This is a genomic window from Marinobacter sp. DSM 26671 (assembly GCF_900112835.1).
Taxonomy (GTDB): domain Bacteria; phylum Pseudomonadota; class Gammaproteobacteria; order Pseudomonadales; family Oleiphilaceae; genus Marinobacter; species Marinobacter flavimaris.
This window is the reverse complement of sequence record NZ_FONF01000001.1, coordinates 87289-144286: the sequence shown is the minus strand read 5'-3', so window position 1 is coordinate 144286 and position 56998 is coordinate 87289. Positions and strand designations below refer to the sequence as shown.

General features: G+C 57.6%; 56 protein-coding genes and 2 tRNA genes (1 of these 58 cut by a window edge). 43 read left to right on the top strand and 15 right to left on the bottom strand.

What is annotated here, in order from left to right; all coding sequences use genetic code 11:
- The 6 genes from trxB to BM035_RS00590 form a co-directional block, all read right to left on the bottom strand.
- Positions 1–761, bottom strand: the 5' portion of a protein-coding gene (gene trxB, locus BM035_RS00615) for a thioredoxin-disulfide reductase (RefSeq protein WP_008169196.1). Its footprint begins 193 nt before the window's first position; 761 of the gene's 954 nt are visible here — the first part of the coding sequence; it begins with the start codon at positions 759–761; its stop codon lies off the left edge, out of view.
- 142 nt (positions 762–903) lie between these two features.
- Complete coding sequence (locus BM035_RS00610; protein WP_014577419.1) at positions 904–1815, bottom strand: AAA family ATPase; 912 nt, start codon at positions 1813–1815, stop codon at positions 904–906.
- A gap of 7 nt (positions 1816–1822) precedes the next feature.
- A complete protein-coding gene (locus BM035_RS00605; protein ID WP_092029792.1) occupies positions 1823–2746 on the bottom strand; it encodes a carbon-nitrogen hydrolase in 924 nt (307 codons plus the stop codon).
- On the bottom strand, positions 2746–3795 hold the full coding sequence (locus BM035_RS00600; protein ID WP_302848260.1) for an agmatine deiminase family protein: 1050 nt from the start codon (positions 3793–3795) through the stop codon (positions 2746–2748). The genes BM035_RS00605 and BM035_RS00600 overlap by 1 nt, the downstream gene beginning before the upstream one ends.
- Before the next feature lie 101 nt (positions 3796–3896).
- Entirely contained in the window at positions 3897–4199 is a 303-nt protein-coding gene (locus tag BM035_RS00595) for a hypothetical protein (protein WP_053112219.1), read from the bottom strand.
- A gap of 95 nt (positions 4200–4294) precedes the next feature.
- Positions 4295–4882, bottom strand: a complete 588-nt coding sequence (locus tag BM035_RS00590; protein ID WP_014577415.1) for a PilZ domain-containing protein — start codon at positions 4880–4882, stop codon at positions 4295–4297.
- A 123-nt stretch (positions 4883–5005) separates the two neighbouring features.
- Between BM035_RS00590 and BM035_RS00585 the strand changes: the two genes are divergently transcribed.
- Both BM035_RS00585 and BM035_RS00580 read left to right on the top strand, forming a co-directional pair.
- On the top strand, positions 5006–6247 hold the full coding sequence (locus BM035_RS00585; protein WP_092029789.1) for a lipoprotein-releasing ABC transporter permease subunit: 1242 nt from the start codon (positions 5006–5008) through the stop codon (positions 6245–6247).
- 13 nt (positions 6248–6260) lie between these two features.
- Entirely contained in the window at positions 6261–6950 is a 690-nt protein-coding gene (locus BM035_RS00580; RefSeq protein ID WP_008169187.1) for an ABC transporter ATP-binding protein, read from the top strand.
- Here BM035_RS00580 and BM035_RS00575 read toward each other — a convergent pair.
- A complete protein-coding gene (locus tag BM035_RS00575; RefSeq protein WP_008169186.1) occupies positions 6938–7483 on the bottom strand; it encodes a DUF2062 domain-containing protein in 546 nt (181 codons plus the stop codon). The genes BM035_RS00580 and BM035_RS00575 overlap by 13 nt on opposite strands.
- 81 nt (positions 7484–7564) lie before the next feature.
- Between BM035_RS00575 and BM035_RS00570 the strand changes: the two genes are divergently transcribed.
- The 9 genes from BM035_RS00570 to murB all read left to right on the top strand — a co-directional run bounded on the left by BM035_RS00570 (position 7565) and on the right by murB (position 16489).
- A complete protein-coding gene (locus BM035_RS00570) occupies positions 7565–9997 on the top strand; it encodes a DNA internalization-related competence protein ComEC/Rec2 (protein ID WP_254775326.1) in 2433 nt (810 codons plus the stop codon).
- A 72-nt stretch (positions 9998–10069) separates the two neighbouring features.
- Positions 10070–10696 (top strand): MotA/TolQ/ExbB proton channel family protein, encoded by a 627-nt coding sequence (locus BM035_RS00565; RefSeq protein ID WP_008169179.1) that lies wholly within the window; start codon positions 10070–10072, stop codon positions 10694–10696.
- Positions 10697–10701: 5 nt separating this feature from the next.
- Positions 10702–11127, top strand: a complete 426-nt coding sequence (locus tag BM035_RS00560; protein ID WP_014577411.1) for an ExbD/TolR family protein — start codon at positions 10702–10704, stop codon at positions 11125–11127.
- Entirely contained in the window at positions 11124–12902 is a 1779-nt protein-coding gene (msbA, locus tag BM035_RS00555; protein WP_092029787.1) for a lipid A export permease/ATP-binding protein MsbA, read from the top strand. The genes BM035_RS00560 and msbA overlap by 4 nt, the downstream gene beginning before the upstream one ends.
- Positions 12899–13945, top strand: coding sequence for a tetraacyldisaccharide 4'-kinase (gene lpxK, locus BM035_RS00550; protein WP_092029785.1), 1047 nt, complete (start codon positions 12899–12901; stop codon positions 13943–13945). Before msbA ends, lpxK begins: the two co-directional genes overlap by 4 nt.
- Before the next feature lie 19 nt (positions 13946–13964).
- Complete coding sequence (locus tag BM035_RS00545) at positions 13965–14153, top strand: Trm112 family protein (protein WP_008169170.1); 189 nt, start codon at positions 13965–13967, stop codon at positions 14151–14153.
- A gap of 26 nt (positions 14154–14179) precedes the next feature.
- Positions 14180–14974, top strand: coding sequence for a 3-deoxy-manno-octulosonate cytidylyltransferase (gene kdsB, locus BM035_RS00540; protein WP_092029784.1), 795 nt, complete (start codon positions 14180–14182; stop codon positions 14972–14974).
- A complete protein-coding gene (locus BM035_RS00535) occupies positions 14967–15446 on the top strand; it encodes a low molecular weight protein-tyrosine-phosphatase (protein ID WP_008169166.1) in 480 nt (159 codons plus the stop codon). Before kdsB ends, BM035_RS00535 begins: the two co-directional genes overlap by 8 nt.
- Positions 15443–16489 carry a UDP-N-acetylmuramate dehydrogenase gene (gene murB / locus BM035_RS00530; RefSeq protein WP_092029782.1) on the top strand — a complete coding sequence of 349 codons (1047 nt, stop codon included), beginning with the start codon at positions 15443–15445 and terminating at the stop codon, positions 16487–16489. The genes BM035_RS00535 and murB overlap by 4 nt, the downstream gene beginning before the upstream one ends.
- Before the next feature lie 55 nt (positions 16490–16544).
- On the opposite strand, the gene BM035_RS00525 is transcribed toward murB, so the two are convergent.
- The gene (locus tag BM035_RS00525; RefSeq protein ID WP_092029780.1) at positions 16545–18278 is read right to left on the bottom strand and encodes a proline--tRNA ligase; all 1734 of its coding nucleotides are present in this window, start codon (positions 18276–18278) and stop codon (positions 16545–16547) included.
- A 127-nt stretch (positions 18279–18405) separates the two neighbouring features.
- Between BM035_RS00525 and BM035_RS00520 the strand changes: the two genes are divergently transcribed.
- Entirely contained in the window at positions 18406–19020 is a 615-nt protein-coding gene (locus BM035_RS00520) for a TetR/AcrR family transcriptional regulator (protein ID WP_041646252.1), read from the top strand.
- A gap of 1 nt (position 19021) precedes the next feature.
- Here BM035_RS00520 and BM035_RS00515 read toward each other — a convergent pair whose 3' ends face one another.
- On the bottom strand, positions 19022–19519 hold the full coding sequence (locus tag BM035_RS00515) for an Lrp/AsnC family transcriptional regulator (RefSeq protein ID WP_008169158.1): 498 nt from the start codon (positions 19517–19519) through the stop codon (positions 19022–19024).
- Between the two features lie 145 nt (positions 19520–19664).
- Between BM035_RS00515 and leuA the strand changes: the two genes are divergently transcribed.
- A complete protein-coding gene (gene leuA, locus BM035_RS00510) occupies positions 19665–21359 on the top strand; it encodes a 2-isopropylmalate synthase (protein ID WP_092029779.1) in 1695 nt (564 codons plus the stop codon).
- Positions 21360–21451: 92 nt separating this feature from the next.
- Here leuA and BM035_RS00505 read toward each other — a convergent pair whose 3' ends face one another.
- From BM035_RS00505 to xseA, 3 genes are all read right to left on the bottom strand, one after another.
- Positions 21452–21661 carry a cold-shock protein gene (locus BM035_RS00505; protein ID WP_008169155.1) on the bottom strand — a complete coding sequence of 70 codons (210 nt, stop codon included), beginning with the start codon at positions 21659–21661 and terminating at the stop codon, positions 21452–21454.
- A gap of 316 nt (positions 21662–21977) precedes the next feature.
- Positions 21978–23852 (bottom strand): propionyl-CoA synthetase, encoded by a 1875-nt coding sequence (locus BM035_RS00500; RefSeq protein WP_092029777.1) that lies wholly within the window; start codon positions 23850–23852, stop codon positions 21978–21980.
- Between the two features lie 103 nt (positions 23853–23955).
- A complete protein-coding gene (gene xseA / locus BM035_RS00495; RefSeq protein WP_092029775.1) occupies positions 23956–25344 on the bottom strand; it encodes an exodeoxyribonuclease VII large subunit in 1389 nt (462 codons plus the stop codon).
- 192 nt (positions 25345–25536) lie between these two features.
- On the opposite strand from xseA, the gene guaB reads away from it, so the two are divergent.
- The 6 genes from guaB to BM035_RS00465 all read left to right on the top strand — a co-directional run bounded on the left by guaB (position 25537) and on the right by BM035_RS00465 (position 32001).
- A complete protein-coding gene (gene guaB, locus BM035_RS00490) occupies positions 25537–27000 on the top strand; it encodes an IMP dehydrogenase (RefSeq protein ID WP_062782608.1) in 1464 nt (487 codons plus the stop codon).
- A 62-nt stretch (positions 27001–27062) separates the two neighbouring features.
- Complete coding sequence (gene guaA / locus BM035_RS00485) at positions 27063–28640, top strand: glutamine-hydrolyzing GMP synthase (protein WP_092029774.1); 1578 nt, start codon at positions 27063–27065, stop codon at positions 28638–28640.
- 20 nt (positions 28641–28660) lie between these two features.
- A complete protein-coding gene (tadA, locus tag BM035_RS00480) occupies positions 28661–29164 on the top strand; it encodes a tRNA adenosine(34) deaminase TadA (RefSeq protein ID WP_088557063.1) in 504 nt (167 codons plus the stop codon).
- 9 nt (positions 29165–29173) lie between these two features.
- Complete coding sequence (galE, locus tag BM035_RS00475) at positions 29174–30169, top strand: UDP-glucose 4-epimerase GalE (protein ID WP_092029772.1); 996 nt, start codon at positions 29174–29176, stop codon at positions 30167–30169.
- 30 nt (positions 30170–30199) lie between these two features.
- A complete protein-coding gene (locus BM035_RS00470) occupies positions 30200–31543 on the top strand; it encodes a UDP-glucose dehydrogenase family protein (RefSeq protein ID WP_092029770.1) in 1344 nt (447 codons plus the stop codon).
- 23 nt (positions 31544–31566) lie between these two features.
- Positions 31567–32001 carry an HIT domain-containing protein gene (locus tag BM035_RS00465; RefSeq protein ID WP_175497313.1) on the top strand — a complete coding sequence of 145 codons (435 nt, stop codon included), beginning with the start codon at positions 31567–31569 and terminating at the stop codon, positions 31999–32001.
- A 13-nt stretch (positions 32002–32014) separates the two neighbouring features.
- On the opposite strand, the gene fabR is transcribed toward BM035_RS00465, so the two are convergent.
- Positions 32015–32632 (bottom strand): HTH-type transcriptional repressor FabR, encoded by a 618-nt coding sequence (gene fabR / locus BM035_RS00460; RefSeq protein ID WP_008169141.1) that lies wholly within the window; start codon positions 32630–32632, stop codon positions 32015–32017.
- A gap of 208 nt (positions 32633–32840) precedes the next feature.
- On the opposite strand from fabR, the gene aspS reads away from it, so the two are divergent.
- The 15 genes from aspS to nadA all read left to right on the top strand — a co-directional run bounded on the left by aspS (position 32841) and on the right by nadA (position 44779).
- Positions 32841–34649: an aspartate--tRNA ligase gene (aspS, locus tag BM035_RS00455; protein WP_092029767.1), complete on the top strand. Its 1809-nt coding sequence runs from the start codon at positions 32841–32843 to the stop codon at positions 34647–34649.
- A 25-nt stretch (positions 34650–34674) separates the two neighbouring features.
- Positions 34675–35418: a YebC/PmpR family DNA-binding transcriptional regulator gene (locus BM035_RS00450; RefSeq protein WP_062782619.1), complete on the top strand. Its 744-nt coding sequence runs from the start codon at positions 34675–34677 to the stop codon at positions 35416–35418.
- Positions 35419–35436: 18 nt separating this feature from the next.
- Positions 35437–35964 (top strand): crossover junction endodeoxyribonuclease RuvC, encoded by a 528-nt coding sequence (ruvC, locus tag BM035_RS00445; RefSeq protein ID WP_014577393.1) that lies wholly within the window; start codon positions 35437–35439, stop codon positions 35962–35964.
- 30 nt (positions 35965–35994) lie between these two features.
- A complete protein-coding gene (gene ruvA / locus BM035_RS00440; RefSeq protein WP_092029765.1) occupies positions 35995–36624 on the top strand; it encodes a Holliday junction branch migration protein RuvA in 630 nt (209 codons plus the stop codon).
- Between the two features lie 132 nt (positions 36625–36756).
- A complete protein-coding gene (ruvB, locus tag BM035_RS00435; RefSeq protein ID WP_008169131.1) occupies positions 36757–37788 on the top strand; it encodes a Holliday junction branch migration DNA helicase RuvB in 1032 nt (343 codons plus the stop codon).
- Positions 37781–38242, top strand: coding sequence for a YbgC/FadM family acyl-CoA thioesterase (locus BM035_RS00430; RefSeq protein WP_092029763.1), 462 nt, complete (start codon positions 37781–37783; stop codon positions 38240–38242). The genes ruvB and BM035_RS00430 overlap by 8 nt, the downstream gene beginning before the upstream one ends.
- Positions 38243–38245: 3 nt before the next feature.
- The gene (gene tolQ, locus BM035_RS00425; protein WP_092029761.1) at positions 38246–38935 is read left to right on the top strand and encodes a protein TolQ; all 690 of its coding nucleotides are present in this window, start codon (positions 38246–38248) and stop codon (positions 38933–38935) included.
- 46 nt (positions 38936–38981) lie between these two features.
- Positions 38982–39428 (top strand): protein TolR, encoded by a 447-nt coding sequence (gene tolR, locus BM035_RS00420; protein ID WP_014577388.1) that lies wholly within the window; start codon positions 38982–38984, stop codon positions 39426–39428.
- A gap of 79 nt (positions 39429–39507) precedes the next feature.
- Entirely contained in the window at positions 39508–40488 is a 981-nt protein-coding gene (tolA, locus tag BM035_RS00415) for a cell envelope integrity protein TolA (protein ID WP_092029760.1), read from the top strand.
- A gap of 16 nt (positions 40489–40504) precedes the next feature.
- The gene (tolB, locus tag BM035_RS00410) at positions 40505–41818 is read left to right on the top strand and encodes a Tol-Pal system beta propeller repeat protein TolB (protein WP_014577386.1); all 1314 of its coding nucleotides are present in this window, start codon (positions 40505–40507) and stop codon (positions 41816–41818) included.
- Positions 41819–41885: 67 nt separating this feature from the next.
- Positions 41886–42458: a peptidoglycan-associated lipoprotein Pal gene (gene pal, locus BM035_RS00405; RefSeq protein WP_008169120.1), complete on the top strand. Its 573-nt coding sequence runs from the start codon at positions 41886–41888 to the stop codon at positions 42456–42458.
- A gap of 16 nt (positions 42459–42474) precedes the next feature.
- Positions 42475–43221 (top strand): tol-pal system protein YbgF, encoded by a 747-nt coding sequence (ybgF, locus tag BM035_RS00400; RefSeq protein WP_008169119.1) that lies wholly within the window; start codon positions 42475–42477, stop codon positions 43219–43221.
- Positions 43222–43306: 85 nt separating this feature from the next.
- Positions 43307–43382, top strand: a tRNA-Lys gene (locus BM035_RS00395).
- A gap of 68 nt (positions 43383–43450) precedes the next feature.
- A tRNA-Lys gene (locus BM035_RS00390) sits at positions 43451–43526 on the top strand.
- A gap of 191 nt (positions 43527–43717) precedes the next feature.
- Positions 43718–44779, top strand: coding sequence for a quinolinate synthase NadA (nadA, locus tag BM035_RS00385; RefSeq protein WP_092029758.1), 1062 nt, complete (start codon positions 43718–43720; stop codon positions 44777–44779).
- On the opposite strand, the gene BM035_RS00380 is transcribed toward nadA, so the two are convergent.
- Entirely contained in the window at positions 44780–46213 is a 1434-nt protein-coding gene (locus tag BM035_RS00380; protein WP_092030097.1) for a M48 family metalloprotease, read from the bottom strand.
- 203 nt (positions 46214–46416) lie between these two features.
- Between BM035_RS00380 and BM035_RS00375 the strand changes: the two genes are divergently transcribed.
- Positions 46417–46644, top strand: coding sequence for a sulfurtransferase TusA family protein (locus BM035_RS00375; RefSeq protein ID WP_008169116.1), 228 nt, complete (start codon positions 46417–46419; stop codon positions 46642–46644).
- Positions 46645–46660: 16 nt separating this feature from the next.
- Positions 46661–47740 carry an AI-2E family transporter gene (locus BM035_RS00370; protein ID WP_008169115.1) on the top strand — a complete coding sequence of 360 codons (1080 nt, stop codon included), beginning with the start codon at positions 46661–46663 and terminating at the stop codon, positions 47738–47740.
- Positions 47741–47747: 7 nt separating this feature from the next.
- Here the strand turns inward: BM035_RS00370 and BM035_RS00365 are convergent, their stop codons facing one another.
- The gene (locus BM035_RS00365) at positions 47748–48215 is read right to left on the bottom strand and encodes a peroxiredoxin (protein WP_053112173.1); all 468 of its coding nucleotides are present in this window, start codon (positions 48213–48215) and stop codon (positions 47748–47750) included.
- Between the two features lie 74 nt (positions 48216–48289).
- On the opposite strand from BM035_RS00365, the gene dapA reads away from it, so the two are divergent.
- The 7 genes from dapA to BM035_RS00330 all read left to right on the top strand — a co-directional run.
- Positions 48290–49168: a 4-hydroxy-tetrahydrodipicolinate synthase gene (gene dapA / locus BM035_RS00360; RefSeq protein WP_092029757.1), complete on the top strand. Its 879-nt coding sequence runs from the start codon at positions 48290–48292 to the stop codon at positions 49166–49168.
- Between the two features lie 35 nt (positions 49169–49203).
- On the top strand, positions 49204–50301 hold the full coding sequence (gene bamC / locus BM035_RS00355; RefSeq protein ID WP_008169110.1) for an outer membrane protein assembly factor BamC: 1098 nt from the start codon (positions 49204–49206) through the stop codon (positions 50299–50301).
- Positions 50302–50345: 44 nt separating this feature from the next.
- Positions 50346–51059 (top strand): phosphoribosylaminoimidazolesuccinocarboxamide synthase, encoded by a 714-nt coding sequence (gene purC, locus BM035_RS00350; protein ID WP_092029755.1) that lies wholly within the window; start codon positions 50346–50348, stop codon positions 51057–51059.
- 32 nt (positions 51060–51091) lie between these two features.
- Positions 51092–51829, top strand: a complete 738-nt coding sequence (locus BM035_RS00345) for a TIGR04219 family outer membrane beta-barrel protein (RefSeq protein WP_014577378.1) — start codon at positions 51092–51094, stop codon at positions 51827–51829.
- A gap of 28 nt (positions 51830–51857) precedes the next feature.
- Entirely contained in the window at positions 51858–52865 is a 1008-nt protein-coding gene (locus BM035_RS00340) for an NAD-dependent epimerase (protein ID WP_053112168.1), read from the top strand.
- Between the two features lie 88 nt (positions 52866–52953).
- The gene (locus BM035_RS00335) at positions 52954–53463 is read left to right on the top strand and encodes a lipocalin family protein (RefSeq protein ID WP_008169099.1); all 510 of its coding nucleotides are present in this window, start codon (positions 52954–52956) and stop codon (positions 53461–53463) included.
- Between the two features lie 611 nt (positions 53464–54074).
- The coding region (locus tag BM035_RS00330; protein WP_139216014.1) for a DUF4347 domain-containing protein at positions 54075–56998 on the top strand (2924 nt) is incomplete at its 3' end.

Below are 56998 nucleotides of genomic sequence, written 5' to 3'. Positions count from 1 at the left end.
CCCTGGAACAGGTCGGTGTTCGGTTTGTGGCCGATGGCGATGAATACGCCGGCCAGGTCCATTTCCTGGGTGGAGTCGTCTTTGGTGCTTTTGATGCGCATACCGGTGACACCGGTGCCGTCGCCGAGGACTTCGTCGAGGGTGTGGTCCCAGACGATCTTGACGTTGCCGTTTTCGGCTTTTTCAAACAGTTTGTCCTGGAGGATCTTCTCGGCACGCAGGCTGTCGCGGCGGTGCACCAGGGTCACTTCGTCGGCAATGTTGGAGAGGTACAGAGCCTCTTCGACCGCGGTGTTACCGCCGCCAATAACGGCAACTTTCTGCTTCTTGTAGAAGAAGCCGTCGCAGGTGGCGCAGGCGGAGACGCCCTGGCCTTTGAATTTCTCTTCAGACTCGAGGCCGAGATACATGGCGGAGGCGCCGGTAGCAATGATCAGGGCGTCGCAGGTGTACTCGCCGCCATCGCCCTTGAGGCGGAATGGGCGGTTACGGAGGTCGGCTTCGTTGATGGTGTCGTAGACGATGCTGGTTTCGAAGCGTTCGGCGTGCTTGAGCATGCGCTGCATGAGCTCCGGGCCCTGAACGCCGTCGTTGTCGCCGGGCCAGTTGTCGACGTCGGTGGTGGTGGTGAGCTGGCCGCCGACTTCAATACCGGTAATCAGGGTCGGGTTCAGGTTGGCGCGGGCTGCGTAAACGGCAGCGGTGTAACCTGCGGGGCCGGAACCGAGGATGATCAGTCGGGAATGTTTGGTGTCGCTCATTGGGAATTCTCTCACTGAAAAAGCCGTACGTTGCCGGGCCCCGGTTTCAGGGCCAGACGCTTCGGGGAAAGGAGCAAAGGCTAACATGAAAGGCGCGGTCTGCCATTCGTTTTGGCCAATTCCGCTTATAAAACCTTGCTATTTACTCAAGCACAGAAACAGTTGCCAACAGCTGACGAACCCTTTCCGCGCTTTTGCCGGACTCGCCCTGTTCGAGACGGTGGGCCGCCACTGCAGGGAACACGGCCTGGATGTCGTCAGGCAGCACGTGATGACGCCCCTCCATCAGAGCCCACGCCTTGGCGGCCCGCACCAGTCCCAATCCCGCCCGGGGCGAAAGCCCGTAGAGAAGGCCGGGCATTCTCCGGCTCTGTTCCAGCAACCGTTGCACGTAATCCAGAAGAGCCGGGCTGGCGGTTATCCGGGTGACGCCTTCCTGCAGGGTTTTCAGGTCGGCCTGGGAGAGCAGGGTCGGCAGCTTTTCGGTCATGGCACGACGGTCTTCGCCCTCCAGCAGCTCCCGCTCGGCCCGTGGGTCCGGATAGCCGAGGCGAAGACGCATAAGGAACCGGTCCAGTTGGGACTCGGGCAGGGGATAGGTGCCGCCCTGCTCAATGGGATTCTGCGTGGCAATCACGAAGAACGGATGGGGCAGTGGCCGGGTCTCGCCCTCGATGGACACTTGCCGTTCTTCCATGGCTTCGAGCAGAGCGCTCTGCGTTCGCGGTGATGCCCGGTTGATTTCATCAGCCAACACCACCTGGGCAAAGATCGGGCCGGGGTGGAATACCAGGCTGCCGGCCTGTTTGTCGTACATGGAGTAACCCAGCACATCCGCCGGAAGCAGGTCGTTGGTGAACTGGATGCGCTGGTACGTCAGCCCCATCACCTTGGCCAGGGCATGAGAAAGAGTGGTTTTGCCCATGCCGGGGATATCTTCGATCAGCAGGTGCCCCCGGGCCAGAAGCCCGCAGAGGGCAAGGCGTACCTGTTGGTCTTTGCCCAGGAGTATCTGGTTCAGTTCGCTGACTACGGTATCGACCAGTTTTTTCATTCGGGGCTCAGTCCCTTACGCGTTTGAGGATGTCGCCGTAGGCGTCTATTCGGCGATCTCTCAAATACGGCCAGATACGGCGAACCGATTCACTGCGGTTGCGATCCAGGGTGACGGCAAGGATGCATTCGGAGCTGTCATCGCCCCGGGCCAGCAACTCACCCTGCGGGCCACAGATAAAACTGTTGCCCCAGAAACGGATGCCGTCGCTGTGCCCGGAGGGGTCGGGTTCGGTGCCTACCCGGTTCGGAGCCACGACTGGCAGGTTGTTGGCAACGGCATGGCCCCTTTGCACGGTGACCCAGGCGTCCAGTTGACGCGCCTGTTCATAGGGGTCATCCGTTACATCCCAGCCGATCGCAGTGGGGTAGATCAGGATCTCGGCGCCAGCCAGGGCCATCAGCCTTGCGGCCTCGGGGTACCACTGGTCCCAGCACACCAGCACGCCGAGCCTGCCGACAGACGTATCGATAGGCGTGAAACCGCTGCGGCCATCGTTGAACTGGGCATCACCGGGCGTGAAGTAGAATTTTTCATAGAACCCCGGGTCGTCCGGAATGTGCATTTTCCGGTACAGCCCTGCCAGGGAGCCGTCTTTCTCAAATACAACCGCCGTGTTGTGGTACACGCCGTTCATACGACGTTCGAAAATGGATCCAACCAGCACAATACCCAGTTCCCGGGCCAGGTCAGACAGGCGCTTGCTGGTAGGGCCGGGAATCGGCTCTGCCAGCTCGAAAACAGACGTTTCCTCGGTCTGGCAGAAATATAAGGTGGCGTGAAGTTCCTGGAGGATCACCAGGTTGGCGCCACTGGCTACGGCCTCACGAACCAGTTTCTCGGTAGTGGCGAGGCTGGCGGCCTTGTCGCTGCTACAGGCCTGCTGGATGGCGGCAACATTGATTTGGCTTTTGCGCAACTCACTGCTCATCAACTGACTACTCCGGCGGGAATTTGCATGGTCACACAGTGAAGGCTGCCATGCTGACGAATCAAGGGCCGGCAATTGATCGGCACTATTTCTCGTGTCGGAAAGATCTCTTTCATGACAGCGATGGCGTCCTGATCCTGATCAACGCCGTAAACGGGAAGCAAAACCGCCTCGTTGATGATCAGGAAGTTGGCATAGGTGGCCGGAAGACGCTCACCGTCCTCATCATGGATGGCATCGGGCCAGGGCAGAGGCGTCAGCTTGTAGGGGCCGCCGTCGGCCTGGCGGAACTCCTGAAGTTCCTCCTCCATGGCTGCCAACGCGCTGTAGTGTTCATCCGCCACATCTGGGCAAGTCACGTAGCAGATGTGATCCGGGGCGCAAAATCGGGCGAGGGTATCGATGTGGCTGTCGGTGTCATCCCCGGCAAGATAGCCGTGGTTGAGCCAGAGAATCCGCCGGATTCCCAGCAACTCGGAAAGCAGCTGTTCAATCGCCGTGCGATCCATGGCCGGGTTTCGGGTGGGCGTCAGCAGGCACTCGGATGTGGTCAGCAGGGTGCCCTGACCATCCGATTCAAATGAACCCCCTTCCAGCACAAACCCGACCTGCTGCATCCTGGTTGTGCCGAAGACGCCAGCATTGAAAAGGTGACTATTTAACGCATCGTCCTTTTCCCAGGGGAACTTTCCGCCCCAGGCGTTGAACCTGAAATCCAGCAGTGTCGGCCCTTCATCGGTGAGAATGGTGATGGGTCCATGGTCGCGGGCCCAGGTGTCATTCGCCGGTGCCGGAACCGATCTCACGCGTCCCGGAAAGCCATTGTCCTCGGCGTACCGATTGAGGTCCCGTTCTAGCTCCTGCAGGCGGACTACGTGTTCGCAACCGATGACAAGGTGTTCGTGTGGGAGTACGGCTTTCGCGATGTCGAGGAACACCGGTTCAACTTCGTCGATCAGGCCTGCCCAGTCGGTTCCCGGGTGGGGCCAGGTCAGCATGACGGCACTCTGGGGCGCCCACTCTGCGGGCAACACTCGTTTGGTTGTCACTACGTCACCTTGAATCATAAAAGACGCCATTCTAACCAACGATTGGTTGAACGTCAGGACATGGGAAGGGAATTTCCAGCCTGGAAAGGCCCCTCGGGCCTTCAGGGATTCGGCTTGAGAACGGTATGGATAACCCGGTCGCCTTCGAAATACACGATAAAGCCCTGATAGTGCCACTGAGTAATCGGTGGCTGGCCCACGGGACCTTCAATTTCCACGGGTGCACCCCAGGAAGCGCGCACTGATGACTGGCTCATGCCAGAGCCGGGGAAGCTGGCCTGGTCGCGATCGGCCTGGGTGCCAACTGGCACGCGGACTTCTTCAGCTACCGCGGACATCATCGGGAAAAGGGCCAGTGTGGCAGTCACTGCCAGTGCGCCGAACAGGGTAGTTTGCTTTCTCATTGATGGGTCTCCATGAAAACTGATGTCCTCGGGAGGACATGGATAAAGCGTAATATCCGAAAAAGATTAGCAAAAGTCACTCGTTTTTCCCCAGTCTACTCCTTTTGACGCTGTCGAATCTGCCACCGCATCACATGTCGTGCGATTTGCTGGCGATCGCTGTCCTCAATCCGGGCGAATTCGGTGTGGACCCTTGCTCCGCCTGACGAATCGGGGTGTACCTCAATAACTCGGGCAACTGCGCGGGGCTGGAAAAGTTCGGGTGGGAGGGTCATTCGAACAGCGAGCCGGTCTCCCGGCTGCCAGGCAGGGGTGCTGCTCGAGAACGACAGCCCACCCTCGCTCAGGGTTACTTCCTGCCAGTCCTCAGGTTGCAACGGATTTTGCTCAAAGGCCATAATGCGCGCAAGCGTGTCCAGCTTGCCGTTCAGGGATTTGATCAGTCCGGTAAGCAGCCGGTCTTTTTCGGCAAGGCTGGCAAGCTGGGATTTAACGTCCTGATCCAGCCGCCTGAATTCAGCTTTCAGGCTCTCAAGATGGTCGCCGTCGAAGGCATCTTCTTCCATTGCGGTGCCAGGCGCCAGCTTGCGGATCTCCAGGCCGATCCGGTCTTCAATGCGGAAAAAGTCCCGCCGTTCGGGTGAATAGTCCACCGGTTGGTTGGGGATGTCGGACGACTGCATCGCGGCTCCGGAAGGCTGAATTTTTATTTGGTACAGAACAGTTTAGCAGTTTCCCGTCGTGCTGGAAGGTACCCGGGAAAACCAGACCACGACAGACCGGAAGGTAGCAACAGGCACCTCTCAATGTTCAGACCCTTATCACTCTATATTGGCTTGCGTTACACGGCCGCCAAACGCCGCAATCACTTCATTTCCTTTATTTCCCTGACCTCCATGATCGGGCTGATGCTGGGAGTTGCGGTTCTGATCATCGTGCTCTCGGTCATGAACGGTTTCGATCGGGAGCTCAAGCAGAGAATTCTCGGGATGGTGCCCCACGCTAACATTCAAGGCGCCGGGCCGCTTGACGACTGGCAATCAATCGACGCGAAGGTGCAGCAGCACCCCCGCGTGCTGGCTGCTGCGCCTTTCATACAGGGGCAGGGTATGGTTACCGGCGGTGGAAATGTTCGCGGGGTCGTGCTTAACGGCATTCTCCCGGAAGAGGAGCGCACGGTTTCTATCATTGAAAACCACATGGTCGAAGGCAGTCTCAACGATCTGGTTTCTGGCGAATTCGGCATCATCATCGGTCGGTTGATGGCGGCCAGCCTGCGTCTTCAGATCGGTGACAAGGTAACCGTGGTCCTGCCGGAAGCCTCGGTTACGCCGGCCGGGGTCCTGCCCAGGCTCAAAAGGTTCACGGTCAAAGGCATCTTCAGTGTCGGGGCAGAACTGGATGGCAATTACACCCTGATTCACATGGATGATGCCGCCAAGCTCATGCGGACCGGGGGCAAAGCCGAGGGTATTCGCCTGCTGGTGGATGACCTTTTTGCGGCTCCCAAGGTGTCGCAGCAGGCTGCTGAGTCGCTGGGCGGCCGGTATTACGTATCCGACTGGACCCGAACCCACGGTAACCTGTTCCAGGCCATCCGCATGGAGAAAACCATGATCGGCCTGCTGCTGATGTTTATCGTGGCTGTCGCTGCATTCAATATCGTGTCCACGCTGGTGATGGTGGTTACCGACAAAACCGGTGACATCGCCATCCTCAGGACCATGGGGGCAACACCGGGACGCATCATGCGGATCTTTATTGTTCAGGGGGCGGTCATCGGTATCTTCGGAACCATTGTTGGCACGGCGTTGGGCGTTTTCGGAGCGCTCAACATCAGTGCCTTTATTTCCTGGCTGGAGGGAGCGCTTGGCCACCAGTTCCTGAGCGCGGACGTTTACTTCATCAGCTATCTGCCTTCCCAGCTGCAATGGCAGGACGTGTTTATCATCAGTGGCGCCGGCCTCGCCATGAGTCTGTTGGCAACGATTTATCCGGCCTGGCGGGCTTCCAGGGTGGATCCGGCGGAGGCGCTTCGTTATGAGTAAGGAACAATCCGCAATGGCACACTCTGCCCTGGTAATAGACTGCCGTCAGGTGACCCGGACCTATAACGAAGGTCTCGGCAAGCTCACCATTTTTTCGGATATCTCGCTCGAAGTCGCACAGGGGGAGACGGTTGCCATAGTGGGCAGCAGTGGTGCCGGAAAAACCACGTTGCTCAACTTGTTGGGCGGGCTCGACAAGCCGTCTTCCGGCCAGATTTCCATTTGTGGCGAAGACATTCACCGGCTTTCTGAGGGACGGCGTGCCCGGTTCCGGAATGCCCATCTCGGGTTTGTCTATCAGTTCCATCACCTGTTGCCGGAGTTCACCGCTCTGGAAAACGTGATGATGCCGTGTGCGTTGGGCGGTATGGCGGTATCAAGGTCGAGGGAAAAGGCAGCCAGCCTGCTGCAGCGGGTTGGGCTTGCCGAGCGGCTGGATCACAAACCCGGTGAGCTGTCCGGTGGCGAACGCCAGAGGGTGGCCATTGCCCGGGCACTGGTCAACGAACCGGACTGTGTTCTGATGGACGAACCGACGGGCAACCTGGATGAACATACTGGAGAAGGGGTGCAGGCGCTGATCGAGTCATTGAGGGATCAGCTGGGTATTGCCTTTGTCATGGTCACCCATGACATGAAAATGGCCAGAAGCCTGGGGCGTGTTATGCGGCTTGAGCAGGGTCGCCTGATTCAGGAAGCCTGATCAGCCTCACGACGGCGTCTGAGTCGTGCGGTGCGTCGCACCTGCCAGTCAGAGCGAATTTTCCGGCGCCACAGATACTGGATAATCAGGTAGGCCACGCAAGCGGAGACCGTTGCGACCACCAGGGACCCGAGATAGAGGGGAATGCCGATATCCAGCAGCCGCTCGCTGATCCAGGACCACGAGAGCTCAAAATCAAAACTGAGTACAGGCCGATCCAGAGCCCAGGCGCCAATCTTGTAGTTGAAATAGAACATCGGCGGCATGGTTACAGGGTTGCTGATCCATACCAGGACTACTGAAAGCGGCAGGTTGGCATTGAACCAGATGGCAAAAAAGGCCGCCGCGAGCATCTGGAAGGGCATGGGAATAAAGCAGAACCAGATGCCGACGAGAAAGGCCCGCGCAACACTATGACGGTTGATGTGCCACAGGTTCGGTTCATGAAGGATATCGCCCAGAAAGCTCAGCGACTGCATCGCTTGCACCTTCTCTGGTGAGGGCAGATAGCGTTTCATGAACTTCTTTGGCATTGGAAGTTCTGCCTTTAGACGGAGTTAGTAGACCGGCTCATCGGATGTTGCCGGTGTTTGTGACATACAGGAGGACAAGGATTGTCCGGAAGTATCAACAGACCGGTGGGCCCTTCGGGCGACTCCGGTTCCGCAGCGCTGGGCGTTATCGCCTTCTCTTGTGGCGTTATCTTACTGTATTGGTTGTCGATACTGCCACCTCCCACGTGGTTGATAGCCGCGATACCACTGCTGGCCTTCGGCCGGATCTGCGTTTCCCCGACCTTTGCCAGCTCCGCATTCGTATCTGCTCTTGGCCTCATCGTCGGACTCTCCTGGGCCTCGTGGCATGCCAGTGACCGGCTTTCAACGGTTCTGCCGGCAAGCCTGGAACGCGAGCGTCTCTCTGTCTCGGGATACGTATGTGATATTCCTTCGCCCGGTAGCTTCAACAGTTTACGTTTCAGTTTCTGTGTCACCCAGTGGCACAACCTTCCCATCCCGACCCGAGAGGAAGCAAGGATGCCGGACCTGCTCAGGTTGTCCTGGTACGGTCACGGAATGGAGCGGCTCCCGGGCCAACGTTTGCGGCTGGAAGTCGTGCTCAAGCGCCCCCACGGCTCCCTGAACCCCGCGGGCTTTCGCTACGAGGACTGGCTGTTTCGCAAGGGCTACCGGGCCACGGGCAGCATTCGTAGCGTGGAGGTTGACCGGGATGTCGGGTGTTTCGTCCATTGCCAGTACAGGAAGCTGCATCGTTTGCTTCACCAATGGACCATCGAGCAATTTGGCGGTGCCCGTCATTTTCCGCTGGTTTCTTCGTTACTCATAGGGCATCGCGGCCACATGGAACAGAAGCACTGGGATGTGCTCAAGGCGACCGGCACCATTCACCTGGTTGCCATATCGGGCCTGCACCTGGGTCTGATCGCCCTGGGGGCAGGGTTTCTGTGCCGGCGACTGTTGCTGACTGTTCCGGCACAAATAGTCAGCGATAGCTCAAGGCGTTGGTTTGCCTTCCTGGCGGTTATCCTCTGCTGTCTGGTTTATGCCCTGGCGGCGGGATTTACCGTTCCAACCCAGAGGGCTCTGGTGATGGTTGTGGCCGGTGGGTGGCTGGTACTGATGAGTCGTCAGGCCCCGGTCTGGAACGTTTTCCTGGCCGCGTTGGCTGCCGTTCTTGTGCTGGACCCTTTCGCGCCCCTGGACCAGGGATTCTGGCTTTCGTTCGCTGCGGTTGCCACCCTGATCACTGTATTCTCGTCGCGACTGGCTGGAACCGGTTGGCTGAGAGGACTCGTCCTGGCCCAGCTCGCGGTTTTTGGCGGATTATGGCCAATCCTCGAAATACTGGGGCAGGGCCAGCCCCTGGCAGGTTTGTTGGCCAACCTGGTCGCGATTCCCTGGGTATCCCTTGTGGTTATGCCAGTGCTTGTCGCGGGTGGGTTGCTTGCCGCCGTAGTTCCAGGCGCCGCCCAGCTGTTCCTGCCAATATTCGATCTAACCCTCGGTGTTCTGTGGCAATGGCTCATGTGGCTTGCGCAGTGGCAGGCGCCGGACATCCGGGCTGGTGTCCCGGAGCTGTTTGGCTGGGCGTTGCTGAGCGTCGCGGTATTGTGTATGCCTTTCGCCATGTTCCGGCTTGTGGCGGTCCTTTCTGCGGTGTTGTGGCTGGTGTATCCGGCCCCTTCTTCCGAACGGAATTCGTACGCTGCAGAGCCAGTTGTAAGGGTATGGGATGTTGGGCAGGGTCTTTCGGTTCTGGTCCGACACGGGCGCGAGGTTCTTGTCTACGATACCGGTCCTGCCGTGCCCGACGTGTTTTCGGCCGTCGAATCCACGCTTTTGCCCAATATGGCGGCTGAAGGAATCAAGCGAATTGACACCCTCGTGATCAGCCACGCCGACAGCGATCATGCCGGTAGCATCTCGGAGCTTTCCCGGAACGTCAGTGTCGGCCGTGTCATTGCTGGTGAGCCTGCGGCGGTCAGACAGCAGGTTGGCGAACTGCCTGTACAAGCCTGCAAACAGGCTGAAGAAAGGCTGGGAGGATTGGTCCTCGAGTTCTGGCAGGGTGAGGGCGCTCAAGAGGGCAACGACGCTTCCTGTGTGTTGCGTATCTACCACCCTGACTCCGGAGCTGAGTGGCTCTTGCCGGGAGATATTACCGAACCCGTGGAGGCAGAGTATCTGGCTTATATGGCTGGCCGAGAGGACGTTCAGGTCCCTTCGACTCGCGTGCTCGTTGCGCCCCACCACGGGAGCCAAACCTCATCTTCCGAATCCTGGGTGCGCGTGCTGAGACCAGATCGGGTCATCTATACCGCTGGCTATCGCCACCGGTACGGTCATCCCCACCCGACGGTAACCGCACGTTACGCGGGGGTCGGAGCGGTGCCGCTGAACACAGCATGTTCAGGCAGCGTCGAGATGACCGTTGTCGATAAAAAGCTGGTATTAAAGGAAATGCGGCATGGCTCGTCGTTCTGGATCGGTGGTTCGGGGCTTGCCCGTGACCAATGTAAAATACCGTGACATTGCAGGTGTGGCCTCCACGGGTAGCTATGCTAAAGTAGCGCGGCTTGCAAACAATCAGGGAGACCAAGCGTGTTCGAGCTGTTGAAAGCCGGTGGCATTCTGATGGTGCCAATTGTTGCCTGCTCCATTCTGGCGCTAGCCATCATTCTGGAGCGTTTCTGGACCCTTCGCGCCTCCAGGGTCGCGCCCCCCCAGACCATCAATGAGTTATGGCGCTGGATCAAGAAGAAAGAACTCAATGGCCGGAAACTGAAAGCCCTGCAGGGGTCATCACCCCTGGGCCGGATTCTTGCCGGTGGCCTGCTTAACGCCAAGCATGGCCGCGAAATTATGAAAGAAAGCATCGAACACGAGGCAAGCCAGGTCATCCATGATCTGGAGCGTTTCCTTAACCCGCTGGGTACCGTTGCGACGATCACCCCTCTGCTGGGGCTGCTTGGTACTGTCATTGGCATGATCAAGGTATTCGCCGAGATCCAGCTGGCCGGGGTCGGCAACGCTGGCAACCTTGCCGGTGGTATTTCTGAAGCGCTGATCACAACGGCTGCGGGCCTGAGCGTCGCCATCCCGGCACTTATCTGCCACCGTTATTTTATCCGCAGAGTGGATGAGCTAGTCGTCGGTATGGAGCAGGAAGCGATCAAGCTGGTTGAGGTAGTGCACGGAGACCGCGAAATCGACGTGGAAGGAGCCTGAACGCCGTGAAGTTCAAGCGCCAGAGGAGCCAGGAAGTCGGGGTAGACCTGACGCCACTGATCGACGTGGTGTTTCTGCTGCTGATTTTCTTTATGGTTTCCACGACCTTTACCCGCGAGAGCCATCTGCAGGTTGAATTGCCTGAGGCCAGTGGAGAGCCTGCGCCGGCATCTGAAGTGCAGCAGATCGACGTGGTGATCAATGCCGAGGGTCAGTACATCCTGAACGACCGCACATTGGTCAATAATCGGCGGGAAACCCTTGAGCGGGGTGTCCGTGAACTGGCTGAAGGCAATAACTCGCTTCCGTTCATCATTACCGCTGACGCCCGCACACCCCATGAATTTGTGGTTCGTGCCATGGACGTTGCCGGACGCCTGGGGTTCGCCAAGCTCAGTATCACCACTGAGCGGGAGGCTGAGAGCCAGTGAAGGTACCCGAGCCTTTACCAGACCCTGCGGCCGGCCTGCCGGCGGGCAGCTGGGAAACCTACAAACGCCTGCTCGCCTATGTGAAGCCCTTTCTGCTGGCCTTCTCTCTGGCGGTACTCGGTAACATCATCTATGCCGCCGCATCGACGGGCATGGCGGCAGCCATGGAATATGTCATCGCGGCGATCGAGAATCCGACCGAGCAGAATCGTCTGATGCTGACGCTGGTTATCGTTGGCGTGTTCGCATTCCGTGGGCTGGGCACCTTCCTGAGCCAGTACTTCATCAGCTATGTCGGTCGCCAGGTCATCAATGCGCTCCGTAACGATGTGTTTGATCGACTGATGACACTGCCTTCCCGCTATTTCGATGACAACGCGGCGGGACGGCTGGTGTCGAAGCTTACCTTTAACGTCGAGCAGGTGGCGGAGGCGACAACCAACGCCGTGACTATCACGCTCCGCGAAGGTCTGACCATCGTCGGTCTGCTGGGTTACATGTTCTACACCAACTGGAAACTCACGCTGATTTTCCTGGCGGTAGGGCCGCTTATTGCCGCGGTTGTAAGCTATGCCAGCAAGCGCTTCCGCAAGATCAGCAAACGTATCCAGGGCTCCATGGGTGATATTACCCACGTGGCCTCTGAATCCATTACCGGCTACCGGGTTGTTCGTACGTTCGGAGGTGAGGATTACGAACGCCAGCGTTTTCAAGAGGTTAATAACAAAAACCTCAAGCAAAGTCTGAAGATGGCGTCGACTCAGGCGATCAGTGTTCCGGTGATTCAGGTGCTGGTGGCCATCGCGATTGCCGGGCTCGTCTGGATGATGCTGGCGCCGGAAATTCGTGGTGAGATGACCACCGGCCAGCTGGTGGCATTCATCACGGCAGCGACGACCATGGCCAAGCCCATCCGCCAGGTCACCTCTGTTCACGCCAAGATCCAGAAGGGCGTTGCCGCGGCTTCCGATGTGTTCGAAACCATCGACGAGTCGCCGGAGCAGGATCCGGGCACATATTCGCCGGATCGCGTTGAAGGCGACATCGAGTTTGACGAAGTGGCGTTTCGGTACCGTGACCAGTTGGACAATGTGCTGGAAGGCATATCCCTCAGCATTCCTGCCGGGCAAAGTGTGGCTCTGGTTGGGCGTTCCGGCAGCGGTAAATCCACCTTGGTGAGCCTGTTGCCGAGGTTCTATGAGTACACCGGCGGAGATATCCGAATCGACGGGCACTCGTTGCGCGATTTCTCCCTCAAGGCCCTGCGTAAACAGATCGCTCTGGTAACCCAGAACGTTGTCCTGTTCAACGACACCATCGCCGCCAATATCGCCTATGGTGCTTTGAGAGACTGCACACCGGAGGAAATCCGCGAGGCCGCCGCCAAGGCTCATGCGCTCGAATTTATTGACCGTATGCCCGAGGGGCTGGATACCATGATCGGTGACAACGGGGTCATGCTTTCCGGTGGGCAGCGACAGCGGCTCGCCATCGCCCGGGCGCTGCTCAAGAACGCCCCGATTCTGATCCTTGATGAGGCGACATCGGCGCTGGATACGGAATCTGAACGCCATATCCAGGAAGCGTTGGAAACGGTTATGCAGGGCCGTACCACTCTGGTTATTGCGCATCGCCTGTCCACCATCGAGAAAGCGGACCGAATCCTGGTGATGGACAATGGCCGCATCGCCGAATCCGGCCGCCACGACGAACTCCTTGCCGCTGGCGGCGCTTACGCTCAATTGCACCAGATGCAGTTCAGCGAGCAGTCATGAGCGCGGTGCAATCTGCCATGAGTTCGCTGGTTGAGCGTCTCTGGTATGGAAGGAAGCGCCCTCTGGCTTTTCTGGCACCGCTGTCTTGGCTGTACCGGAGCATCGCGGAAGCCCGCCGTCGGGCCGCCTGGGATGCGAGAGATGTGTCGCTCCCGGTTCCGGTCATTGTGGTTGGCAACATCACTGCCGGTGGAACCGGCAAATCGCCGCTCACTGCCTGGCTGGTTTCCGCACTGGCATCCGATGGCTGGCGGCCGGTTATTCTCAGCAGGGGGTATGGTGGTGATGCTGGCCAGTACCCGCTGGAAGTTGCGGCGGAGACCAGTCCTTCCGAAGCTGGTGACGAGCCTGTCATGCTGGCGCTGAGCACCGGGTGCCCGGTTGTTGTTGATCCGCGCCGCCGACGGGGCGCCGATTACGCTCTTGAGAAAAACCTGGGTGATGTGCTGATTTGTGACGACGGCCTTCAACACTACAAGTTGCCCAGAGACCTGGAGCTGTCGGTATTTGATGGACAAAGGGGCATCGGTAACGGCGCCTTGATCCCCGTTGGCCCGCTTCGGGAGCCGGTTTCGCGACTGGCTTCTGTGGACTTTGTTATTGTAAATGGCAAAGAGCTTTCAGAGCAGGCCATGGAAAGCTTTGTTGGCATTGACCACCCTGCGATATTTTCCATGATTCTTGAGCCTGCAACCCTTGTTCACCTGAAAACAGGGGAGTCGAGAGCCGTTGGCGATCTCAGGGGCAAGGCCGTGAGGGCTGTGGCCGGGATCGGAAACCCGGCCCGGTTTTTCGATACACTGAGAACCCTTGGCGCCGATGTTACCGAAGCGGCCTTTCCGGATCACCATCGTTTCCGTCCTGAGGATCTGAACAGTGATACCGATGAGTTGATAGTCATGACCGCAAAAGACGCGGTGAAATGCCGGGAATTTGCACCCGATAATGCCTGGAGCCTCAACGTTGAGGCCAGATTGCCGGGGCCGTTCCGGGACGCGTTTCTGGCCCGGGTTCGCCAATGTTCCGAGCCGTTAACTTCCTGATATCAAGTGAGTAAGCAACATGGATAAAAAACTGTTGGCGCTGTTGGCCTGTCCGGTGTGTAAGGGCGATCTGAAACTCAACGAGGACAGAACCGAGCTGGTCTGTTACCAGGACGCCATGGCGTTCCCGATCCGCGAGGGGATTCCTGTGATGTTGGCTACCGAAGCCCGGACGCTCTCTACTGATGAGCGTCTGCACAAGCGTTAAACCCAAGTCAGCCAGGTGGTTACTACATGTCTTTTACCGTTGTGATTCCGGCCCGCTATGCGTCCAGCCGCCTTCCGGGCAAGCCTCTGGCAGACATTGCCGGCAAGCCGATGATCCAGCATGTCTGTGAGCGTGCCGCGGAAAGCCGCGCAGACAGGGTCGTTGTCGCCACGGACGATGATCGGATCCGGACCGCATGCGAAGGCTTCGGTGCAGAAGTGGTCATGACATCACCCAATCACGCCAGCGGCACAGACCGTCTTGAGGAGGTTGCACGGGTGCTGGGTTTCGGGCCGGATCATCGGGTCGTTAACGTGCAGGGTGACGAGCCCCTGATCCCGCCCGAACTGATCAACCAGGTGGCCGACAATCTGGAGTTTTATCCTGAAGTCGCCATTGCCACACTGTGTGAGCGGATCCACGATCCGGAGCACGTGTTCAATCCCAATGTGGTCAAGGTGGTGTTCGATCACAGGGGGATCGCCCATTATTTCAGCCGTGCGCCGATCCCGTGGGCCAGGGATCAGTGGCTGGAGGGCACACCTCTGACGGGGCTGGACACCTCCTTGCCGGATAATGTCGGATATTTCCGGCATATCGGCATCTATGGTTACCGTGCTTCCGTCCTGGCCGAGTTTGTCAGCTGGGCGCCTGCGCCGACCGAGGTAACCGAATCTCTGGAACAGTTGAGGGCTCTCTATAATGGTGCCCGTATTCACGTGGATGTGGCCGCCGTCAACCCGCCGGGCGGCGTTGATACCGACGCCGATTTGCACAGGGTCCGAGGCTGGCTGGAGAAGAGGAATAGCGAGAATGGCTGAACCGGTAAACGTTCTTTTCGTGTGCCTGGGCAACATCTGTCGATCGCCCAGTGCTGAAGGTGTGTTTCGCTCACTGGTGGAGCAGGCGGGCCTTGCAGATCAGGTTCACATCGACTCCTGCGGCACCGGTGACTGGCACATTGGCAAGACTCCTGACGCCCGCGCCCAGGAGGCTGCCCGGCGCCGGGGTATCGACATCAGTGGATTACGGGCCCGCCAGTTCAGTCCGGAGGATCTGGACACCTTTGACTACGTGCTGGTGATGGATCGCCAGAACCTGGCGGACATCAAGGACGTATGGCATCAAAATGGCGGCACCCGGCCAGCCCTGTTTCTGGAGTTCGGTCAGTCGGCCCATCAGGAAGTGCCAGATCCCTATTACGGTGGTGACGCAGGTTTTGAAACCGTGCTTGACCTGATCCAGGAAGCCGGCGAGGGCCTGCTGGCGGACATCCGGGGGCGCCTGGCTTGAGTCAGCAGCCGGAAATTCGGGAAAACATAGAGCTGGAGGCGCTGAATACCCTGCACGTGCCGGCCAAAGCCCGTTTTTATGTCGAAGTTCACACCTCAGATGAGTTGGTCAGGTCTCTGGACTGGGCCTCATCGGAGGATCAGGAAGTCCTGATTCTGGGGGGCGGCAGTAACCTGGTGTTCGCGGGTGACTTCGCGGGGCTGGTGGTGCGTCTGGCGATTCGTGGCCGCCGTTGGGAGCACATTGAGGACCACAGGGCGACCCTGGTGCTTGGTGCGGGTGAAAACTGGCATGAGGCGGTCCTGTATGCTGCCCGGGCCGGTTATCGCGGTATCGAGAATCTGGCGCTTATCCCGGGCACGGCCGGCGCGGCGCCCGTCCAGAATATTGGTGCCTATGGTGTTGAGCTCGGCGATTGCCTGGAATCCGTCACCGCACTGGATCGCAATTCGGGTGAGCTGGTTGTTCTCAAGAACGCCCAGTGCCGTTTTTCCTACCGCGACAGCCTGTTCAAACAGACGCCGGGTCGCTATGTGATCACCGAAATCCGTTTGGGCCTGTCCCGCTCACGTCCTCTGGTGCTCGGATATCGGGATCTCCGGGAGTACCTCGGTGATACAGCGGAAACCGCCCTCGACCCTTTGCATGTGGCAGAGGCCATAATGGCCATTCGCCGACGAAAGTTGCCGGACCCGGATATGATTCCGAACGCCGGAAGTTTCTTCAAGAACCCGGTGGTTGACGGAGTAACGTTCGAGGCACTCAGCGAGCGGCACCCGGATATTGTGGCTTATCCTCAGGAGCAGGGGGTCAAACTGGCAGCGGCGTGGCTGATCGATCAAAGTGGCTGGAAAGGCTTCCGGAATGCCCGGGTGGGCGTGCATAACCGACAGGCGCTGGTGCTGATTAACCACTCGGGCGGCACAGGTGCCGACATACTGGAGCTTGCCAGAGAAGTTCGTCAGTCAGTCGTTGACCGGTTTGGTGTCACCCTGGAAATGGAGCCAGGGATTGTGGGTGGTTCGGGAAGGGAAAATCCCTGACGGCACTGCTTTATACAAGTGCCGTCAGAGGCTTGTCCGCGTATGCGGACAGCGATCAGAGCCCTTTTCGGGGCGATGCGTTGACCAGGAATGGCAGCGCTTCAGCCACCGGGACATCCTGTTTTTCCGCATCCTTTCTGCCTTTGTATTCCAGGGTTCCGGCTGCCAGACCACGCTCGGAAACCACGAACCGGTGCGGGATACCAATCAATTCCATATCGGCAAACTTCACGCCAGGGCGCTCTTTTCGGTCGTCCAGAAGCACATCGTAACCGGCTTGGCGTAGCTGTTCATAAAGCTTTTCTCCGGCCTCGGCAACGGTTGGTGACTTATGGGCGTTCAGGGTAACAATGGCCACCTGGAAAGGCGCAATGGCATCGGGCCAGATGATGCCGTTTTCATCGTGGTTCTGTTCAATGGCTGCGGCAACAACCCGGGAAACACCCAGGCCGTAACAGCCCATGTCCATAATCACGGTTTTCCCGTTCTCATCTAGAACCGTGGCGTTCATGGCAGTGCTGTACTTGTTGCCAAGTTTGAAGATGTGGCCCACTTCAATGCCGCGCCGGATCTCCAGAGTGCCCTTGCCATCCGGGCTGGGGTCGCCCTCAACCACGTTGCGCAGGTCTTCCACCCGTTCAAGCGCAGCGTCTCTCTCCCAGTTCACGCCGGTAAGGTGGAAGCCTTCCCGGTTGGCGCCGCAAACAAAGTCCGCCAGATGCGCGGCACTGCGGTCCACAATGACGGGCACGTTGAGGTTTACCGGTCCGATAGATCCGGGCTTGCAGCCGACAGCCTGTTCGATTTCCTCATCGGTGGCCATGGTCAGAGGCTCGGCAACGCCGGCCAGGTTTTCGGCCTTGATCTCGTTCAGGGTGTGATCGCCCCGCAGAACCAGTGCAACCAGCCCGGAGCTGCCGTCTTCGTCGGCTTCCGCCTTCACCAGCAGGGTTTTGACCGTGCGGGTGGCGTCAATGCCCAGCAGCTGTGATACCGCGTCGATGGTTTTCTGGTCCGGCGTGGCGACTTCCTTCATTTCCTCGACCGGAGCAGGGCGGGTGCCGCTCGGGGCTACTGCTTCTGCTTTCTCGATGTTGGCCGCGTAATCGCTCCCGGTGCTGAACACGATGTCATCTTCACCTGAAGATGCAAGCACGTGAAACTCGTGGGATGCGCTGCCACCAATGGCCCCGGAGTCCGCCTGTACCGCACGGTAATCCAGGCCGAAACGGTCGAAAATGGCGCAGTAGGTGCGGTGCATCAATTCGTAGGTTTCGTTCAGGGACTCGGCGTTCAGATGGAAGGAATAAGCGTCCTTCATCAGGAATTCCCGGGCGCGCATCACGCCAAACCGGGGGCGACGCTCGTCCCGGAATTTGGTCTGAACCTGGTAGAAGTTGGCTGGCAACTCCTTGTAGCTGCTGATCTCATTCCGGATCAGGTCGGTAATGACCTCTTCGTGGGTCGGTCCGAAACAGAAATCACGGCCATGACGGTCTTTCATTCGCAGCAGTTCGCCGCCGTACTGGGTCCAGCGTCCGGATTCCTCCCAGAGTTCGGCCGGCTGGACCGCAGGCATCAACACTTCCTGAGCGCCACTCTTGTCCATTTCTTCGCGAACGATTCGCTCGACCTTGCGCAGGGTACGCAGGCCCATTGGCAACCAGGTGTATAGCCCGGCGGCCAGTTTGCGAATCATGCCGGCACGCAACATCAACTGATGGCTGATGATCTCGGCGTCGGCGGGGGTCTCTTTCTGGGTGGCAATCAGGTAGCGGCTTGCTCGCATCGTGTCTTCCGTTTGTAATAAATCTGAAGTGTTAGACTAATGGACAGGCGGCGGTTGGCCCGCCGGAGCCTTTATTTGTCGTAAAGTGGCCATTATTGTACGGAGCCTGTTGCACAAGGTACAGATGATGACCGACGAATCTATTGATGTCGCCCCGCGGCGCCGGCCGGTTCAGGCCCGCAGCCGGGAGCGCGTTAACACCATCCTTCGCCATGCCGCCGCCATTTTTCATGAGACCGGTGTCGATGCTGCGAGCATGTCAGCCATTGCCCGACAATCGGGCATGTCGCTGGCTTCTCTCTACCGCTACTTTCCCAACAAGGCGGCCATCGTCCATGCCATTGCCGAACAGCACGTGGAGAAGATGGAGCGGGCTCTGCGGGAACGGTTGCAGGAACTGAATCTCAGCGATGCGGTAGACGTTCTCATCGATCAGTTTTATGAGTTCTATCGCCACGAGCCCGCCTACTCGGCGATCTGGAGTGGTGTAGAGGCAATGCCTGAGCTGAGGGAGCTGGATCTGAGAGAGCTGTACACCAACGCCCGCGATCTGGATCGGAAACTCAAAGAGGAGTGTCCCCGGATTCCTGATGATCGGCGCTGGACCGCAAGCCTTTTGTTGCCAAGGTCCGCCGGCACTGTCCTCCGGTTGGCGGTAACTCTGCCCGACGCCCAGGGTCGACAACTGGTGGAGGAGCTCAAATGTATGGCAAGGGCTTACGTCCGCGAGCTCGTCGCCTGAGTCAGGAAAGGTACCCCAATGGCAGGGCAGTACTGTCGATCACTCGCCGGAGCACGAAGCTGGAGTGCACGCCGCTGACGCCCTGAATGCGGGTAATGCGGTTCAGCAGGAAATGGTGGTAATGGTCCATGTCCGGTACCACCACCTTCAGCATGTAATCGGCGTCCTGGCCCGTAATCAGATAGCACTCCTGCACCTCCGGGTACTCTGCAACCTGCTCTTCAAAGGCCGCGAAACGCTCGGGCGTATGCCGATCCATGCCAATCAGGATGATCGCCGTCAGAGAAAGGCCAAGTTTCTTGTGGTCCAGAATGGTGACGGTTCTGACGATGATACCGGCATCCTCCAGTGCCCGCACACGACGGAGACAGGGCGAAGGTGATAGCCCGACTTTCTCAGCCAGCTCCTGGTTGGTCAGGGAGCCATCCTGCTGGATCTGTTCGAGGATTCGGCGGTCCATCTTGTCAATTTTGGCGAGGGTTTTCTTGTTTTCGGTCATAAAATTCCAAGAATGGCGTTTATCAGGCAATTTATAGGTTAGAAAATACGCTTCCCCGCTCAAGTTCGCAATCAAATACCAGCTTTTTCGCGTTAACCTGTACCCATCAAAGAATTCACTTCTGAAACCGCAAGGAATTACACGCATGGCTTTCGATCATCGCAAATACGTTGCGTTCAAACCTGTTGCCAAAACCGATCGTCGCTGGCCGGACAAGGTCATCGAGAAGGCGCCAACCTGGTGTGCCGTAGATCTTCGGGATGGTAATCAGGCACTGGTGAAGCCCATGTCTGTTGCCCAGAAAACGCGGATGTTCGAATTGCTGGTGAAGTTGGGTTTCAAGGAAATCGAGATTGGCTTTCCCGCTGCCAGCCAACCGGATTTCGACTTCTGCCGCAAGCTGATTGAAGAAAATCGCATCCCCGAGGATGTGAAGATACAGGTGCTGACCCAGGCTCGTCCTGAGTTGATCGAGCGTACCTATGAAGCATTGGCCGGCGCCCGAAAGGCAATCGTGCATGTCTACAATTCTACTTCCACGGTTCAGCGGGAGCAGGTGTTTGGTCTGGATCGTGACGGTATCAGGGACATTGCCGTCAATGGTGCCAAACTGGTTCGTGACATCGCCGCGCGCTACCCGGAGACCGAGTGGACGTTCCAGTATTCACCGGAAAGCTTTACCGGTACCGAGCTGGATTTCGCCGCGGAAGTGATTGATGCCGTGAGTGAGGTCTGGCGTCCGGAAGAGGGCCAGCCGATGATTATCAACCTGCCTGCCACCGTTGAAATGGCGACACCCAACGTGTTTGCGGACCAGATCGAGTGGATCTGCGACAACATCCAGCGCCGTGAACACATCAGCATCAGCGTGCATACTCACAATGATCGCGGCTGTGCCGTGGCCGCCGCCGAATTGGCGGTAATGGCAGGGGCCGATCGGGTCGAGGGCACATTGATGGGCAACGGTGAGCGCACCGGCAACATGGATCTGGTGACCATGGCCATGAACCTGTACTCCCAGGGCATTGATCCCACGCTGGATCTGTCGGGCATGGCAGAGATCACCGAAGTGGTTGAGGCCTGTACGGAGATTTCCACCCATCCACGCCATCCCTACGCCGGCGAACTGGTGTTCACCGCCTTCTCAGGCAGCCATCAGGATGCCATTCGCAAGTGTCTGGCGCGCCGAAAGGATGGCGAAACCTGGAACGTCGCGTATCTGCCCATCGACCCGTTCGATGTTGGTCGCCGCTATGAGGAAGTGGTTCGCATCAACAGTCAGTCTGGCAAGGGCGGTGTCGCCTATGTTCTGGAGCGGGATTACAACATCAGTCTGCCACGCTGGTTGCAGATCGAGTTCAGCAAGGTGGTCCAGAGAGAGGCGGAAACCAACGGTGGCGAGATTGACTCGCTGACCATTCATCGCCTGTTCGAGGATCGCTATCTGAAAGTCCACGCCGACTGGGCGCTGCGCTCCTACGACCTGCATCGGGACGAAGAGGGTGTGCATGCCGAGGTGTCGGTGGGTCGCGATGCATCGCCGGTTCGTCTGGATGGCCATGGGCTGGGCGCAGTGGAGGCTGTATCTGAGGCGCTGGAGAAGCGCTTTGGTATCTCCATTGCTGTCGAGGCTTACGACGAGTTTGCGCTGGGTGAGGGCACCAATGCCAACGCACTGGCCTGTATTCGCCTGACCGCAAGCGGTATGCATTGCAGCGCTGCGGCACTGGCCGAAGACACGACATCTGCCACCTTGCAGGCCCTGTTTTCGGCAGTCGCCCAGGCAGTGGGTATCGAAATGCCTGAGACGGAAGCGGAACCTGAAGCGGCGGGTGCCTGAAAAACCTGCCGTCCTGACGACACAAGCCGGCACGAATGCCGGCTTGTTGGTTTTCCGATGCCCGTGAGGGGCAAAGGACGGAGCGTATACCCTTAGACCGGGGTAACGTTTTCCGCCTGCGGGCCTTTCGGGCCCTGTGTTACGGTGAACTGCACCTGCTGGCCTTCGGTCAGGGTGCGGAAACCGCTTGCATTGATTGCGCTGTAGTGAACAAACACGTCGCTGCCACCGTCCTGAGCAATGAAGCCAAAGCCTTTGGACTCGTTAAACCACTTAACGTGGCCGGTTTTAGTATCGGACATTGATCTTTCCTGTCTTTCTGTAATTTGCCCTCACGGGACCTTCAAAATTCCACATGGAATCGTTGCTGAGAAATCCAGAGAGTACTGAGGAAGGGGCAACGAAGAGCACTTCGGCAGGACGTTGAAACGCATTCACCAAATACCGCTGTATTTTCACAGCAATTTCAGTATAGACCGACTTTGGGGGGCGTCAACGAAATTTTTGCAGCTTTCGTGAAGGTTTTATTGCCGGCAAAAACAACAGGTTGGGATTTGATTGGGCAGAAATTGCCCGCCCCCGGTTCGGGCGGGGCGGGCAGCTTTCACGGTGGCTCTGTCAGCGGCGGAACTGCTCGCTGATTTCTTCCAGAATGGCAGGGTCATCAATGGTGCTGGGCACCGAGTATTCCTCGCCATCGGCAATCTGGCGGATGACCCGTCTGAGGATCTTGCCGGAACGGGTCTTGGGCAGGCGATCAACCACCAGGGCGCGGCGGAAACAGGCGATGGCGCCAATCTTGTCTCGAACCATCTCCACCAGCTCGTCTTCCAGTTCGTCATGGTCGATGGTTGCGCCGTCCTTGATCAGAACCAGCCCTATGGGGATCTGCCCTTTCATATCATCGTGCGCACCCACGACGCAGCACTCTGCTATGGCCGGGTGGGAAGCGACGACTTCCTCCATCTCACCGGTAGAGAGCCGGTGGCCAGCGACATTGATAACGTCATCGGTACGGCCCATAACGAACACGTACCCGTCATCGTCAATGAAGCCGCCGTCGCCGGAGCTGTAGAATCCCGATATCGGTTCCAGGTAGGTTTTGCGGAATCGCTCATCGTCGCCCCAGACTGTCATCATACAGCCGGGTGGCAGTGGCAGTTTTACAGCAATCTGACCCTGCTCGCCGGCGGGCATCTGGCTGCCGTTCATGTCCACTACCTGCACGTTGTAGCCAGGGGAGGGAACGGTTGCCGAACCTGGTTTGGTCGCCATTAACTCGATTCCCACCGGATTGCAGCAAATGGCCCAACCGGTTTCGGTCTGCCACCAGTGGTCGAGAACCGGCAGGCCAGTGTGCTCTTTCAGCCACTCATAGGTGGCGGGATCGAGTCGCTCGCCGGCCAGGAACAGTCTTTTCAGTGAACTGATGTCGTAGCGTGAAAGTTGGTCTGCTTCCGGATCTTCCTTGCGGACGGCCCGGAATGCGGTCGGGGCAGTGAACAGCATGTTCACTTTGTGATCCTGAACCACTCGCCAGAAGGCGCCGGCATCCGGTGTTTTCACCGGCTTGCCCTCGTACATGATGGTCGTGCAACCCGCAAACAATGGCGCGTAGACGATGTAGCTGTGGCCGACGACCCAGCCAACGTCAGAGGCAGCCCAGTAAACATCGCCGGGTTTGGCGTCGTAGACCAGCTTCATGCTGTAGTTCAGCGCAACCGCATGACCACCGTTGTCGCGCACCACACCTTTGGGTTTACCGGTGGTGCCTGAAGTGTAAAGAATATAGAGCGGGTCTGTTGATTTGACGGGCACCGGGTCGGCTGGTTCGGCCGTTTCCATCAATTCGTTCCAGTCGTGGTCACGGCCAGCCTGAAGTTCGGCCTTTGCCTGTTGGCGCTGGTAAACGATGCAGGTTTCCGGTTTGTGGCTGGCCTGATCAATGGCCTTGTCGACCAGGGGCTTGTACTCGATCACACGGGTGACTTCGATGCCACAGGAAGCGGTAATCACAGCCTTCGGTTTGGCGTCATCGATGCGAACCGCAAGCTCATGGGCTGCAAAGCCGCCGAAGACCACAGAATGAATGGCGCCAATTCGCGCGCAGCCGAGCATTGCAATGACGGCTTCCGGAATCATCGGCATGTAGATGATGACCCGGTCGCCCTTGGTGATGCCACGGTCTTTGAGGGCTCCAGCGAACCGGGCCACTTCATCGGTCAGCTCGTTGTAGGTGTAGGAGCGCTGGGTATCGGTAACCGGAGAATCGTAGATCAGGGCTTTCTGGTCGCCACGCCCTGCACGGATGTTGGCATCCAGTGCCACATCGCAAGTGTTCAGAGTGCCGTCGGGGAACCACTGCCCGTGCCCATTGTCGGTTGGCTGCCAGATGGTTTTCGGCGGTTCGATCCAGTCAATTTTTTCCGCCTGTTCACGCCAGAATTCGTCCGGTTTGTCTATCGACCGCCGGAACTCTGAGTGGTAGTCCATACATTCCACCTCATCGTGCCTGTTGTTGTTTTAATACGTTTCCTGACAACTTTAGGCCGTTTGAAATCATGGACTAGTAGACCATTGGCTTAGTCTTGGGGCTCTAGGGGCCAGTTTCTTCTGCAGATTTGACCGAAGTCACCTTCGCAGTCATTTCACCCCGTGCAACGTGGGCTGAGATGGTGTCGCCGGGATTAACGTTTGTGGCATCCCTAATAATGATTCCGTTGTTGTCGCGCACGATGGAATAACCCCGTCCAAGGGTCGCAAGGGGGCTGACCACATTCAGAGTCTGCGCCGCATGTTCCAGGTTGTCGCGACGCTGTTTCAGGTCCTGCTGCATTACCGAAACCAATCGCTCGCTCACGCGCCGCAGCGCGTCCTGGCTATCCGAGAGCTGGCGGTGTGGCGACTGCATGACCAGTCTCTGGCGCAGGTGATCATTGCGCACGCCAACGGTTGTCAGGCGCTGTCGAATAGCTTTTCGGAGGCGCAGTTCCAGCTCATCCATTCGCTGGGCTTTCTCCAGAAGCTCCCTTCTTGGGTCGCGCAACCGGGCGCTCAGATGTCCGAGCTGGGTGCCCAGGCGCTTCATGGCCAGGCCCATGGCGTTGGACAGGCGGAATTCCCGGTCTCTTAGCTGTTTAAGCCAGTCTGACTGGTCCGGCGAAATCTTTTCGGCGGCCGCGGAGGGCGTCGGGGCCCGAAGATCAGCCACGAAATCGGCAATGGTTACATCGACCTCGTGACCAACCGCACTGACCGTGGGGATCCGGCAAGCGGCAATCGCGCGGGCGACCGCTTCTTCATTGAAGCACCAGAGATCCTCCAGAGAGCCACCGCCACGGCCGATAATCAGGACATCGGCAACGCCGTGGTTCTGTGCGGCTTCGATGGCTCGTACGATGTCAGCGGTCGCCGCCTTGCCCTGAACGGCAGTGGGGTAGAGCGTTACGGGTATAGCGGGGCACCGCCGGGCGAGAACGGTGAGTATGTCGTGGATCGCGGCGCCGGTGGGTGAAGTGACGACACCGATGTGCCTGGGCAGTGAGGGCAGCGGTTTCTTGCTGGCCTGTTCGAACAGTCCTTCGGCCAGCAATTTCCGCTTGAGCTCCTCGAAGGCCTGTTGGAGGGCGCCGAGCCCCGCAGGTTCGACGTGTTCAACGATAATCTGGAAGTCGCCGCGGTTCTCGTAAAGAGTGACCTTGCCGCGGATCCGGACCTGATCGCCCTCTTTCGGTGGTGTGCGGATGCGCTGGTTCATGCCCCGGAACATGGCGCATCGCACCTGGCATTTCCGGTCTTTCAGGGAAAAATACCAGTGGCCGGACGAGGGGCGAGAAAGTCCGGAGAGTTCACCTTCCACCCACACCTGCATAAAGCTCGATTCCAGAAGATGTCTGGCCTGGTGGTTGAGCTCGCTGACGCTGAGTGCCCGGGGGCGGGTGTCCTGAAGATGCGGCGTCGCCGGTCCTGATCCGTCGTTATACATACGCAATAGCCGAAAAGAGGGAGGGTAAAAATAGCGAAATTTCAAAAAGATGCAATCGAACCTTAAAAAAGGGCCGGTTTACTGTCTTCGAGAGCCCCATTATAATAGATCGATTAAGGATTTTGCTTTGTCGTACCGCCGCGGGTACGGCACGGAAATTCCCAACTTAGCACGATCAAAAGGCGGATCCCAATGCTGCGAATTGCCGAAGAAGCCCTCACATTTGATGACGTTCTGCTGGTTCCCGGATATTCAGAAGTGCTGCCCCACGAGGTTAGCCTGCAAACCCAGCTGACCAAGGGTATCACCCTCAACATTCCTCTTCTGTCTTCCGCCATGGATACCGTTACCGAGGCAGAATTGGCCATCGCCATGGCTCAGGAAGGCGGTATCGGCATCATGCACAAGAACATGACCGTTGAGCAACAGGCGGCAGCCGTCCGCAAGGTCAAAAAGTTCGAGAGTGGCGTGGTGAAGGATCCGATTACAGTTTCGCCCGAGACAACGGTTCGCGAACTGGTAGATATCACCATGGCGAACAGCATCTCCGGTCTTCCGGTGGTGGACGGCCACGACCTGATCGGTATCGTCACTGGCCGCGACATCCGTTTTGAAAGCCGGATGGACACGCTGGTTCGGGATATCATGACGCCCAAGGAAAAGCTGGTTACGGTCAAGGAAGGCGCCTGTCTCGAGGAAGTGAAAGAGCTGCTGCATCGCCATCGGATCGAGAAGGTTCTGGTCGTTAACGATAACTTCGAGCTGCGCGGCCTGATCACGGTCAAGGATATCCAGAAGGCGAAAGATTACCCGCTGGCGTGTAAAGACGATCAGGGTCGTTTGAGAGTTGGCGCGGCCGTGAGCACCGGTGGCGACACCGAAGCCCGCATTACCGCACTGGCCGAAGCCGGGGTCGACGTGATCGTGGTGGATACCGCTCACGGTCATTCCCGTGGTGTGATGGAGCGCGTGCGCTTTATCAAGAAGAATTTCCCCGATGTGCAGGTGATTGGCGGCAACATCGCCACGTCACACGCGGCGCTCGCCCTGGCGGAAGCCGGCGCGGATGCAGTAAAGGTAGGCATTGGCCCCGGTTCCATCTGCACCACCCGTATTGTGGCGGGTATTGGTGTGCCCCAGATTTCTGCGGTTTCCAACGTGGCCGCAGCGCTGAGAGAGCACGGAGTCCCGGTAATCGCCGACGGCGGTATCCGTTTCTCCGGTGATATTGCCAAAGCCATTGCCGCAGGCGCCCATAGCGTCATGATCGGTAGCCTTTTGGCAGGTACCGATGAGGCACCTGGCGAAGTGGAGCTGTTCCAGGGCCGCAGTTACAAGGCCTATCGTGGCATGGGTTCCATCGGCGCCATGGGGCAGGGCTCCAGCGATCGTTACTTCCAGGACGCCAGTAAGGGTATCGAGAAACTGGTTCCTGAAGGCATCGAAGGCCGCGTTGCCTGCAAAGGTCCGATGCGTAACATCGTTCACCAGCTGGTTGGTGGCCTGCGGGCTGCCATGGGCTACACCGGTAGCGCCACCATGGAAGAAATGCGCACTAAGCCTGAATTCGTGCGCATCACCAACGCGGGTATGCGTGAGAGCCATGTGCACGATGTGACCATCACCAAAGAATCGCCCAACTACCGTATCGGTTAACCATTGCCCTACCAGACGCGGCCCCCAGAGGGCCGCGTTGTTTATTCAGCCCCGAGGACTCCATGGCCCAGAACATCCACGACCACCGCATCCTGATTCTCGATTTCGGTTCCCAGTACACCCAGCTGATTGCCCGCCGTGTTCGCGAGATCGGCGTTTACTGTGAGATCAAAGCGTTCGATATCACCGATGACGAGCTTAATGAGTTCAATCCGAAGGGGATTATTCTTGCAGGCGGTCCGGAGTCGGTAACTCAGCTGGGCGGTCCCCGGGCGCCGGAAGGGCTGTTTGACCGCGGTATCCCGATTCTCGGCATCTGCTACGGCATGCAGACCATGGCGGAGCAGCTCGGAGGCCGCGTAGCCAGTTCCGAAAAGCGTGAGTTTGGCTATGCCCAGGTAAAGGTTCGCGCCAAGGGCCCGCTGTTGGCGGATATTACCGATCACCTGACGCCGGCCGGCGAATCCCTTCTGGATGTTTGGATGAGCCATGGTGACAAGGTTGTAGCAATGCCGGAAGGCTTTGAATTGCTGGCCTCAACCGAGAGTGCGCCGATTTCTGCAATGCAGGATCTCAGCCGGAATCTCTACGGCGTTCAGTTCCACCCGGAGGTAACCCATACCCTTCAGGGCAAGCGAATTCTTGAGCATTTCATCCTGACTATCTGTAAATGCGAAGCCCTTTGGACTCCGGCCAAGATTGTGGATGATGCGGTTCAACAGATTCGTGCACAGGTCGGCAGTGACAAGGTTTTGCTCGGCCTTTCTGGTGGCGTGGACTCATCCGTAACGGCGGCCCTGCTGCATCGTGCTATCGGTGATCAGCTGACTTGCGTGTTCGTGGACAATGGCCTCCTGCGTCTGCACGAGGGTGACCAGGTGATGGACATGTTCGCCAGCAACATGGGCGTAAAGGTCATTCGGGTCGATGCGGAAGATCTGTTCCTGTCGAAGCTGAAAGGTGTCAGTGACCCGGAGCAAAAGCGCAAAATAATTGGCAACACCTTTATTGATGTGTTTGACGACGAGGCGGCCAACATCAAGGACGTGAACTGGCTGGCTCAGGGCACGATCTATCCGGACGTCATTGAGTCCGCTGCTTCCAAGACCGGCAAGGCGCATGTGATCAAGTCCCACCACAACGTAGGTGGCTTGCCGGAAACCATGAAAATGAAGCTGGTGGAGCCGCTGCGGGAGCTGTTCAAGGATGAGGTGCGCCGGATCGGCCTTGAGCTTGGTTTGCCCTACGACATGGTGTACCGCCACCCGTTCCCGGGGCCGGGTCTGGGCGTGCGTATTCTCGGTGAAGTGAAAAAGGAATATGCCGATATCCTGCGCCGCGCCGACGCCATTTTCCTGGAGGAACTCCACCGTGCGGATTTCTACCACAAGACGAGCCAGGCCTTTGCAGTATTCCTGCCGGTCAAGTCGGTAGGCGTGGTAGGTGACGCCCGCCGCTATGAATACGTGGTGGCTCTTCGTGCTGTTGAAACCATCGATTTCATGACCGCCCGCTGGGCGCATCTGCCTTACGATCTCCTTGAGACCGTTTCCAACCGGATCATCAATGAGATCACCGGTGTATCCCGGGTGACCTACGATGTTTCGTCCAAGCCGCCGGCAACCATCGAGTGGGAATAATCGACGGGTGAGCCGGTCCGATGTCTGAGGCGACGCCGGAAGACGAGCGCTGGATGAATCGCGCGCTCCAGCTGGCTGGTGAGGCTGCAGCAAAGGGCGAAGTGCCTGTCGGTGCCGTGGTGGTTCTGGATGGCAAGGAAATCGGCGCGGGTTTTAACGCGCCGATTTCCGGTTGCGATCCCACGGCCCATGCCGAAATCAGGGCGCTGCGCGATGCCGCCGCCCGGGTGGGCAATTATCGGCTGCCGGATGCCACGCTTTACGTTACTCTGGAGCCCTGTACCATGTGCGTGGGTGCGATCGTCCACGGCAGAATCAGTCGGCTTGTCTATGGGGCACGTGAGCCCAAGGCCGGTGCAATAGAGTCTGCACGCCGGACACTCGAAGAGCCCCATCTGAACTGGGACGTGACCGCCGTTGGCGGCGTCTTGTCAGATCAGTGTAGCCAGGTGATCAGTGAGTTTTTCAGTTGGCGACGGGCAGAGATCCGGCGTCTGCGCAAACAGAATTCAGGGAAGGAGTAGTTTTCGCCTATGAAAGTCCTCGTTACCGGCGGAGCCGGATATATTGGCAGTCACGTGGTCCGTCAGCTGGGCCAGGCCGGTCACGATATCGTTGTTTTCGATAACCTCTCCACTGGCTACCGCTGGGCAGTCACCGCCGGCGAACTGGTGGTCGGGGATCTGGCCGATGAAGCGGCAATCGAAGATCTGTTCTCCCGTCACCGGTTTGAGGCGGTTCTGCATTTCGCGGCCAATATTGTGGTGCCGGAGTCTGTCGCCAACCCCCTGAAGTACTACAGCAACAATACCCGCAATACCCTGAACCTCCTGAAAGCGGTCGAAAAGCACGAAGTGCCGTACATGGTTTTTTCCTCCACCGCGGCTGTCTATGGTATGCCCGAGCAGACGGTGCTCACCGAGGATCTGCCGCTGGCCCCGATCAACCCCTACGGCGCGTCCAAGATGATGAGCGAGCGGATGATCATGGATCTGGCCGCAGCCTCCAGCCTCAATTATGTGATTCTCCGTTACTTCAATGTGGCAGGCGCGAATCCGGAAGGGCTGTTGGGGCAGGCCACACCTGAAGCCACGCATCTGATCAAAGTCGCCTGTGAGTGCGTGACGGGACAGCGGGAAGGCATGAGTGTCTTCGGCACCGATTACGATACCCGGGACGGCACCTGCATTCGCGACTACATCCACGTGGAGGACCTGGCCAAGGCCCACGTGATGGCGCTGGACTACATGGCAGATGGTGGTCATTCGAAGGTCATGAACTGCGGTTATGGTCGCGGCTTTACGGTCCGGGAAGTGATTGATGTGGTCAAGGCGCAATCCGGCGTTGATTTTCCGGTCACCGAAACCGGCCGCCGCGCCGGCGACCCGGCAGCATTGATGGCAGACAACACACTTATCCGCCAGACCCTGGGCTGGCAGCCGGACTACGACAATCTGGATACCATTGTCGGCACAGCCCTGGCCTGGGAAGCGATCTGGCAGAAGAAAAAAGCTGACGACACCCAATAACTTTTCTGTATTTGTATCGGGATTTAAAGGATGAAAATAACGATTTTTGGAACCGGTTATGTTGGCCTGGTTACTGGTGCTTGCCTGGCGGATGTTGGCCACGACGTTCTCTGTATGGACGTGGACCAGGGCAAAATTGAAAAGCTCAAGAATGGCCAGATTCCCATCTATGAGCCGGGCCTCGACAATATCGTAAAGCACACCGTTGAGGCAGGCCGCCTTTCCTTTACAACCGATACCGAAGATGCCGTTCGTCACGGCACACTCCAATTTATTGCCGTGGGTACGCCCCCGGACGAAGACGGTTCTGCCGACCTCCAGTATGTAACCGCGGTAGCCCGTTCCATCGGCGAATACATGGAGGACTACAAGGTAGTCGTTGACAAGTCCACGGTGCCGGTCGGCACCGGCGACAAGGTCCGGACGGCGGTTCGTGCCCAGCTGGACCGTCGTGGCCTGGAACTGGATTTCGACGTGGTGTCCAACCCCGAGTTTCTCAAGGAAGGGGCGGCCATCAACGATTTCATGAAGCCTGATCGCATTGTTGTCGGGACTGATAGCGAGCGCGCGGCTGAGCTTCTGAGAGAGGTCTATTACCCGTTCAACCGCAGTCACGACCGCATGATCTTTATGGACCTGCGGTCCGCAGAGCTCACCAAGTACGCGGCCAACTCCATGCTGGCCACCAAAATCAGCTTTATGAACGAAATCGCCAACCTGGCAGAGCGACTGGGCGCTGATATCGAAGCCGTGCGCCGGGGCATTGGTTCCGACCCGCGGATTGGCTATCACTTCATCTACCCTGGTTGCGGTTACGGCGGTTCCTGCTTCCCGAAAGATGTTCAGGCCCTGGCCCGAACCGCCAGCGACTGCGGTTACGAAGCACGCTTGCTGAATGCGGTTGAATCGGTCAACTACGCCCAGAAACACGTGTTGTTCGACAAGATCAGCCACTATTTTGGTGGTGATCTCAATGGCAAGGTCGTTGCGCTTTGGGGGCTGGCGTTCAAGCCGAATACCGACGATATGCGCGAAGCTTCTTCCCGCACATTGATGGAAGATCTCTGGAAAGCCGGCGCCAGGGTACAGGCTTTCGACCCGGAGGCCATGGAGGAAACCCAGCGAATCTACGGTGATCAGGAAGGCCTGACCCTGTGCGGCACGAAAGAGCAGGCGCTTAAAGGGGCAGATGTTCTCGCTATCTGCACCGAGTGGAAAGAGTTCCGGTCCCCAGACTTCGAATCCATTGCTGCGACCATTCGTGAACCTGTGGTCTTTGATGGCCGCAATCTCTACGAGCCGGAAATGCTGGATCGCTACGGCCTCATTTACTACGCCATTGGCCGTGGCCGCACCCAGTTCCACTCCGAGTAAACCCAGATAATCGGAGGATGAGTATGAGCGAACCGGCAGTTTTCCGGTTACACGAGCGACTGAAGGCTGACACGATTGGCCTCGGAAGCAGCTCGCTTTGTGAAATCCGACTGATGAATGACAGCACCTGGCCTTGGGTGCTGTTGGTGCCGGCGGTCGCCGGCATCCGTGAGATCTACCAGTTGTCGGCGGACCAGCAGCACCAGCTGGTCCGCGAGTCTTCCGCGCTCAGCGAAGCCATGATGGGTGTCTTTGGCGGCGACAAGATGAACGTCGCAGCCCTTGGCAACATGGTGCCCCAGCTTCATCTTCACCATATCGTGCGGTTCGAAGGCGACCCGGCCTGGCCGGGCCCTGTGTGGGGCAAGCAGGCGCCGGTTGCTTATTCTGATGAGGAGCTGGAGCAGGTTCGCTCAAGACTGGCCCCGGTTCTTGCTGAGCTTGAGGCCGGTGTTTAGTTCGAAAGTGAGGTCAGTTGCGTTTCGCCAGAGTCTGGGAGCCGACCAGGATCATTCTGAGCTCGGTTTTCAGCTTGGCCTTCAGCTCATCACGTTCGGAAGCGGTTGCATCCAGCGCTTCTGCCCCCTGGTTGAAGACCAGCGTTACCATGGCCTCAGCCACCAGTCTGGCTTCTGAGAGGGGCTTGTTCTGCTCGTCGGCGATCCGCCGCAGGTCATCGGCCAGTTCGGTCACAAAGTGGTCAATCTCGGCCTTTACGGCTGTCCGAAAAGGCTTGGAGACCCCGGTCCTTTCCCGAAGCATCAGCCGGAACAGGTTGGCATTGTTGCCCAGGTACTCCATGAAGGTTTCTACAGAAGTGGAAATGGCGCTGCCACCATCACGGGCAATCCGCTTGCGGGCCTGACGCATCAGCTGCCTTAATGCAACGCCGCCTTCGTCCACCAGAGCCAGGCCCAGTTCATCAAGCTCGGCAAAGTGCCGGTAGAAAGACGTGGGGGCGATGCCGGCTTCCCGAGCAACCTCCCGCAAACTCAGACTGCCAAAGCCCCGGTCCGCACTCAGTTGCGAGAGCGCCGCATCCATCAGTGCCCGCCGGGTTTTCTGTTTTTGCTCCGCTCTGGTGGCCAAGTTCAGACTCCATCTGCTGGTAAAAAAGAAGCATTCTAGCCGGCTGCCAACCGGCAGTCATCCGACCGCTTGATTTGCGTGCTCGCACGCCTGATTTTCACCGCCATTGTGTTTATAATGGGCGGCTTTTCCGCTATGGTCGCACCATTTTTCAAGCGATCCAGAACACGCACCATATTTGAACACATTAAACGTAACGGGAACCGGTATGCGCAGTCATTATTGCGGTGGGATCAACGAATCCTACATCGATCAGGAAGTCACACTTTGCGGATGGGTACACCGCCGTCGTGACCACGGTGGGGTTATCTTCCTGGATCTGCGGGATCGGGATGGTATGTCTCAGGTGGTTGTGGATCCTGATACCCCTGAGAGCTTTGCGCTTGCGGAAAAAGTCCGTAGCGAGTTCGTGATCAAGGTAACCGGTCGGGTGCGTCGCCGTCCTGCTGGCACAGAAAACAACAACATGCCGACCGGGCAGGTTGAGCTTCTGGGCAAGGAGCTGAGCATTCTGAACGCCGCAGCGACCCCGCCGTTCCCGCTGGATGAGCATGTCGACGTTGGCGAGGACGTGCGTCTGCGCTACCGGTTTGTAGACCTGCGTCGCCCGGAAATGATCAACCGCCTGCGTTTCCGTTCCCGGGTAACCAGCTACATCCGTAACTATCTGGACAGCAACGGCTTCATGGATGTGGAAACGCCCATCCTGACCCGTGCTACGCCGGAAGGTGCGCGGGATTACCTGGTGCCGAGCCGTACCCATGAGGGTTCTTTTTTCGCACTGCCGCAGTCGCCGCAGCTGTTCAAGCAGCTGCTGATGGTGTCTGGTGTCGACCGTTACTACCAGATTGCCAAGTGTTTCCGGGATGAAGACCTGCGTGCGGATCGTCAGCCGGAGTTTACCCAGGTGGACATTGAGGCCTCTTTTATTGACGAAGAGACCCTGATGAAGTTGAACGAGGACATGATCCGTTCGCTGTTCAAGGATGTTCTGGATGTAGAGCTTCCGTCCTTCCCGCAGATGCCTTATGCCGAGGCCATGCAGCGTTATGGCAGCGACAAGCCGGATCTGCGGATCCCGCTTGAGTTGCTGGATGTGAACGATCTGGTTGAAGGCGTGGACTTCAAGGTATTCGCGGGCCCGGCAAAAGATCCGAAAGGCCGTGTAGCCGCTTTGCGCGTACCGAAAGGTGGCGAGCTGACTCGCAAGCAGATTGACGACTACACCAAGTTTGTAGGCATCTACGGTGCCAAAGGGCTGGCTTACATCAAGGTCAATGACCTCTCCAAGGGCGTAGAAGGCCTGCAATCCCCGATCATCAAGTTCCTGGGTGATGACGTTGCGCTCGCTATCATGGAGCGCGTGGGTGCCGAAGACGGTGACATCGTGTTCTTCGGCGCGGACAAAACCAACGTGGTCAATGAAGCCCTCGGCGCACTGCGGATCAAGATCGGTCACGATCTCGACATGCTGACTTCCGAGTGGGCGCCGCTCTGGGTTGTCGATTTCCCGATGTTCGAGGAAACTCCGGACGGCGGCCTGACCGCAATTCACCATCCGTTCACCGCGCCGTCCTGTAGTCCGGAAGATCTGGCCGCAGACCCCGCCAACGCGTTGTCCCGCGCCTACGATATGGTGGTGAACGGCACTGAATTGGGCGGCGGTTCTATCCGTATTCACGATGAGAAAATGCAGGAAGCGGTGTTCCGTATTCTGGGTATCGGTGAAGAGGAAGCCCGCGCCAAGTTCGGCTTCCTGCTGGATGCCCTGAAGTTTGGTTGCCCGCCCCATGGTGGTCTGGCGTTCGGCCTGGATCGCCTGGTCATGCTGATGACCGGCGCTTCGTCCATCCGTGACGTTATAGCATTCCCGAAAACCCAGAGTGCCACCTGTCTGATGACCCAGGCGCCGGGCGAAGTGGATGAGAAGCAGCTGCGTGAGTTGCATATCCGTCTGCGCAAGCCGTCAAAGCCGGTTGAAGGCAACAAGGCGGAAGCCGGTGAGGGCAACGAGTAAGTCAGTGATTTAAGGGAGGAGCTGTATGGCGGGTCACAGTAAGTGGGCCAACATCAAGCACCGCAAGGCGGCACAAGATGCCAAGCGGGGCAAGATCTTCACCAAAATCATTCGTGAGCTGACCGTGGCCGCGCGCCAGGGCGGGGGGAATCCCGATGATAATCCCCGCCTGCGCGCCGTCATCGACAAGGCGCTCACCGCCAATATGAAAAAAGACACCATCGAGCGCGCGGTTGAACGTGGCGCCGGTGGTGGCGATGATGACAACTACGAAGAGCTGACCTACGAAGGCTATGGCCCCGGTGGTGTGGCGATATTCGTGGAAGTCATGACCGACAACAAAAACCGGTCTGTGGCTGAAATCCGCCACGCGTTCAACAAGATGGGTGGCAATCTCGGTACCGACGGATCGGTCGCCTACCTTTTCAGCAAGCAGGGCATCATCAGCTACGGTCCGGAGTGGGAAGAGGACAGGCTGGTGGAAGCCGTACTCAGCGCCGGTGCCGAAGACCTTGCGGCCCAGGACGACGGTTCCTGGGAAATCGTAACCACACCCGAGCAGTTTCTGGACGTCAAGGAATCTCTGGTCAATGCGGGACTGGTGCCGGACAATGCTGAAGTAACCATGGTTCCATCCACGCGGGTTGAGCTGGATCGGGACGGCGCGGAAACCATCCTCAAGCTTATTGATATGCTCGAAGATCTGGACGATGTTCAGAATGTCTACCATAACGCGGATATCTCCGGCGACATCATGGAATCGCTTTGACCAGTCAGGAGCATTGATGTGGCGATAATTCTGGGCGTTGATCCGGGGTCACGAATTACCGGTTACGGCGTCATTCGGGCAGATGGTCGACACATCGAGTACATCGACAGTGGTTGTATCCGGGTGGGCGAGAAGCCCATGGCTGAACGCCTTCAGACCATATTCCAGAGCCTTGCCACCCTGATCGGAGAGTATCGGCCGGAAGAATTTGCCATCGAGCAGGTGTTCATGGCCCGCAATCCTGACTCGGCTCTGAAGCTCGGTCAGGCCCGCGGCGCGGCCATCGTCAGTGCCGCCAACAGTGGCTTGGCGGTTCATGAATACTCGGCGAGGCAGGTAAAGCAGGCGGTGGTCGGCAAGGGCGGGGCTGACAAATCCCAGGTTCAGCACATGGTTCAGGTGTTGCTCTCGCTTTCACGCAAACCCCAGGCAGACGCGGCCGATGCGCTCGCCATCGCCATGTGCCATGCCCACATGAGTCAGAGTATCCTGCGGGTAGCCAGTGGCGCGGGAAAAGTCCGAAGCGGTCGTGTGCGACAACAATAAACCGCTCCCAGGAGCGACAGGAGATTCAGCTTGATTGGTCGTATCCGAGGTATTCTGGTCGAAAAGGCTCCGGGCCAGGCGCTGGTTGAGTGCGCGGGCCTGGGCTATGAAGTCGACATCCCCTATACCACCTTCTTTCATCTGCCGGAGACCGGCGATGAAGTCACCCTGCACACCCATTTTGCCGTCCGAGAAGACGCCCAGAGCCTCTACGGCTTTGCTTCCAGCCTGGACCGGGACCTCTTCCGCCTGCTGATCAAGGTTAATGGGGTTGGCCCGAAGCTGGCCGTTGGCATTCTTTCCGGATTGGACGCACAGCAGTTCATTCGCTGCGTTGAGAATCGTGACTCCGCCTCACTGGTCAAGCTCCCCGGCGTTGGCAAGAAGACCGCAGAACGGCTTCTTATTGAAATGGCGGACCGGATAGGGCAACTTGAAGGGCAATTTGTGCCAACGTCGCCCGAGACGACAGGCGTGGGGCAGCCGGGCGGACAAGGCCCCGCTGGCGGGCCGGCGGCCACTGAAGAGGCGGAAGCCGCACTGATCGCTCTGGGTTACAAGCCCCAGGAGGCTGCCAAGGCCATCAGCAAAGTGGCCGGGGAGGGGATGAGTAGTGAAACGCTCATCCGTCTGGCCCTGCGAAACATGATTCCAGCCTGATCGTCAGAACCTGTCGCGAACCTGTAGAGAGCGTAACGTGACACCTGCTAACCCCTTTGTACAATTGGGGCTGCGCTGGAATAGCGGGCAAACGTGAGGCACGATGTTGATTCCCACACTATGGGTGATGCCATGATCGAATCCGACCGGTTGATCTCGGCCCGGGCCGGTGAATATGAGGAAGTACAGGACAGGGCCATTCGCCCGACCCTGCTGGCCGAGTATGTTGGCCAGCCCACGGTCCGTGAGCAGATGGATATTTTCATATCCGCGGCCCGGGGTCGTCAGGAAGCGCTGGACCACGTTCTGATCTTTGGCCCGCCCGGTCTGGGCAAAACAACCCTTGCCAATATCATCGCCAATGAGATGGGCGTATCCATCAAGACAACGTCTGGTCCTGTGCTTGAAAAAGCCGGCGACCTGGCCGCCATGCTGACTAATCTCGAAGAAGGTGACGTTCTCTTCATTGACGAGATCCACCGTCTCAGCGCGGCAGTGGAAGAAGTGCTGTATCCGGCGATGGAAGATTACCAGCTCGACATCATGATCGGTGAGGGCCCGGCCGCCCGCTCCATCAAACTGGACCTGCCGCCGTTCACCCTCGTCGGTGCGACCACCCGGGCAGGCTTGCTGACTTCGCCGCTGCGTGACCGCTTCGGCATCGTGCAGCGGCTGGAGTTCTATAACACCGAAGATCTTACCAGCATCATTCTGCGCTCCGCGCGATTGTCTTCGGTAGCCGTCGATGAGGCAGGCGCGTTCGAAATTGCCCGCCGGTCCCGGGGTACCCCGCGTATCGCCAATCGCCTGTTGCGCCGTGTCCGCGATTTTGCGGAAGTCCGCTCAGACGGTCGTATCACCTCTGACATCGCCGATCAGGCACTGAACATGCTGAAAGTGGATAACCAGGGTTTCGATCACATGGATCGGCGCCTGCTGCTGGCCATGATCGAGAAATTCGACGGTGGCCCTGTCGGGGTCGAGAGCCTTGCTGCCGCGATCAGTGAAGAGCGCGGCACCATTGAGGATGTGCTTGAGCCCTTCCTGATCCAGCAGGGTTATATGGTCCGGACTCCCAGAGGGCGGATGGTGACCTCCAACGCCTATCAGCATTTCGGCGTGATTCCGCCGAAGTCGGGCAGGGAGGACGATCTTTTTGGTTGAACAGGCGCCAGAGGGAAGGTTCGAACTGCCGATTCGGGTCTATATCGAGGACACGGACGCTGGTGGCATCGTATTTCATGCCAAATATCTCCATTACATGGAGCGGGCCCGAACCGAATGGGTGCGCAGTTGCGGCGTTGGCCTCAGGGCGGGTCTGGCGGACAATATCAGTTATGTAGTGCAACGGCTGACCATTCATTATGCGGTGCCGGCCAAGCTTGATGACGAACTGCTGGTTACTGCGGAACCGGTGGCTTTTGGTAGAGTCTGGATGGATTTCCGTCAGCGTGTGATGCGGGCCGAAGACCGAAAGTTGCTGAGTGACAGTGATGTGCGGGTAGCCTGCGTAGCGCTTGATTCCGGTCGTCCCCGCCGGTTACCGACGAATATGCAGGAATTGCTGGCCAAGAATGTCCAGCCCATCGAAACGTTAAACAGAACGAGCCAGGAGTAAGAAGTGGATTCAGAACTTTCAGTCTGGTACCTCATTGCCAATGCCGGTGTCTTGGTTCAGCTGGTCATGCTTTTGCTGGCCCTGGCGTCAATCATGTCCTGGGCCCTGATTTTCCAGCGCCTGCAGGTATTCCGGAAGGCCAGGAAGGCCCAATTGGCGTTCGAGGAGCGTTTCTGGTCAGGCATGGATCTGGGGCAGTTATACCGGGAGGTGAACGCCGATCCAACACCGTTTTCCGGCATGGAATCCCTGTTCCGGGCCGGTTTCAAGGAGTTTTCCCGGTTGCGCCAGCAAAGCCGGGACGCCGATGCGGTTATGGAAGGTACCCAGCGGGCAATGCGGGTGGCCTTCTCCCGGGAGCACGAGCGGCTGGAGGCCAGTCTGCCGTTCCTGGCGACGGTCGGCTCCACCAGTCCTTATGTGGGTTTGTTTGGCACCGTCTGGGGCATCATGAACTCGTTCCGGGGGCTGGCACAGGTTCAGCAGGCGACACTGGCCACGGTGGCGCCCGGCATCTCCGAGGCCCTCATCGCAACCGCCATGGGTCTGTTCGCCGCAATACCGGCGGTTATTGCCTATAACCGTTTTTCCGCCATGTCCGATGCCCTGTTGAAGAACTACGAAACCTTTGCGGATGAGTTTTCCAGCATCCTCCATCGCCGCGTCCACCAGAGCGAGAAGGGCGCCGCGTGATGCGGTTGGTAGTTAGAGGCAGGAATCAGCCCAGGAGCACAGTTCTATGAAAGGCATGGGAATGATGCCGGAAAACCGGCGCAAGCCAATGTCGGAGATCAACGTGGTTCCGTACATTGACGTAATGCTGGTGCTGCTGATCATCTTCATGGTCACCGCCCCGATGCTGACGCAAGGGGTGAAGGTTGATCTGCCCCAGACCACTTCCGATCCTATTCAGTCTGACAAGGATGTTGAGTCGATCATTGTTTCGGTTGATGCAAACGGAGCGTACTACGTCGAGATCGGAGACGAGGGCAGTGACCCCATGACGCTGTCCGACCTGCGTGCCCAGGTTTCCAAGATCCTCTCGCAGCGGGCCTCCAGTGAGATTCTGGTTCGCGGCGATGAGAATGTTACTTACGGCACAGTTGTTCGGTTGATGGCCGAGTTGCAGGGTGCCGGGGCGAGCAGTATCGGCCTGATCACCGAATCACCGCGGGACGACAATTGATAGTGTTGCGGGCAGGAGTGTTGTGAGAGATCACCAGCGCGAAGTAACCACAACAGGCGTGCCACCATGGAAATCACCGGTGGCGCTCTCGGTCACGTTGCACCTGTTGATTCTGGGCATTGCGCTTGCGGGTTGGTCTTGGACCAGCACCGATCATGAGCCGCCACCCAGGAGCATATCGGCCCGGCTGATTACCCAGCAGGAGCCGGAACCGAGCCCGGTGGTAGAGCCGGTCGATCAGCAAAAGCGGGATGAAGAACGCCGGGCCGAAGAGCAGCGTCGCAAGGAAGAAGCTGAACGACAGAGGCAGGAAGAAGAAGCCCGTCGCATTGCAGAGCAGAAGCGACAGGAAGAAGAAAAACGGCGCCAGCAGCAGAAAGAGCAGGAGCGACAGGAAGCAGAGGCGAAAGAACGCGAGGCCCGGAAAGCCCGTGAAGCGGAGGCTGCCCGTCAAAAGGCGGAAGCGGAAGCCAAGGAGCGGGCCAGGCAGAAAGCTGAGGAAGAAAAACGCCGTCAGGAAGAGGCAGAACGAAAAGCCGAAGAAGAGAAGCGGCGCCAGGAAGAGCAGCGGAAGCGGGAAGAGGCCGAACGAAAGCGCCAGGAGGAACTGGCTCGCCAGGAAGCTGAGCGCAAGCGCCTCGAGGCAGAGCGCAAGCTCCGGGAACAGCAGCTTGAAGCCCAGGCGGAGGCGGCTCAGAGGGCCCGGGAAGAGGAAGCCCGTCGCCAGAGAGAGGCGGCCGCTGCGAAAGCGCGGGAAGCCCAGATGCTGTCGGAGAGTGAGAAGTACCAGGCTCTGATCCGTGAGCGCTTGAGCCAGGCGTGGTATCCGCCCAGTTCGGCTACTGAAGAGATGACCGCGCGGCTCCAGATTACGCTGTTACCGACGGGTGAGCTTGCCGGGGTGCGGCTGGTCAGTAGCAGCGGGAATACAGCGTTCGATAACTCCGCTCTGGGGGCGGTGCGTTCCCTGAGTCGTTACCCGATACCCAATGATCGGGATACCTTTGAACGGTATTTCCGACAGTTTACGATTGAATTCAACCCACGCCGGTTGAGATAAGGATGCGGATAACACCATGACACATCGGATTTGGCACAAACCGTCCAGAACGCTTCTTGCCGCCACGGCACTGATCTTTTTCGCGGTTTCGGCAGCCCGGGCTGAGCTGTTGATCCGGATTACTGAAGGCGCGGATTCGGCCATTCCTGTTGCAGTGGTGCCTTTCGCCGAGTCTGGACAGATGCCCGCTGGCGACAAGGTCAGCAGCATTGTTCAGGCGGATCTGACCATGACGGGCGAATTCCGGACTCTGCCTCCCGAGAAGATGCTGAGCCTGCCATCCAGGCGGGAGGAAGTGTATTTCCGGGACTGGCGCCTGCTGGGCCAGCGCTATGTCCTTGTGGGGGCCCTCAGCCGAAGTGGTGACCGTGTTCAGGCCCGGTATGAGTTGTTCGATGTAAACCGCGAGGAACGGATTCTCGGTGAAACTGCGGCGGCACCTGCCTCCAATATGCGCTCGCTCGCTCACCACATCAGCGACAAGGTATATGAGGCCATCACAGGCGTGCCGGGTGCCTTCTCAACAAAGCTTGCCTATATCACGCTTGATACCGCCAACGGCAAACCCCGTTACCGACTGCAGGTCAGTGACGTGGACGGCAAGCGCGCCAGAATCCGTCTTGAAAGCCAGGAACCCATCCTGTCACCGGCATGGTCGCCAGACGGGGAAAAGCTGGCCTATGTGTCGTTCGAAACAGGGAAACCGGTGATTTTTGTTCATGAGCTTGCAACCGGCAATCGCACCAAAGTGGCCGACTTTCCGGGGCTCAACTCGGCGCCGGCCTGGTCCGACGATGGCCGATCGTTGTTGATGACCCTCTCGAAAGACGGAAATGCCGAGATCTACCGGATGAACCTGGATACCCGGCAGTTGACCAAGCTTACGAACCACTGGGCTATTGATACCGAGCCGAGCTATGACGCCACTGGCAAGGGCATTTTCTTTACGTCGGACCGGTCCGGAGGTCCGCAGATTTACCACATGGATACACCGGGTGCGGAGCCTCGTCGTATCACCTTCGGCAGCCGTTACAACGCTCGGCCAAGGCCCGACAATGACGGTAACTATGTGTATTACGTTCACCAGCGCGATCGGGCATTTCACATTGCCCGTACCGAACTGAAAACCGGGGAGGAAACGATCCTAACCCGCACCGAGTCTGATGAGTCTCCCAGTGTTGCGCCCAATGGCCGGATGCTGATCTACGCTACCCGGCAGAATGGCAGCAACGTGCTCACGGTTATTTCCGCGGATGGTGGAGCAGCGTACAGCTTGCCGGCATCCGAAGGCGATGTCCGTGAGCCCGCCTGGGGACCTTTGGTTCGCTGACTCCCGGAGCTTTCCGGTGTTGGCCATTGTTCAAGCAATAACGTCACTCAACTGAAAGGAAGAAAACATGAATTTTTCAGCTCAATCAAAAGCGTTCGCACTGTTGTTGTCCGTCGGTCTGGTAGCGGGCTGTAGCTCTACCGGTGGTACCTCCGAAGAAGGCGGCGAGTATGGTTCCGATGTGGCTGCTGTAGACCAGGAAGGTGGATCCACTGTTTACGGAGGTGACGACCAGGGCGGTGTTTCTTCTTCAGCCATGACCGAAGAAGAGCGTATGGAAGCTCGCAAGCAGGCCGAACAACAGGCCCTGCGTGAAATCACCACGTTCTACTTTGATTTCGATACGGCTGAAATCAAGCAGGAAGCCCGCGATGTCCTGGTGGCACATGCACGTTTCCTCGCCAACAACCCGGGTCAGAACGTCCGCATTGAGGGTCACGCCGACGAGCGCGGTACCAAGGAATACAACCTGGCCCTTGGCGAGCGTCGTGCTAACGCCGTTCAGCGTTTCCTGATCGTAAACGGTGCTTCACGTGGCCAGCTCGAGACCGTAAGCTATGGCGAAGAGAAGCCGGCCGTGATGGGTTCCAGCGAGAGCGCCTGGGCCCAGAATCGTCGTGTAGAACTCGTATTTGAGTAATCACACAGGAACGACCATGAGAAAAATCCTCATGGCGACAGTGGTGCTTCCGCTTGCCCTCGGGCAGGCGGGAGTGGCCCTGGCGCAATCAGCCCAGGACAGTCAGCGTAACGCCAACAGCAGTCAGGCGACGTCGGAACTGTTCTACATGATCCAGCAGCTTCAGGGTGAAGTCAGACGGCTCCAGGGCGAAGTGGAGGAGCAGCGGCACCTGATTAACCGCCTGCAGCAGCAAGGGCGCGACCGTTATATCGATCTGGATCAGCGTATTCTGGATCTCTCGGAAAAGGTCGCATCACAGCCGGCTCCCGAAGCCAGCGAAGGTGGTGGCTCTGCTGCCTCAGGCCAGGCCCGGGAGGCCAGGGAATACCGCCAGCCCGATGCGGAAGAACGAAAGGCCTACGAGCAGATCCAGGACCTGATTCGTAATCAGAAAAAATACGATGAGGCCATTAGTCGGATATACGAATTTATCGATGAATATCCGGAAGGTGATCTGACGGTCAACGCCTATTACTGGCTCGGCGAGGTCTATCTGGTCAAGCCGCAGCTCGAACAGGCAAAACAGGCGTTCACGATTGTCGCTACCCGTTTTGCCGACCATCGCAAGGCTCCGGATGCGGTCTATAAGCTGGGCGTAACTCATGATCGCCTGGGCGAAAAAGAACAGGCTCGGCGCAGCATGCAAACTGTGATTGATGATTACCCGTCCAGCAGTGCTGCTGACCTCGCACGGAAGTTTCTCGAGTCCCAGAACGGCTGATTGTCTGGCGCGGCAAAAATGTTGAGAAACCTGAGAAAAAGGGGTTGATCAACGGCCAAAAATCATTACTATATGCGCCTCGTTTGGGTCGTTAGCTCAGTTGGTAGAGCAGTTGGCTTTTAACCAATTGGTCGAAGGTTCGAATCCTTCACGACCCACCAAACACGAAATACCGGGTGGGCTGAGTCATTCGGTATAGATTGAAGTCAAGGCTTCGGTCGCCAGTTACGGGTCGTTAGCTCAGTTGGTAGAGCAGTTGGCTTTTAACCAATTGGTCGAAGGTTCGAATCCTTCACGACCCACCAAATAACAGAAGCCTGCGGGTTTTTGTGAAAAAAGAGCCTCCGGGCTCTTTTTTTTTGCGTATACGTTCCTACCTAGGTAAACAGGGAACAGGCAAAGCGATCACAAGTGTATGATCGCACTGTTTCAGAAACATTAAGCCTGGGGCATGAATGTTATAATGTCCGGGTTCACGCAATACAGAGATGCAGTAATGACTTACGCTGAAGATCGTATCCTTATTCAAGAGCACCTGGCGCATGCTGCCGAGCCGAAGCCGCTCAGCGCGGACGAAAAGTCCGACCTGGAGGCTCGTATAAAATCGGCTCTGAAGGAGCAGGATGCGGTGCTTGTGGCTCACTATTACACCGATCCCGATATCCAGCGGCTTGCCGAGGAAACCGGTGGCTGTGTTGCGGACTCCCTCGAGATGGCCCGTTTTGGCAACCAACATTCGGCCTCCACCATCGTGGTTGCCGGCGTGAGGTTCATGGGCGAAACCGCCAAGATCCTGAATCCTGAAAAGCGCGTTCTGATGCCAACGCTTGAGGCGACCTGTTCCCTGGATGTGGGCTGTCCTGCCGATGAGTTCGCCGAGTTTTGTGACCAGCACCCGGATCGCACGGTCGTGGTCTACGCCAATACGTCTGCGGCTGTGAAGGCGAGGGCGGACTGGGTGGTTACCTCAAGCTGTGCCCAGGCTATTGTTGAAGATCTGGATGCCCGCGGCGAAAAAATCCTCTGGGCGCCGGATAAGCACCTGGGGCACTACGTCCAGAAAACGACGGGTGCTGATATGCTGCTCTGGGACGGTTCCTGCATCGTTCATGAGGAATTCAAATCCCGCGGTCTGGAGGATCTGAAGGCCCTTTATCCGGACGCGGCGGTACTGGTCCACCCGGAATCGCCCGATGCCGTTGTTGAGATGGCGGATGTTGTGGGTTCAACCTCGCAGCTGATTCATGCTGTCCAGACCATGCCTAACGAAAAGTTCATCGTTGCCACTGACAACGGCATTTTTTACAAGATGCAGCAACTGGCTCCGAACAAAACGCTGATTGAAGCGCCCACCGCAGGCAATGGAGCTACCTGTCGTAGCTGCGCCCATTGCCCCTGGATGGCGATGAACGGCCTTCAGAATCTGCTACAGGTACTGGAGCGGGGCGATCAGGAAGTGTTCGTGGATCCGGAACTGAGAGAGAAAGCGCTGCAGCCTCTGCAGCGCATGTTGGATTTTACCGCCAACATGAATCTCAAGGCTGCTGGCAACGCCTGATCAGCTGTTGGCCCTGGCGTGCAGGCGGCTGGTGATTTCTGCCAGCCGCTCGGTCACAATCTGCCTCTGTGGCGCCCCGGCCGGCAACTTCTCCTGAGCCTGCCTTAGCTGACGCTCGGCAGACTCCAGATCGCCCATCAGAACATCGTACTCTGCCCGGGCACGATGCACGCCCACAATATTCCTTGCCATGCCCTCCGCCTCGGCCAGTTTCAGCCAGAGATGCTCCTGTCCCGGTAGCTGACGGGTCAGCTGTTTGAGATGCTCCGCCGCAGCGGCGCCATTACCATCGGCTATTTCCGTGAGGGCGAGGGTGTGGGTGATTGGATAGTTCCCCGGATTCCTCGCCAGTGCGTCTTTCAGAGTGGATCGAGCCTCGTCCACACGATCTTGTGCAAGCCTGACCTCTGCGAGGGTTACCTGGAAGGTGATTCGGCCCGGATTCGTGGCCAGCAGATCGTTCAGTATATCCACTGCCTTCTCGTATTGCCGGTCCTCGAGGTAGGCCACGGACAAGCCATACCGGATGGCATCGTTTCTCTGGGCATCCGGCCGATCGAGGTAGGCTTCAAAGGTTTCGACGGCTACGTCGGGGGAGGGCGCGTAATGCACTTGCAGCCGGCTGCGCATCAGATGGTATTCCTGGCCGTCCCGGATGTTTTCATCTGGATACTGTTCGGCACGATTCCGGGTGTCGGCCACGCGGCTCTGGGTTAACGGGTGCGTAGACAGATACTCTGGCAGTCGATTTCCCTGCATGCGGTTCTGGCGCATCATGATTTCAAACATTTCCGGCATGCCGCGAGGGTCCATCCCGGCGCTGGCCAGAATGTCCAGCCCGACCCGGTCCGCTTCCTGTTCATGGGAGCGGCTGTAGGCAAGCATGTTCTGGGCGGCCAGGGCCTGGGTCCCGGCAATGGCGGCAAAACCGATGTCAGACTGGGTGACCGCCGACAGAACAATGCCCGCAATCATACCGGCGAGTGTGAGCGGAGCGCTGGTTTCCTGCTGCTCCATGCGCCGTGCAAAATGCCGCTGGCTGAGGTGAGCAAGTTCGTGAGCGAGAACGGACGCAAATTGTTGCTCGGTCGCAGCATTGAGAAACAGACCGCCATTAACGCCTACAATGCCACCGGGCACCGCAAATGCGTTGATAGCAGGACTGTCGATCAATGCCAGGGTCAGGTCCCGGTTCTGGAGTGGGGCCGAGGGCGCCAGGCGATAGGTAATGGCGCTGAGGTAGTCATACACCAGGGGGTCGCTGATTCTCGGCGCGGATCGGCGGATAGATACCATTACCTGCTGGCCAATATCCGATTCCTGCTGGCCCGCGATCAGGCCTCCACCGGAACCGCCAATGCTCGGCAGCCTGCTCTCCTGAGCGTGGCCCGGCATTGAAAAAAGCAGCAGGGCCAGCAGGGCGGTGATGGCCATGGCCGGTAGCGTTCGGGATCTGGGTTGGATAGCAATCATGTAAAGCCGGGTGCCTGTTGTCTGAATCGCCGGTTTGACAGCGGTTTGCGATAAAAAGTTCTGATCCTCTGGTTAACGAGGATTGTGATGCAATACATTATCACTGTCGGCATAATGCCTGCTTGTTAAATCCGCTTATTATTTTGTGATGGTGTATCGCTAGTATGGTTGATCGAACGCTTGATGCCTCAGGGTTGCGCTGCCCGATGCCGCTGCTGAAGACAAAGCTGGAACTGAACAGCATGGCGCCCGGTGAAGAACTCGAGGTGATTGCTACGGACGCAGGTTCCGCCAGGGATATTCCGGCCTTTCTGCAGATGTCCGATCACAAGTTGATGAGCAGTTCTGAAACCGCCGGGCAGTACCGGTTTGTGATAAAGTGCGGCGGTTAAGATTTCGGAGCTGTAAATGATCAGGACATTACGCGGTCTCGCGCACAAATACTTCTCGGATGAAGAGGCGGTCATCCTGTTCCTGATACTGGTGACAGGAACCATTTTTGTTATCTGGTTCGGTGCCATGCTTGCGCCGGCCATTGCCTCGCTGATTGTGGCCTTTATTCTGCAGGGTCTGGTCACCAAGCTCAACAAACTGGGCGTGCCGGAGACGGTTTCCATTATTGGGGTTTTCCTGGTTTTCCTCGGCGTGCTTGTTGGCTTCCTGTTTGGCCTGCTTCCGCTGATCTGGACGCAGTTGAGCAACCTGGCCGGCGAGGCGCCACGCATTATCCGGGAGCTGCAATCCTATCTTGAGCTGTTGCCGCAGCAGTATCCCCACCTGATCTCCGGAGAAGCTGTCAGCACCGTTTACAGCCAGGTGAGTACGGAAGTGGGGCACATGACCCAATGGCTGGTGTCGTTCTCGCTGTCCAGTATTCCAGATCTCGTGGCGTTGCTGATCTACATGGTGCTGGTGCCTATCCTGGTGTTCTTTTTCCTGAAGGACAGGGAGGTGCTGCTCAACTCCATCGCCCGGCTGCTGCCACCCCAGCGCCCGATGATGCTGCAGATCTGGCACGAGGTGAACCTCCAATGCGCCAACTACGTGCGCGGCAAAGCCGTCGAGATCCTGATTGTGGGCGGCGCCACCTACATTGCCTTCAAGCTGCTGGGGATGCCTTACGCTGCGCTGCTCTCGCTGTTGGTGGGGCTGAGTGTGGTGATTCCTTATATCGGCGCGGCCGTCGTCACCATCCCTGTTGCGGTGATTGCCCTGTTCGCCTTCGGCTGGGGCAGCCAGTTCATCTGGGTGATGGTCATCTACGGTGTCATTCAGGCGCTTGACGGCAATGTTCTGGTGCCCATTCTGTTCTCGGAGGTCAACAATCTGCACCCGGTGGCCATTATCGTCGCGGTGCTGTTCTTCGGGGGAATCTGGGGCTTGTGGGGTGTTTTCTTTGCAATTCCACTGGCTACCATGCTCAAGGCGGTGTTTGCTGCCTGGCCAGTGAAGGAGTCGGCGCCGCCGGCGGAACCCGGAAGCGCCTGACAGGCACTTAAAGTGCCTTGACAGCCTCTAGCACCTCGTCAGCGTGGCCTTTCACTTTTACGCCGCGCCATTCAGCCCGCAGCACGCCATCCTTGTCGATCAGGAAGGTGCTCCGGTCAACGCCCATGTACTCCTTCCCGTAAAGCTTTTTCAGCTTGATCACGTCGAAGAGGGTGCACAGGGCCTCGTCCTTGTCTGAAATCAGGTGAAAGGGAAACTCATGCTTGGCCCGGAAATTCTCATGGGCTTTCAGGCCGTCCCTCGATACGCCGAGAATCACCGTATCAAGCTCCTCAAATTGCTTCATCCGGTCCCGGAAGTCCTGTCCCTCAGTAGTACAGCCAGGGGTGTTGTCTTTCGGATAGAAATAAATCACCACGTTCTGACCTTTCAGATCGTCCAGGCGAACAGTCTGGTCTCCGGTAGCGGGTGCTTCAAAATCCGGTACGGGTTTGTTTAACTCAACGGATGGCATGACATCTCCTTTAATTCCCTTGTGTCAGTTCGTGCCCAACATTACCATATCGGTTTTATTCGGACGGAGCTTTTATGATTACGGGTAGCCTTGTCGCACTGGTCACGCCCATGCATCCAAACGGTGACATCCACTGGGAGGATCTGGACAAGCTGGTAGACTTTCATATCGAAAACGGCACACACGGCATCGTTGCTGTGGGCACCACCGGCGAATCCGCAACGCTCGACCCGGAAGAGCATTGCCAGACCATTGGCCACATCATCAAACGTGTTAATGGTCGCATCCCGGTTATTGCGGGCACCGGCGGCAACAGCACCCGTGAGGCCATTGAACTGACGGCCGAGGCCCATAAGCTTGGCGCAGATGCCTGCCTGCTCGTTGTTCCCTACTACAACAAGCCGACCCAGGAAGGCCTGTATCAGCACTTCAAGGCGATTGCCGAAGCCGTCCCCAGCATGAACCAGATGCTGTACAACGTGCCCGGCAGGACAGCGTGCGACATGCTGAACGAGACCGTGCTCCGGCTTGCCGATATTCCGAATATCGTGGGCATCAAAGACGCCACCGGCAACATTCCTAGGGGTGCCGAACTGATTGAAGCGTTGGACGGCCGTCTGGCTGTCTATTCAGGTGATGACGCAACGGCAGCGGAACTTATGCTGGCCGGTGCCAAGGGCAACGTGTCCGTCACCGCGAACGTCGCCCCAAAGGCAATGTCCCAGCTGTGCGAAGCCGCTGTTGCCGGAAATCGTGAAGAAACCGAGCGTTTGAACGAACTGCTCATGCCTCTTAACCGGAAGCTGTTCCTCGAAGCGAATCCTATCCCGGTGAAATGGGCGCTCCATCATATGGGAATGATTGGGGAAGGCATCCGCCTGCCGCTGACCGTGCTCAGCGAAAAGTTCCATGGCGAAGTGGAAGATGCCCTCAAGGCCTCAGGTGTTCTCTGAGTTTGCTTAAATCATCCCATCACCGGAGTAACCTGATGCAGGTTCTAAAAGGAACCGGTAGTACCCTGATGTTCAAACCCGTTGTTGTCGCATCCGGGCTGTTGCTTCTGGCAGCAGCCTCGGGCTGCAGTCTGGTTGAAGACCGCTCCGAACGCTATGTGAATGCCACGGAAGGAAAACCACTGGAATTGCCGGAGACTGCCGACGATTCCCGTTTCAGCCAGACCATGCCCATCCGTGATGTCCAGCCGGCTGACGCCAGCAAAATGTATCCGTCCGATATTCCGCGCCCGCCGGACATGACATCGGACATCCTTGATGAAAACTATGTTATCGAAGAGCTGGATGGTCGGCTCTGGCTCCTGGTCAACGACGTGCCGGGCAGAATCTGGCCTGCGGTAAACAGCTATCTGTCCGAGCGGGGTCTTGGCGTCGGCTTCGACAGTCCCCAGTTGGGCATCCTGCAGACCGAACTTGCCAATTTCAGCAAGCGTGCCCGAAACCTTGTAGAGCTGTCGGATAACCCGTCTGCCGGCGAACAGAAAGTCGTTCTTCAAGTTCGGATGGCTCCCGGTGTGCGACGCAAGACCACAGAGGTGCAGGTACGCCGGCTTGATGTTGAAGATCAGCCGGATGAGCTGATCCCCTGGACTGGCGTTTCTGATCCCTCCGAGCAGGCTCTGGAATTGCAGAGACGCCTGCTGTCCGATCTGGGTGACTTTCTCAGGGCGCGTGAAGAAACCAAGTCCTTTTCCCGGGCGGCATCCGGAATGGTCAGCGATCCGCTGGTTCGCCTGATCTCGGAAAACGATGAAGCCGTCGCGATCCGCATGGAGCTTGATTATGGTCGTTCCTGGGCGGAAGTAAGTCGGGCACTTACAGATTCCGGCATTCCCGTTGTCGATCTGAACCGCAGTGAAGGCTGGTTCCATGTCGATTTCCGCACCGAAGACGAGCGGGATCCGGGCTGGTTCAGCTGGTTCAGCGACAAGGACGCACCCCAGCATACGCACACAGTCAGCCTTAGCCAGCAGAGCGACGCCATTGTCATCTCTGCCGAGGACGTTCCGGGTTACACTGGCAGCCGGACGACGCCGGATCTGCTCGAGCAACTGTTCGATTACCTATACTGATTCAGGAAGAGGCCGCCAGAGGCGGCCGCTTTTCGGAGACCCCAATGGAAAAACGCGAAGAACTCTACGCCGGCAAGGCAAAATCCGTCTACCGTACCGACAACCCCGAACGTTTCGTGCTGGTATTCCGTGACGACACATCCGCCTTCGATGGTGAGAAAAAGGAACAGCTCAATCGCAAGGGCATGGTGAATAACAAGTTCAATGCGTTCATCATGGAGAAGCTGGAAGCGGCAGGTGTGCCGACCCATTTTGAAGGGTTGCTGTCGTCCACCGAATCTCTCGTCAAGAAGCTGGATATGATTCCGGTTGAATGCGTGGTTCGCAATGTTTCCGCCGGCAGTCTCTGCCGTCGTCTTGGGGTGGCGGAGGGGCAGGAACTGAATCCGCCCACCTACGAACTGTTCCTCAAGAACGACGCACTCCACGATCCGATGGTCAATGAATCCCTGGCCGTCAGCTTTGGCTGGGCCGCGGCGGATGAGCTGGAGCAGATGAAATCGTTGACCTATCGGGTTAACGACGTGCTCAAGGCCCTGTTTGACGAGGCAGGCATGCTGCTTGTGGATTACAAGCTGGAGTTTGGTCGCTGCGAGGGCAAGATCGTTCTGGGTGACGAATTCAGTCCGGACGGTTGCCGGATCTGGGACAAGGAAACCCGCAGGAAAATGGATAAGGATCGTTTCCGCCAGGGGCTTGGCGAAGTGATCGAAACGTACGAAGAAGTCGGGCGCCGTCTGGGAATCCAGTTCGACTGACTGAAACTGACAACAAATTCAAAAGGTGTGTCATGCGTAAACTGATGCTTGCTGTAGGTGGTTCACTGTTTCTGGTGGCGCCTGTGTCACAGGCAGATGTGGTTGGTCTTGGAGCCAGTGTAAGTTACTGGGATTCGGATCTGTCCGGCCAGGCTGCTGACAACGGTGATGTGGTTGATGTAGAAAATGACCTCAACCTGGACAGCGATTCGAATGCGAATGCGTCCCTGTATCTTGAGCATCCGATTCCGGTGCTTCCCAATGTTCGATTGAACTACACTCTGGTACAGCAGAGTGGTCGTGGCCAGGTAAATGGTAACTTTGGCGGCGTGAATTTTGGTGGCCTTGATGTTCAGTCTGATCTCGATTTGGAGCAACTGGATCTGACTCTTTACTACGAGGTGCTTGATAACTGGGTGAACCTGGATCTTGGCCTTACCGCACGGGATCTGTCCGGAGAGCTTATTGTCAAAGAGGCCTTAACAGGCACGCCATCGAACGAAACCACGGTCGATGCGGTCATACCCATGGGCTACCTCGCCGCTCGTTTCGACCTGCCACTAACGGGTGTTTCCGTAGGTGCTGAGGGCAACTTCATCAGCTTCGACGGTGACTCTCTGCACGATTTCAACGCCTACGGCCAGTACGAGATCTCATTGATCCAGTTCCGCGCAGGCTATCGTCAGATGTCTATTGATTACGAAGACGGCAATGACCGGCTTGATGTCGAGATAGGCGGACCGTTCGTGAGTGCCGGGGTATCGTTCTGAGACTGGCAGTCTTTTCAGGGAGAGACACGTGAAGATTCTTGTTACCGGAACGGCCGGTTTTATCGGCTCACACCTGGCTCATCGCCTGCTTGATCGGGGCGATGAAGTCATTGGCGTTGATAACGTCAATGATTACTACGATGTGAACCTGAAGGAAGCGCGGCTGAAACGCCTGACCGATAAAGCCGGTTTCACCGAAGTCCGGCAGGATGTGGCTGACCGCGCTGCCATGGAAGCCCTTTTCGCCGAGCATAAACCCGAGCGGGTAGTGCACCTGGCGGCCCAGGCGGGTGTCCGGTATTCCATCGAGAATCCTCACGCTTATGTGGACGCCAACCTCGTTGGTTTCATGAACATCCTTGAAGGGTGCAGGCACAATAAGGTCAAGCACCTCGTCTATGCGTCCAGCAGCTCGGTGTACGGTGCCAACGAGACCATGCCGTTCTCGGTGCACGACAACGTGGATCATCCGCTGAGTCTCTACGCGGCCTCCAAGAAGGCCAACGAGCTTATGGCCCACACGTATAGCCACCTGTATAACCTGCCGACCACAGGCCTGCGGTTTTTCACTGTCTATGGTCCCTGGGGTCGTCCGGATATGGCCTTGTTTATCTTTACCAAAAAGATCCTTGCCGGGGAGCCTATCGACGTCTTCAACCATGGCCATCACCGCCGGGACTTCACCTACATCGACGACATCGTCGAAGGCGTGATCCGGACCCTGGACCATGTCGCCGAACCAAACGGGGAGTGGAGCGGAGCAACCCCGGATCCCGGAACCAGCAAGGCGCCTTATCGCCTGTACAACATCGGGAGCAACAACCCGGTTGAGCTATCTCGCTTTATCGAGATTATCGAGGAGCGAGTCGGGAAGAAAGCCCAGAAAAACCTGCTTCCGTTGCAGCCGGGCGACGTGCCGGCCACCTACGCCAATGTCGATGATCTGATCGACGACGTAGGGTACAAGCCGGCCACTCCCGTAGAGGAGGGGATTGCCCGATTTGTAGACTGGTATCGGGACTTTTACAACGTATGAATCAAGGGCCAGCAACTGCTGGCCCTTCTCGTATCTGATATTTAAAAATGGTGCGCTAACGATGATGGCAGTGTTAAGAAGATGGTCCTTGATAGCCGGGCTTGTAGCCCTGTCCGGTTGCACCGGCCTTCCGGAGGACATGGAGCCAGTCACCGGTTTTGATGGCGACCGCTACCTGGGTACCTGGTACGAAATCGCCCGCCTGGACCATTCTTTCGAGCGCGGTCTCACCAATGTTCGTGCCGAATACAGCCGTAATGATGACGGCAGCATAAAGGTCATCAACCGCGGGTATAACGCTGAAGAAGAGAAATGGGAGGAAGCTGACGGCCGCGCCGTATTTGTCGAAGACGAAAACACAGGCCATCTGAAGGTGTCTTTCTTTGGGCCCTTTTACGCCTCTTACGTGGTGTTCGAGCTCGACAAGAAAGAGTATTCGTATGCCTATGTGACCGGTTACGATCGGGACTATCTCTGGTTTCTCTCACGCACGCCGGAAGTCAGCGAAGGGGCGATTGAGGCGTTCAGGGAGCGGGTAATAGAAGAGGGATTTGATCTGGAAGAGTTGATCATAGTGGAGCATGACGAGAACCTCTAGGATCAGTGGACCAATCAGATTCGATCTGGGTCATACAACATCTGAAAGTTGACATGGTCGTGGTTTATCAAATTGAGTTATGTAAAGGCCCTATCCAATTAGACTGTCTAGCTGTTTTACGCCCCTCCACCAATGCCTTTACGTGATGCCAGAAAAATAGGAACAACAAGTCGTGGTGACTCATATACTGAATACTCAGCAGCAAAGGTTTCCAACTGTCCAGGAACTTTACATGCCGTGAGCATGCCGAGACATGCAGCCGTGCAACTAATTCAGTATTTAACCTATTGAATATATCCCCTGCTTAAGGCGTCGGTTGGGTGTGTGGGGTGAATGACGAAATGTCCAAAAAATTTACACCATCCTCGTGCATCTGGGCCAAACAGGGTGTTTTCAAATATCTTTAAGAAATAAATTATTGTTTCGCAGCAAAAAAAACTTTGTGGTTTGGTTTTTGCTCAAGCACATCAAGTGGTCGATTACCCTGCCTGAGTGAATTATTGGGATTTAAGCCGTCTCGACCCGAGGGCATGCTGTAAAGGATTATGGATCAGTAAATCCTTGTGCCAATAACACCCGCATCCGGATTTCGTGCTGCGCATTCGTGTGTCATGCCGCCGGGTTCTTCATGGATTGAAACTCTAGAAGGGGTTCTCGACGTGAACATGGTACTCAATTCTCAGACCAATAACCCATCCAAAACCCTACTCATTGCTGACGCCGAACTGAAAGGCATAGAACTACTCCTGTCCGGTGAACTGAAAGCCGACCACATCTTGCTAGTCCAGCGTGATGATGACGCCTTGTTTAAATTGGAGCGCTATCTGAACTCGGCAGGTCGCGAATTCAGTCAATACTTTATTTTGTGTCACGGCGCCCCCGGAAAATTAAAGTTGGGGGCACATGAGATTGATACGAACCAGTTGGCAGTGCGAACAAGTCTGAACCTGGGGCTTTCAAAGTGGATGCGCGGGAAGAGATTAGGGCTGATCGCGTGCAGCGTCTCAGCTCAGGAGTGTGGGGTGCGTCTGCTGGAGGCATTGGGCCAGCATTGGGGCGTTAGGGTTTCTGCATCCCCAACCAAATTGGGTCATACCGAAGCGGGCAGAAACTGGGCGATTATGGATAATTCGGGTACGACTTCCACTCTCCCGCTTTCATCCTTTGCCATGGCCACCTATGAGTACTCACTCGATGACAACCCCTTTGATGAGGGCAAGGTGAACCTCTACACCAGTGGTGATCAGGATGAGCCCGTCATACGCACGTTGGCCGATGGCAGCTATATCCTGGTCTGGACGTCGCAGAATCAGGATGGCAGTGGCGACGGTATCTTTGCGCAGCGTTTCAGCGAGTCCGGCGCCCGCCTCGGTGCGGAATTTCAGATCAGTGACTCCGCCATCGGGGATCAGAACACAGCGGCAGTGGCCGCTCTGTCGGGAGGTGGTTATGTGGTGACCTGGGAAGCCGCCGATGGGAGCGGAACCGGCATCTACAAACAGCAGTTTGATGCCAGCGACCAGCCTTTAGGTGGCGTCGCGTTGGTCAATACCTCCACCTCTAGCTCTCAGTATGAGGCGCAGGTGACAGGGCTGACCGATGGCGGATATGTGGTGGTTTGGCGTGATGGCGGCAGCCTGGACGGCAGTGGCGACGGGGTTTTTGCGCAACGCTACGATGCCGCCGGCAATGCCGTGGGAAGTGAATTCCAGGTCAATACCGAATTTTCCAGCTCCCAGTTTCAACCCAGTGTCAGCCCTCTCGGGGATGGTTTTGTGGTGGCCTGGGCGTCTTTTACCAGTGGCACTGCCGGCGACGGCAGCGGCTACGGCATTTTTGTGCAGCGCTACAGCGATACGGGGACAGCGCTCGGCGGGGAGGTCCAGATCAATCTGGAAACATCGGGCAATCAGACCGAGCCGAGGGTTACTGAACTCGCCAGCGGTAACTTTGTGGTGGTCTGGACTTCTGCAACCAGTGGGTCTGCCGGGGATGGTTCCAGTGACGGGGTGTTCGCGCGTTTATTCAATGCCAGTGGCACACCGCTTAGTGGCGAGATACAGGTCAATACCACCACGAGCAGTAACCAGCAGGACTCCGCCATTACCGCCCTTGCAGGCGGTGGTTTCGTTATTGTCTGGACCGATCAGAGTGGCGCAGACGGCAGTAGCAGTGGGGTTTTTGGTCAGGAGTTTGACGCGTCCGGCAATCCAGTAGGTTCTGAGTTCCAGGTGAACGAAGAGATCAGCAGTGTCCAGTACCAGCCCACGGTGACTGCGCTGGATAATGGCGGTTATGTGGTCGCCTGGTCTTCCTTTACCAGTGGCTCTGCCGGTGACGGCAGTGGTTACGGCATCTTCAGCAAGACCTTTGGCGATCCTGCTGCTTTTTCGATTCAGGCCAGCCCGGAAGTGGACGGCATTCACACCAACGTCACCTATGATGAGAACGACCTCAACAGCGCTCCGCAGCTGATTGATACCAACGGTGCGTCGGCAGTCAGCGATGCAGACTCGGCCAACTTTGATGGAGGCACCCTGATTGTCAGCCGGATCACCGGTTTCGGTATCTTTGATCAGTTCGGACAGGATGCAGAGTCTCAGGAACAGTTCGGTATCCGCAATCAGGGCACCGCTGCCGGCCAGATTGGTGTGTCAGGCACCGACGTAACTTATGGCGGCATCGTTATCGGATCCATCACGTCAGACGGCAGCAACGGCGGTGATCTGGTGGTCACGCTCAATGCCAGTGCCAATCCCACCAGTGTTGAAGCGTTGGTTGAAAATCTCACCTATGAGAATACGTCGGACGATCCGGTGGCTTCCCGGGATATCACCATTCAGCTCAGCGACGGTGACGGCGGTACTTCTGAGCCGGTCATAGTAACCATCAATATCACGCCATCCACGGACGGCGTTGGACCGGTGTTTGGTGAACGTCAGGTCAACAGCTTTGTGGAGGGGGAGCAGCGTGAGCCGTCGGTCGCCTCTTTGGCCGATGGCGGTTATGTCGTGATTTGGGAATCGGATAACGAAGACGGCTCCGGCTATGGGATTTTTGCTCAGCGTTATACTGCGGAGGGCGTGATTACCGGGCCGGAGTTCATCGTCAATTCCCAAATTTTTGGTGATCAGGTCGACGCGCGGGTCACCGGCCTTGATGGTGGTGGTTTTGTCGTGAGCTGGACCGACCAGGTGTCCAGCGCCGATGGCTCGGGCTATGGGGTTTTTGCCCAGCGCTTTGGTGCGGATGGGCTGCCCGCGGGCAGTGAGTTTCTGGTCAATACCACGACCAGTTCCTTTCAGTATGAATCGGCGATTGCCGCACTGAATGACGGTGGTTTTGTCGCGGTCTGGCGGGATGATAGTGGCTCGGACGGCAGCTCTGCCGGTGTGCAAGGGCAACGGTTCGACGCGGCAGGTAATCCGGTCGGAGGTGAATTTCAGGTCAATACCGAATTCAGCTCTTTTCAGTATGAGCCCAGCGTCAGTGGCCTGAGTGGCGGCGGGTTTGTGGTGACCTGGACGTCCTTCAC

Excerpts from the sequence above, each read along its gene's own strand:
- BM035_RS00610 (WP_014577419.1), bottom strand. The coding sequence starts at position 1,815 with ATGAAAAAACTGGTCGATACCGTAGTCAGCGAACTGAACCAGATACTC.
- BM035_RS00605 (WP_092029792.1), bottom strand. The coding sequence starts at position 2,746 with ATGAGCAGTGAGTTGCGCAAAAGCCAAATCAATGTTGCCGCCATCCAG.
- BM035_RS00595 (WP_053112219.1), bottom strand. The coding sequence starts at position 4,199 with ATGAGAAAGCAAACTACCCTGTTCGGCGCACTGGCAGTGACTGCCACA.
- BM035_RS00590 (WP_014577415.1), bottom strand. The coding sequence starts at position 4,882 with ATGCAGTCGTCCGACATCCCCAACCAACCGGTGGACTATTCACCCGAA.
- BM035_RS00585 (WP_092029789.1), top strand. The coding sequence starts at position 5,006 with ATGTTCAGACCCTTATCACTCTATATTGGCTTGCGTTACACGGCCGCC.
- BM035_RS00580 (WP_008169187.1), top strand. The coding sequence starts at position 6,261 with ATGGCACACTCTGCCCTGGTAATAGACTGCCGTCAGGTGACCCGGACC.
- BM035_RS00575 (WP_008169186.1), bottom strand. The coding sequence starts at position 7,483 with ATGCCAAAGAAGTTCATGAAACGCTATCTGCCCTCACCAGAGAAGGTG.
- lpxK (WP_092029785.1), top strand. The coding sequence starts at position 12,899 with ATGAGCGCGGTGCAATCTGCCATGAGTTCGCTGGTTGAGCGTCTCTGG.
- BM035_RS00545 (WP_008169170.1), top strand. The coding sequence starts at position 13,965 with ATGGATAAAAAACTGTTGGCGCTGTTGGCCTGTCCGGTGTGTAAGGGC.
- kdsB (WP_092029784.1), top strand. The coding sequence starts at position 14,180 with ATGTCTTTTACCGTTGTGATTCCGGCCCGCTATGCGTCCAGCCGCCTT.
- BM035_RS00535 (WP_008169166.1), top strand. The coding sequence starts at position 14,967 with ATGGCTGAACCGGTAAACGTTCTTTTCGTGTGCCTGGGCAACATCTGT.
- BM035_RS00525 (WP_092029780.1), bottom strand. The coding sequence starts at position 18,278 with ATGCGAGCAAGCCGCTACCTGATTGCCACCCAGAAAGAGACCCCCGCC.
- BM035_RS00520 (WP_041646252.1), top strand. The coding sequence starts at position 18,406 with ATGACCGACGAATCTATTGATGTCGCCCCGCGGCGCCGGCCGGTTCAG.
- BM035_RS00515 (WP_008169158.1), bottom strand. The coding sequence starts at position 19,519 with ATGACCGAAAACAAGAAAACCCTCGCCAAAATTGACAAGATGGACCGC.
- leuA (WP_092029779.1), top strand. The coding sequence starts at position 19,665 with ATGGCTTTCGATCATCGCAAATACGTTGCGTTCAAACCTGTTGCCAAA.
- BM035_RS00505 (WP_008169155.1), bottom strand. The coding sequence starts at position 21,661 with ATGTCCGATACTAAAACCGGCCACGTTAAGTGGTTTAACGAGTCCAAA.
- BM035_RS00500 (WP_092029777.1), bottom strand. The coding sequence starts at position 23,852 with ATGGACTACCACTCAGAGTTCCGGCGGTCGATAGACAAACCGGACGAA.
- xseA (WP_092029775.1), bottom strand. The coding sequence starts at position 25,344 with ATGTATAACGACGGATCAGGACCGGCGACGCCGCATCTTCAGGACACC.
- guaB (WP_062782608.1), top strand. The coding sequence starts at position 25,537 with ATGCTGCGAATTGCCGAAGAAGCCCTCACATTTGATGACGTTCTGCTG.
- guaA (WP_092029774.1), top strand. The coding sequence starts at position 27,063 with ATGGCCCAGAACATCCACGACCACCGCATCCTGATTCTCGATTTCGGT.
- tadA (WP_088557063.1), top strand. The coding sequence starts at position 28,661 with ATGTCTGAGGCGACGCCGGAAGACGAGCGCTGGATGAATCGCGCGCTC.
- galE (WP_092029772.1), top strand. The coding sequence starts at position 29,174 with ATGAAAGTCCTCGTTACCGGCGGAGCCGGATATATTGGCAGTCACGTG.
- BM035_RS00470 (WP_092029770.1), top strand. The coding sequence starts at position 30,200 with ATGAAAATAACGATTTTTGGAACCGGTTATGTTGGCCTGGTTACTGGT.
- BM035_RS00465 (WP_175497313.1), top strand. The coding sequence starts at position 31,567 with ATGAGCGAACCGGCAGTTTTCCGGTTACACGAGCGACTGAAGGCTGAC.
- aspS (WP_092029767.1), top strand. The coding sequence starts at position 32,841 with ATGCGCAGTCATTATTGCGGTGGGATCAACGAATCCTACATCGATCAG.
- BM035_RS00450 (WP_062782619.1), top strand. The coding sequence starts at position 34,675 with ATGGCGGGTCACAGTAAGTGGGCCAACATCAAGCACCGCAAGGCGGCA.
- ruvB (WP_008169131.1), top strand. The coding sequence starts at position 36,757 with ATGATCGAATCCGACCGGTTGATCTCGGCCCGGGCCGGTGAATATGAG.
- tolR (WP_014577388.1), top strand. The coding sequence starts at position 38,982 with ATGAAAGGCATGGGAATGATGCCGGAAAACCGGCGCAAGCCAATGTCG.
- tolB (WP_014577386.1), top strand. The coding sequence starts at position 40,505 with ATGACACATCGGATTTGGCACAAACCGTCCAGAACGCTTCTTGCCGCC.
- pal (WP_008169120.1), top strand. The coding sequence starts at position 41,886 with ATGAATTTTTCAGCTCAATCAAAAGCGTTCGCACTGTTGTTGTCCGTC.
- ybgF (WP_008169119.1), top strand. The coding sequence starts at position 42,475 with ATGAGAAAAATCCTCATGGCGACAGTGGTGCTTCCGCTTGCCCTCGGG.
- nadA (WP_092029758.1), top strand. The coding sequence starts at position 43,718 with ATGACTTACGCTGAAGATCGTATCCTTATTCAAGAGCACCTGGCGCAT.
- BM035_RS00380 (WP_092030097.1), bottom strand. The coding sequence starts at position 46,213 with ATGGCCATCACCGCCCTGCTGGCCCTGCTGCTTTTTTCAATGCCGGGC.
- BM035_RS00375 (WP_008169116.1), top strand. The coding sequence starts at position 46,417 with ATGGTTGATCGAACGCTTGATGCCTCAGGGTTGCGCTGCCCGATGCCG.
- BM035_RS00370 (WP_008169115.1), top strand. The coding sequence starts at position 46,661 with ATGATCAGGACATTACGCGGTCTCGCGCACAAATACTTCTCGGATGAA.
- BM035_RS00365 (WP_053112173.1), bottom strand. The coding sequence starts at position 48,215 with ATGCCATCCGTTGAGTTAAACAAACCCGTACCGGATTTTGAAGCACCC.
- dapA (WP_092029757.1), top strand. The coding sequence starts at position 48,290 with ATGATTACGGGTAGCCTTGTCGCACTGGTCACGCCCATGCATCCAAAC.
- bamC (WP_008169110.1), top strand. The coding sequence starts at position 49,204 with ATGCAGGTTCTAAAAGGAACCGGTAGTACCCTGATGTTCAAACCCGTT.
- purC (WP_092029755.1), top strand. The coding sequence starts at position 50,346 with ATGGAAAAACGCGAAGAACTCTACGCCGGCAAGGCAAAATCCGTCTAC.
- BM035_RS00345 (WP_014577378.1), top strand. The coding sequence starts at position 51,092 with ATGCGTAAACTGATGCTTGCTGTAGGTGGTTCACTGTTTCTGGTGGCG.